The organism is Saccharothrix lopnurensis, assembly GCF_042658445.1.
Classification (GTDB): Bacteria; Actinomycetota; Actinomycetes; order Mycobacteriales; family Pseudonocardiaceae; genus Actinosynnema; species Actinosynnema lopnurensis.
Map to the genome: position 1 here is coordinate 1 of NZ_JBHSQO010000034.1, position 57,021 is coordinate 57,021.

At 72.4% G+C, this 57,021-nt stretch carries 51 protein-coding genes, 2 tRNA genes and 1 pseudogene (1 of these 54 only partly in view); 22 read left to right on the plus strand and 32 right to left on the minus strand.

Annotated features, from left to right (window positions below; genetic code table 11):
* Positions 1 to 756: 756 nt before the first annotated feature.
* Entirely contained in the window at positions 757 to 1,023 is a 267-nt protein-coding gene (gene crgA / locus ACFP3R_RS26355) for a cell division protein CrgA (protein ID WP_380639402.1), read from the plus strand.
* A 214-nt stretch (positions 1,024 to 1,237) separates the two neighbouring features.
* A complete protein-coding gene (locus tag ACFP3R_RS26360; protein ID WP_380639404.1) occupies positions 1,238 to 1,651 on the plus strand; it encodes a PH domain-containing protein in 414 nt (137 codons plus the stop codon).
* A 61-nt stretch (positions 1,652 to 1,712) separates the two neighbouring features.
* Here ACFP3R_RS26360 and ACFP3R_RS26365 read toward each other — a convergent pair whose 3' ends face one another.
* Both ACFP3R_RS26365 and ACFP3R_RS26370 read right to left on the minus strand, forming a co-directional pair.
* The gene (locus ACFP3R_RS26365; RefSeq protein ID WP_380639406.1) at positions 1,713 to 2,600 is read right to left on the minus strand and encodes a rhomboid family intramembrane serine protease; all 888 of its coding nucleotides are present in this window, start codon (positions 2,598 to 2,600) and stop codon (positions 1,713 to 1,715) included.
* Positions 2,601 to 3,149 carry a peptidylprolyl isomerase gene (locus ACFP3R_RS26370; protein ID WP_380639408.1) on the minus strand — a complete coding sequence of 183 codons (549 nt, stop codon included), beginning with the start codon at positions 3,147 to 3,149 and terminating at the stop codon, positions 2,601 to 2,603. It lies immediately after the preceding gene.
* A gap of 114 nt (positions 3,150 to 3,263) precedes the next feature.
* On the opposite strand from ACFP3R_RS26370, the gene ACFP3R_RS26375 reads away from it, so the two are divergent.
* Complete coding sequence (locus tag ACFP3R_RS26375; protein ID WP_380639410.1) at positions 3,264 to 3,860, plus strand: hypothetical protein; 597 nt, start codon at positions 3,264 to 3,266, stop codon at positions 3,858 to 3,860.
* 65 nt (positions 3,861 to 3,925) lie between these two features.
* Here the strand turns inward: ACFP3R_RS26375 and ACFP3R_RS26380 are convergent, their stop codons facing one another.
* On the minus strand, positions 3,926 to 4,468 hold the full coding sequence (locus tag ACFP3R_RS26380) for a DUF2020 domain-containing protein (protein ID WP_380639412.1): 543 nt from the start codon (positions 4,466 to 4,468) through the stop codon (positions 3,926 to 3,928).
* Between the two features lie 126 nt (positions 4,469 to 4,594).
* Here ACFP3R_RS26380 and ACFP3R_RS26385 point away from each other — a divergent pair, with 126 nt between their 5' ends.
* Positions 4,595 to 5,023 (plus strand): DoxX family protein, encoded by a 429-nt coding sequence (locus ACFP3R_RS26385; protein ID WP_380639414.1) that lies wholly within the window; start codon positions 4,595 to 4,597, stop codon positions 5,021 to 5,023.
* A gap of 330 nt (positions 5,024 to 5,353) precedes the next feature.
* Here ACFP3R_RS26385 and ACFP3R_RS26390 read toward each other — a convergent pair.
* From ACFP3R_RS26390 to dnaA, 11 genes and pseudogenes are all read right to left on the minus strand, one after another.
* Positions 5,354 to 5,426, minus strand: a tRNA-Ala gene (locus ACFP3R_RS26390).
* A gap of 41 nt (positions 5,427 to 5,467) precedes the next feature.
* Positions 5,468 to 5,581: pseudogene (locus tag ACFP3R_RS26395) on the minus strand (DLW-39 family protein); the annotation flags it as partial.
* A gap of 33 nt (positions 5,582 to 5,614) precedes the next feature.
* Positions 5,615 to 5,688, minus strand: a tRNA-Ile gene (locus ACFP3R_RS26400).
* A gap of 55 nt (positions 5,689 to 5,743) precedes the next feature.
* Entirely contained in the window at positions 5,744 to 6,571 is an 828-nt protein-coding gene (locus ACFP3R_RS26405) for a DUF3566 domain-containing protein (RefSeq protein ID WP_380639416.1), read from the minus strand.
* 30 nt (positions 6,572 to 6,601) lie between these two features.
* A complete protein-coding gene (gene gyrA / locus ACFP3R_RS26410) occupies positions 6,602 to 9,139 on the minus strand; it encodes a DNA gyrase subunit A (RefSeq protein WP_380639418.1) in 2,538 nt (845 codons plus the stop codon).
* Positions 9,140 to 9,173: 34 nt separating this feature from the next.
* On the minus strand, positions 9,174 to 11,141 hold the full coding sequence (gyrB, locus tag ACFP3R_RS26415; RefSeq protein WP_380639420.1) for a DNA topoisomerase (ATP-hydrolyzing) subunit B: 1,968 nt from the start codon (positions 11,139 to 11,141) through the stop codon (positions 9,174 to 9,176).
* Positions 11,142 to 11,383: 242 nt separating this feature from the next.
* On the minus strand, positions 11,384 to 11,881 hold the full coding sequence (locus ACFP3R_RS26420; RefSeq protein ID WP_380639422.1) for a DciA family protein: 498 nt from the start codon (positions 11,879 to 11,881) through the stop codon (positions 11,384 to 11,386).
* Positions 11,882 to 11,999: 118 nt separating this feature from the next.
* Positions 12,000 to 13,115 (minus strand): DNA replication/repair protein RecF, encoded by a 1,116-nt coding sequence (gene recF, locus ACFP3R_RS26425; protein WP_380639424.1) that lies wholly within the window; start codon positions 13,113 to 13,115, stop codon positions 12,000 to 12,002.
* A 4-nt stretch (positions 13,116 to 13,119) separates the two neighbouring features.
* Positions 13,120 to 14,037: a phosphogluconate dehydrogenase (NAD(+)-dependent, decarboxylating) gene (gene gnd / locus ACFP3R_RS26430; RefSeq protein WP_380639537.1), complete on the minus strand. Its 918-nt coding sequence runs from the start codon at positions 14,035 to 14,037 to the stop codon at positions 13,120 to 13,122.
* A 28-nt stretch (positions 14,038 to 14,065) separates the two neighbouring features.
* Entirely contained in the window at positions 14,066 to 15,199 is a 1,134-nt protein-coding gene (gene dnaN, locus ACFP3R_RS26435; RefSeq protein ID WP_380639426.1) for a DNA polymerase III subunit beta, read from the minus strand.
* 1,227 nt (positions 15,200 to 16,426) lie between these two features.
* A complete protein-coding gene (gene dnaA / locus ACFP3R_RS26440; protein ID WP_380639428.1) occupies positions 16,427 to 18,073 on the minus strand; it encodes a chromosomal replication initiator protein DnaA in 1,647 nt (548 codons plus the stop codon).
* A gap of 463 nt (positions 18,074 to 18,536) precedes the next feature.
* Here dnaA and rpmH point away from each other — a divergent pair, with 463 nt between their 5' ends.
* The 5 genes from rpmH to ACFP3R_RS26465 are packed head-to-tail and all read left to right on the plus strand — an operon-like array spanning position 18,537 to position 20,945.
* Positions 18,537 to 18,680 carry a 50S ribosomal protein L34 gene (rpmH, locus tag ACFP3R_RS26445; RefSeq protein ID WP_033428178.1) on the plus strand — a complete coding sequence of 48 codons (144 nt, stop codon included), beginning with the start codon at positions 18,537 to 18,539 and terminating at the stop codon, positions 18,678 to 18,680.
* Positions 18,681 to 18,693: 13 nt separating this feature from the next.
* A complete protein-coding gene (gene rnpA, locus ACFP3R_RS26450) occupies positions 18,694 to 19,065 on the plus strand; it encodes a ribonuclease P protein component (RefSeq protein ID WP_380639430.1) in 372 nt (123 codons plus the stop codon).
* Positions 19,062 to 19,334, plus strand: coding sequence for a membrane protein insertion efficiency factor YidD (gene yidD, locus ACFP3R_RS26455; RefSeq protein ID WP_380639432.1), 273 nt, complete (start codon positions 19,062 to 19,064; stop codon positions 19,332 to 19,334). The genes rnpA and yidD overlap by 4 nt, the downstream gene beginning before the upstream one ends.
* Before the next feature lie 3 nt (positions 19,335 to 19,337).
* Positions 19,338 to 20,384 (plus strand): membrane protein insertase YidC, encoded by a 1,047-nt coding sequence (gene yidC / locus ACFP3R_RS26460; protein ID WP_380639434.1) that lies wholly within the window; start codon positions 19,338 to 19,340, stop codon positions 20,382 to 20,384.
* A gap of 18 nt (positions 20,385 to 20,402) precedes the next feature.
* Positions 20,403 to 20,945 carry a Jag family protein gene (locus ACFP3R_RS26465; RefSeq protein ID WP_380639436.1) on the plus strand — a complete coding sequence of 181 codons (543 nt, stop codon included), beginning with the start codon at positions 20,403 to 20,405 and terminating at the stop codon, positions 20,943 to 20,945.
* Between the two features lie 136 nt (positions 20,946 to 21,081).
* Here the strand turns inward: ACFP3R_RS26465 and ACFP3R_RS26470 are convergent, their stop codons facing one another.
* A complete protein-coding gene (locus tag ACFP3R_RS26470; RefSeq protein WP_380639437.1) occupies positions 21,082 to 21,213 on the minus strand; it encodes a hypothetical protein in 132 nt (43 codons plus the stop codon).
* Positions 21,214 to 21,522: 309 nt separating this feature from the next.
* Here ACFP3R_RS26470 and ACFP3R_RS26475 point away from each other — a divergent pair, with 309 nt between their 5' ends.
* The 4 genes from ACFP3R_RS26475 to ACFP3R_RS26490 all read left to right on the plus strand — a co-directional run bounded on the left by ACFP3R_RS26475 (position 21,523) and on the right by ACFP3R_RS26490 (position 24,893).
* On the plus strand, positions 21,523 to 21,981 hold the full coding sequence (locus ACFP3R_RS26475) for an NUDIX hydrolase (RefSeq protein ID WP_380639438.1): 459 nt from the start codon (positions 21,523 to 21,525) through the stop codon (positions 21,979 to 21,981).
* A gap of 217 nt (positions 21,982 to 22,198) precedes the next feature.
* The gene (gene rsmG / locus ACFP3R_RS26480) at positions 22,199 to 22,876 is read left to right on the plus strand and encodes a 16S rRNA (guanine(527)-N(7))-methyltransferase RsmG (protein WP_380639440.1); all 678 of its coding nucleotides are present in this window, start codon (positions 22,199 to 22,201) and stop codon (positions 22,874 to 22,876) included.
* Positions 22,877 to 22,986: 110 nt separating this feature from the next.
* Complete coding sequence (locus ACFP3R_RS26485; protein ID WP_380639442.1) at positions 22,987 to 23,901, plus strand: ParA family protein; 915 nt, start codon at positions 22,987 to 22,989, stop codon at positions 23,899 to 23,901.
* On the plus strand, positions 23,898 to 24,893 hold the full coding sequence (locus ACFP3R_RS26490; protein ID WP_380639444.1) for a ParB/RepB/Spo0J family partition protein: 996 nt from the start codon (positions 23,898 to 23,900) through the stop codon (positions 24,891 to 24,893). The genes ACFP3R_RS26485 and ACFP3R_RS26490 overlap by 4 nt, the downstream gene beginning before the upstream one ends.
* Before the next feature lie 84 nt (positions 24,894 to 24,977).
* On the opposite strand, the gene ACFP3R_RS26495 is transcribed toward ACFP3R_RS26490, so the two are convergent.
* Positions 24,978 to 25,922 carry a D-alanine--D-alanine ligase family protein gene (locus tag ACFP3R_RS26495; protein ID WP_380639446.1) on the minus strand — a complete coding sequence of 315 codons (945 nt, stop codon included), beginning with the start codon at positions 25,920 to 25,922 and terminating at the stop codon, positions 24,978 to 24,980.
* Positions 25,923 to 25,937: 15 nt separating this feature from the next.
* Positions 25,938 to 27,272 carry an aminotransferase-like domain-containing protein gene (locus ACFP3R_RS26500; RefSeq protein WP_380639448.1) on the minus strand — a complete coding sequence of 445 codons (1,335 nt, stop codon included), beginning with the start codon at positions 27,270 to 27,272 and terminating at the stop codon, positions 25,938 to 25,940.
* A 144-nt stretch (positions 27,273 to 27,416) separates the two neighbouring features.
* On the opposite strand from ACFP3R_RS26500, the gene ACFP3R_RS26505 reads away from it, so the two are divergent.
* Positions 27,417 to 28,055 carry a GNAT family N-acetyltransferase gene (locus tag ACFP3R_RS26505; RefSeq protein ID WP_380639450.1) on the plus strand — a complete coding sequence of 213 codons (639 nt, stop codon included), beginning with the start codon at positions 27,417 to 27,419 and terminating at the stop codon, positions 28,053 to 28,055.
* A gap of 231 nt (positions 28,056 to 28,286) precedes the next feature.
* Complete coding sequence (locus ACFP3R_RS26510; protein ID WP_380639452.1) at positions 28,287 to 28,511, plus strand: hypothetical protein; 225 nt, start codon at positions 28,287 to 28,289, stop codon at positions 28,509 to 28,511.
* 53 nt (positions 28,512 to 28,564) lie between these two features.
* On the opposite strand, the gene ACFP3R_RS26515 is transcribed toward ACFP3R_RS26510, so the two are convergent.
* From ACFP3R_RS26515 to ACFP3R_RS26555, 9 genes are all read right to left on the minus strand, one after another.
* The gene (locus ACFP3R_RS26515) at positions 28,565 to 29,713 is read right to left on the minus strand and encodes an N-acetylmuramoyl-L-alanine amidase (protein WP_380639454.1); all 1,149 of its coding nucleotides are present in this window, start codon (positions 29,711 to 29,713) and stop codon (positions 28,565 to 28,567) included.
* Between the two features lie 171 nt (positions 29,714 to 29,884).
* Positions 29,885 to 30,211, minus strand: a complete 327-nt coding sequence (trxA, locus tag ACFP3R_RS26520) for a thioredoxin (protein ID WP_380639456.1) — start codon at positions 30,209 to 30,211, stop codon at positions 29,885 to 29,887.
* Between the two features lie 28 nt (positions 30,212 to 30,239).
* Positions 30,240 to 31,232 (minus strand): thioredoxin-disulfide reductase, encoded by a 993-nt coding sequence (trxB, locus tag ACFP3R_RS26525; protein ID WP_380639458.1) that lies wholly within the window; start codon positions 31,230 to 31,232, stop codon positions 30,240 to 30,242.
* 102 nt (positions 31,233 to 31,334) lie between these two features.
* A complete protein-coding gene (locus tag ACFP3R_RS26530) occupies positions 31,335 to 32,114 on the minus strand; it encodes an anti-sigma factor family protein (protein WP_380639460.1) in 780 nt (259 codons plus the stop codon).
* A complete protein-coding gene (gene sigM, locus ACFP3R_RS26535) occupies positions 32,111 to 32,728 on the minus strand; it encodes an RNA polymerase sigma factor SigM (RefSeq protein WP_380639462.1) in 618 nt (205 codons plus the stop codon). The genes ACFP3R_RS26530 and sigM overlap by 4 nt, the downstream gene beginning before the upstream one ends.
* Positions 32,729 to 32,819: 91 nt before the next feature.
* Positions 32,820 to 34,349: a protein kinase family protein gene (locus tag ACFP3R_RS26540; protein WP_380639464.1), complete on the minus strand. Its 1,530-nt coding sequence runs from the start codon at positions 34,347 to 34,349 to the stop codon at positions 32,820 to 32,822.
* A 37-nt stretch (positions 34,350 to 34,386) separates the two neighbouring features.
* On the minus strand, positions 34,387 to 36,009 hold the full coding sequence (gene murJ, locus ACFP3R_RS26545) for a murein biosynthesis integral membrane protein MurJ (protein ID WP_380639466.1): 1,623 nt from the start codon (positions 36,007 to 36,009) through the stop codon (positions 34,387 to 34,389).
* A gap of 11 nt (positions 36,010 to 36,020) precedes the next feature.
* Entirely contained in the window at positions 36,021 to 38,411 is a 2,391-nt protein-coding gene (locus ACFP3R_RS26550) for a DUF6049 family protein (RefSeq protein ID WP_380639468.1), read from the minus strand.
* Positions 38,408 to 39,016 (minus strand): NUDIX hydrolase, encoded by a 609-nt coding sequence (locus ACFP3R_RS26555; RefSeq protein ID WP_380639470.1) that lies wholly within the window; start codon positions 39,014 to 39,016, stop codon positions 38,408 to 38,410. The genes ACFP3R_RS26550 and ACFP3R_RS26555 overlap by 4 nt, the downstream gene beginning before the upstream one ends.
* A 13-nt stretch (positions 39,017 to 39,029) precedes the next feature.
* Here ACFP3R_RS26555 and ACFP3R_RS26560 point away from each other — a divergent pair, with 13 nt between their 5' ends.
* Together ACFP3R_RS26560 and ACFP3R_RS26565 are read left to right on the plus strand one after the other, a co-directional pair.
* A complete protein-coding gene (locus ACFP3R_RS26560) occupies positions 39,030 to 40,679 on the plus strand; it encodes a CCA tRNA nucleotidyltransferase (RefSeq protein ID WP_380639539.1) in 1,650 nt (549 codons plus the stop codon).
* Positions 40,680 to 40,769: 90 nt separating this feature from the next.
* The gene (locus ACFP3R_RS26565; protein WP_380639472.1) at positions 40,770 to 41,027 is read left to right on the plus strand and encodes a helix-turn-helix domain-containing protein; all 258 of its coding nucleotides are present in this window, start codon (positions 40,770 to 40,772) and stop codon (positions 41,025 to 41,027) included.
* Between the two features lie 17 nt (positions 41,028 to 41,044).
* On the opposite strand, the gene ACFP3R_RS26570 is transcribed toward ACFP3R_RS26565, so the two are convergent.
* On the minus strand, positions 41,045 to 42,346 hold the full coding sequence (locus tag ACFP3R_RS26570) for an MFS transporter (RefSeq protein WP_380639474.1): 1,302 nt from the start codon (positions 42,344 to 42,346) through the stop codon (positions 41,045 to 41,047).
* A gap of 337 nt (positions 42,347 to 42,683) precedes the next feature.
* On the opposite strand from ACFP3R_RS26570, the gene ACFP3R_RS26575 reads away from it, so the two are divergent.
* Positions 42,684 to 43,265 (plus strand): YqgE/AlgH family protein, encoded by a 582-nt coding sequence (locus ACFP3R_RS26575; protein WP_380639476.1) that lies wholly within the window; start codon positions 42,684 to 42,686, stop codon positions 43,263 to 43,265.
* 171 nt (positions 43,266 to 43,436) lie between these two features.
* Here ACFP3R_RS26575 and ACFP3R_RS26580 read toward each other — a convergent pair whose 3' ends face one another.
* Complete coding sequence (locus ACFP3R_RS26580; protein ID WP_380639478.1) at positions 43,437 to 43,844, minus strand: SdpI family protein; 408 nt, start codon at positions 43,842 to 43,844, stop codon at positions 43,437 to 43,439.
* Positions 43,845 to 44,080: 236 nt separating this feature from the next.
* Here ACFP3R_RS26580 and leuS point away from each other — a divergent pair, with 236 nt between their 5' ends.
* A complete protein-coding gene (gene leuS / locus ACFP3R_RS26585; protein ID WP_380639480.1) occupies positions 44,081 to 46,858 on the plus strand; it encodes a leucine--tRNA ligase in 2,778 nt (925 codons plus the stop codon).
* A gap of 38 nt (positions 46,859 to 46,896) precedes the next feature.
* On the opposite strand, the gene ACFP3R_RS26590 is transcribed toward leuS, so the two are convergent.
* Positions 46,897 to 47,556 carry a hypothetical protein gene (locus ACFP3R_RS26590; protein WP_380639482.1) on the minus strand — a complete coding sequence of 220 codons (660 nt, stop codon included), beginning with the start codon at positions 47,554 to 47,556 and terminating at the stop codon, positions 46,897 to 46,899.
* Between the two features lie 103 nt (positions 47,557 to 47,659).
* A complete protein-coding gene (locus ACFP3R_RS26595) occupies positions 47,660 to 48,403 on the minus strand; it encodes a TetR/AcrR family transcriptional regulator (protein ID WP_380639484.1) in 744 nt (247 codons plus the stop codon).
* A gap of 122 nt (positions 48,404 to 48,525) precedes the next feature.
* On the opposite strand from ACFP3R_RS26595, the gene ACFP3R_RS26600 reads away from it, so the two are divergent.
* Positions 48,526 to 50,631, plus strand: a complete 2,106-nt coding sequence (locus ACFP3R_RS26600; protein ID WP_380639486.1) for an MMPL family transporter — start codon at positions 48,526 to 48,528, stop codon at positions 50,629 to 50,631.
* Between the two features lie 57 nt (positions 50,632 to 50,688).
* On the opposite strand, the gene ACFP3R_RS26605 is transcribed toward ACFP3R_RS26600, so the two are convergent.
* Together ACFP3R_RS26605 and ACFP3R_RS26610 are read right to left on the minus strand one after the other, a co-directional pair.
* Entirely contained in the window at positions 50,689 to 51,690 is a 1,002-nt protein-coding gene (locus ACFP3R_RS26605; protein ID WP_380639488.1) for an outer membrane protein assembly factor BamB family protein, read from the minus strand.
* Between the two features lie 298 nt (positions 51,691 to 51,988).
* Positions 51,989 to 54,097 carry a DUF2339 domain-containing protein gene (locus ACFP3R_RS26610; RefSeq protein ID WP_380639490.1) on the minus strand — a complete coding sequence of 703 codons (2,109 nt, stop codon included), beginning with the start codon at positions 54,095 to 54,097 and terminating at the stop codon, positions 51,989 to 51,991.
* A gap of 112 nt (positions 54,098 to 54,209) precedes the next feature.
* On the opposite strand from ACFP3R_RS26610, the gene ACFP3R_RS26615 reads away from it, so the two are divergent.
* Together ACFP3R_RS26615 and ACFP3R_RS26620 are read left to right on the plus strand one after the other, a co-directional pair.
* The gene (locus tag ACFP3R_RS26615; protein WP_380639541.1) at positions 54,210 to 55,067 is read left to right on the plus strand and encodes a PfkB family carbohydrate kinase; all 858 of its coding nucleotides are present in this window, start codon (positions 54,210 to 54,212) and stop codon (positions 55,065 to 55,067) included.
* 595 nt (positions 55,068 to 55,662) lie between these two features.
* A protein-coding gene (locus ACFP3R_RS26620) for a DUF4185 domain-containing protein (RefSeq protein ID WP_380639492.1) crosses the window boundary here: on the plus strand, positions 55,663 to 57,021 show its 5' portion. The gene runs 108 nt beyond the window's last position; only the first 1,359 of its 1,467 coding nucleotides appear in the window; it begins with the start codon at positions 55,663 to 55,665; its stop codon lies off the right edge, out of view.

Below are 57,021 nucleotides of genomic sequence, written 5' to 3' on the forward strand. Positions count from 1 at the left end.
GCCGCCCGCCGGGGTCCGGGTGCTCCGGAGCCCGGCGGCGCGCGCCGCGCTCGGCGTCCTCCGGCGCGCGTCGACCGGCGGGCTGGTCCTCGAACGGCCGGCGGCCGGCGGGCTCGGCGTCCTCCCGGAGCGCGCGCCGCCCGGACGGCTGGTCCCCGCGGGGCGGCCGTCCGACGCCGGTTCCCGACGCACCCGGGGCAAGATCACCCGGTCGGCCGAATCCGGGCGGCGGGGTCGCGGGACGCTCGGGCCCGCCCCCCGCGGGGGCGGGCCGGTCGACGCCGCCGGGCGGGGTGGCCGGGCGCGGACCGCCGCCCGGGACCTCGCCGGAGCGGTCGGGGACGCCGGGCGGCCGGAAGAAGCCGCCGGGGCGGTCGACGCCACCCGGCGGGGACGTCGGGGGAAGAAAAGTGCCTGGTGGCGGGGCCATCCGGGGCACGCCGGCCGGTGGCGTGGGCGGTCGGTCGGCGGGGCGCCGGCCGGGTCCGGGGCGGTCGGGACCGGCGGCCTGCCGGGAGTCCGGCGGGGCCTGTTCCCCCGGTGCCTGCGGCGGCTGCGGTCCGGGTCGTGGCGGCCGGCCCGACGGGCCGCCTTGCGGCGGAGGCGGGTCGTAGCTCACCGGGTGACCTCCCAAGCCGAACGTTCCAGGACTACACAGCGCTTTAGCGGCCTGCTTGGTTACGTTAACGTGTTCATCCAGCAGTGGACGTGAACTCACGTCGCTGAAGACCTACCCACCCGTCAGGCGAGGACGTCATGCCCAAGTCCAAGGTCCGCAAGAAGGCCGTCTACACGGCGCCTGCCGATCGCCGCACCCCGGTGAAGGTCAAGGCCGCGGGGCCGTCGCACCCCGTCTACGTAGCCGTGATGCTCGGCATGATGCTGTTGGGGCTGGCGTGGCTGGTGGTCAACTACATCGCGGGCGAGCAGGTCCCCGTCATGATGGACCTCGGCCCCTGGAACTTCGCCATCGGGTTCGCCCTGATGATCGTGGGCCTGTTGATGACCATGAAGTGGCGCTGACCGCGCTACGCCACGTGGCCGACGGCCCGGACGTGCACCACGTCCGGGCCGTTCCGCGTTACCCGGTGGTTCACCGGGTTCACCTCCCCGTCACCGAAGCACAGCGTTGTAAGTCATCCCCAATGGGGACAACTCCTGTGGACAACTTTGCGACAAAAGGCACAAGCGCCGGTCCGGGGCTCCAGTTGTCCACAACCACGGGAGGCTCGACGGCGTGAACCACCCCCGCTCCTGGTCGCCGCAACCCGGCATGGTCGGTCTCGCCTGGAGCCTGGCCGCGGCATCGCTGCTGGTCACGGTCCTGAGCTCGGAAACCACCAGCCGGCTGCTGCTGGGCCTGGCCACGCTGCTGCTGGCGGCCCTGGGCGCCTACGGCGCGCTCGTGCGGCCCAGGCTGGTCGTGGACGAGGAGGGCCTGACCGTGCGCACGCTGGGCGGCGCCCGGTCGCTGCCGTGGCACGAGGTGAAGGTCCGCCTGGCCCACACCCGCCGGCTGGGGCGCGAGAGCGTGGCGCTGGAGCTGGACTGGCGGCGCGGCGAGGACGAGGAGCTGTTCGTGCTGACCCAGCTCGACCTGGGCACCGACCCCCGCGACGTGGCCGACGTCCTGCACGCCCTGCGGCCCTAGCCCGGCCGGGGTCACCACCCGACCGGGTCACGAACAGGACCGGGTCACCCCGCGACCGGGCTCACAGGAGCTGCGCGGTGCGCACCACGGTCAGCACCACCAGCAGCAGGACCGCGGTGACCACCGTCGCGGTCTGGTAGGCGTCCCGCTTCGCCCGGGGCGCGTAGACCAGGCCCGCGGTCACGGCGGCGCCCACCGCCAGGCCGCCCAGGTGCCCGAGCAGCGAGATGCCCGGCAGGGTGAAGCTGAGCACCACGTTCAGCACGATCACGCCCAGCGCCGGTCCCGCGTTGATCCGGAACCGCAGGTAGGCCACGAGCAGCGCGCCCATCAGGCCGTACACCGCGCCCGACGCACCCGCCACCAGCGTGTTGAGCGAGCCGAACAGGTACACCGCGACGCTGCCGCCGAGCAGGGAGATCAGGTACACGGCGGTGTAGCGCAGCCGCCCGAACGCCGGTTCCAGGTCACGGCCCAGCACGTACAGCGCGATCATGTTCAGGCCGAGGTGGGCGGGTCCGTAGTGCAGGAACCCGGAGGTCAGCAGCCGCCACCACTCGTCGTAGGCGGCGACGCCCGGCGTCCACATCACCAGGTCGCCGAACAGCCGCGAGCCGCTGTTGCCCGCCAGGCTGCCCGCCTGCCACGCGGTGAGCAGGTACATCAGCACGTTGAGCGCGATCAGGACCGGGGTGACCACCGGCCTGCGGGCGGCGAGCTCCGCGCCGGCGAACGTGCGGGGCGGGCGCACGGTGCGCCGGCCCTCGTCCACGCAGTCGACGCACTGGTAGCCGACGGACGCCTCGCGCAGGCACTCCGGGCACGCCGGCCGGTCGCAGCGGGTGCACCGCAGGCCGGTGACCCGGTCGGGGTGGCGCGCGCAGGTCCGAGGTCCTGGCTGCGCCCCGATCGGGTCACCGGGCGGCGGGGTGAGGGGGGAGTCGGCCACTCAGGCCCTCTCCACCGAGACCTTCTGGACGACCACGTCGGTGACCGGGCGGTCGCCGGCGCCGGTCGGGGCGCTGCCGATGGCGTCCACGACGTTGCGCGACTCCTGGTCGGCCACCTCGCCGAAGATCGTGTGCTTGAAGTTGAGCCACGTGGTCGGGGCGACCGTGACGAAGAACTGCGAGCCGTTGGTGTTGGGGCCGGAGTTGGCCATGGCCAGCAGGTACGGCCTGTTGAACTGGAGCTCCGGGTGGAACTCGTCGCCGAACTTGTAGCCGGGGCCGCCGCGGCCGGTGCCGGTCGGGTCGCCGCCCTGGAGCATGAAGCCGGGGATCACCCGGTGGAAGATCGCCCCGTCGTAGAACGGGCCGGACGACTCGCCCTTCGCGTTCGGCTCGGTGTAGTTCCTGGTGCCCTCCGCCAGACCGACGAAGTTGGCCACCGTCTTGGGGGCGTGGTCGGGGAACAGGTTGATGCGGATGTCGCCCTGCGACGTGTGCAGGGTCGCCGTCACCTTGGTCCCGACGAACGATTCGTTGCTGTCAGCCACACACCCATCGTGCCATCACCGGGCGAGGTGGTTGGGGAAGGGGCAGGATGGGTATTACCTCAAGCGGGAACTGACCGACAGCTTCTGGAGCGCGATATGGATGAGGTGGACGCCATGACCCGGGCAGGGGAGCGAGCCGGGGAGTCGGTCGGCAAGGCGGTGCGCGCGGTGCGACGCAACGCCGTCCGCGCGGGTCATGCCGGCGCGGGCGCTGCCGTCCAACTCGCCGAGCGCGCCGAGGGCAAGCTGGCCGAGCACGGGGTGACCCGGGACTACGTCCGCGGTGTCGTCGTCGACAGGGCCGGTGTGCTGGTGGAGAAGGCGGAGGAGGTCGAGAAGTCGACCCGCCGCAGCCGCAAGCAGCTCGCCAAGCGCGCCAAGGTCGTCCGCAAGGACCTCGCCAAGGCGACCGAGCGGGCCCGCAAGGAGGCCAAGGTGCGCGCGAAGGACGTGCGCAAGGCCGCCGAGCAGGCGCGCAAGGAACTGGCCGCGGCCAACGCGCCCAAGCGGCGCCGCTGGCCGTGGGTGCTGGGTGTGCTGGCCGCCGCCGCGGTGGCGGGCTACCTCGCCCTGACCAAGCGCCCGGAGGAGGTGCACCTGGAGGAGGAGGTCGTGGAGCCCACGACCGACACCACCAAGGCCACCCCCGCCGAGCCCGTGCAGCCGCACGCGAACCGCAACGGCCAGGTCACCGACCACAGCCGCAGCTGACCGACCGCGGTCCTCGCGCCCGCCCACCACGGGCGGGCGCGGAGCCGTGCCCAGGGGAGCCGTGCCTAGAGGCCGAGGTTCGCCACGACCTGCTTGACGACCTCGCGCGCCTTGATGGTCTGCTTCTGGTTGCTGGTCACGACCACCGCGCTGCCGCCCTTGGCCACCGCGTAGACCGCTCCCCCGTCGTTCGTGAGCGACCCGCCCTCCCAGCCGGCGGGTTCCGTCGCGGGGTTGGAGTCCGACACCGGCGCGGCGCGGTCCACCACGGCCTCCGCCGCCCCCGGTTCGCCCTCGAACACCCAGACCGACAGCTGCACCTCGGTCGCGTTCGCGTAGAAGAAGCACGCCGGGTTGGGCTGGTCGGCGGACAACCGCACCTTCCGCACGAGCTGCCCGTTCGCCTCCTGCACGAAGGAGGACCCCAGGTAGGGGCACTGGCCGTCGACGGCCGGCTCCGGCGCGGGCGGCGGGCCCGCGGGCACGTTCGCGCTGGTCGACGCGGTGCCCGGAGTGGTCGGCGCGGCCGCGGGCTCGTCCGTGCCGCAGGCGGCGACCGCGCCGAGGACCAGCAGGGACGGCAGGATGGTGAGCAGCAGTCGGTTCATAGGGCCGCAAGTCAACCAGATGGGCCCTAATGGAATCGACAGGGTGACCACCTAGGCACGCACCGTTATCCTGGTTAGCGTGTGAATACCCTGCCGGCCGCCCCTGCTGTGAAGGACTGAGTTCGCATGAACGTTCTTCTTGACCGCGGTCGCGACCACGCCATCGCCGTCTTCCGGATCGTCGTCGGCGTGTTGTTCATGTGCCACGGAGCCCAAAAGTTGTTCGGCGTGCTGGGGTCCAAGGGTGCCGTGTCGATCCTCGACTGGCCGTCCGGTCCGGCCGCGTTGATCGAGTTCGTCGGTGGCGCGCTGATCGTCATCGGCCTCGGCACCAGGGTCGCCGCGCTGATCGCTTCGGGCGCCATGGCCTACGCGTACTTCGTGGTGCACCAGCCCGCCGGGCTCCTGCCCATCCAGAACAAGGGTGAGCTGGCCGCCGTGTACTCGTGGGTGTTCCTCCTGCTGGCGTTCACCGGTCCCGGCTCCTGGGCCGTCGACAACGTGATCGCCGGGCGCAGGCAGGAACAGGCAACGCTCGTGGGCGCGAACGCATAAGCAGAGGCACGACAAGACGAGGGCCCGCACCCAGCGGCATTGGGTGCGGGCCCTCACCCCGTCCGCCCCCACCACCCGAGCGTCCAAGGAGTGGGAGGAGAACCGGGGTCACCTCCAGTAAAACACGACGAACCCACGTGATCCCCATCACCCCACCAAACGAACCAAGACACGTACACCCAAAGCGAAGCGAGGGCGTGAAAGCCGACCCACGTCGGGGGGGCCGGGGGGCGAAGCCCTCCCGGGCGGGGTGCGGGGCTTGCACCCCCGCAAAACACGACGAGCGAGGCGGGTCCGCGCAGTCCGCGGACACACCTCGCCCAGAGCGAGTGGAGACGAGGGGAATCGAACCCCTAACCCCCGCCTTGCAAAGGCGGTGCTCTGCCAATTGAGCTACGTCCCCCTCACGAGGGGCGGCAGATCGACCGCCCTCGCGGGTCAGTTGGTGGGAGCGGTGGCCTCGCGCCACAGGTCCGCGTCAGCCTTGGCCGAGCGGGTCCGCTTGACGAAGAACAAGACCGCACCGGCAACCGCAACAAGCGCGATGATCTTCTTCACGGCGATTCCCCTCTGCATGCCTGACACTTCCTGTGGGCCTAGGAGGACTCGAACCTCCGACCTCTTCGTTATCAGCGAAGCGCTCTAACCGTCTGAGCTATAGGCCCTTGGAGCAACGACGAGAACCTTACCGCACCTCCCGTCGCGGCTCCAAAACGGGGGTCACTCCCGTTCGGAGAGGGTGACCTCCAGTCCGCCGGCCAGGTCGGCGGACACGTTGTAGACGAACGAACCGACCGTCGCCAAGGCCGTGAGCAGCACGATGTTCACCGCGCCCACGATCGCCGCCACGCCGAACACGCGCCCGGCGCTGATCAACGGGTCACCGCTGGGCTCGTTGCCCTGGAGCAGGTCGTTCGCCGTGTTGTTGATCTTGTCCCACACGCCCATGCCGTTCAGCACGCCGTACAGCACACCGACCGCCACCAGCCACACGAAGAACAGCGCCACGCTCAGCACCAGCGCCAACTTCAGCACCGACCACGGGTCCACCCGCTTCACCTGGAGGCTCGCCCGCCGCGGCCCCCGACCCGGCCGGCGCGCCGACGAGGCCGGCGCCTGCGGCCGACCACTCGCCCCGCCCAGGTTCACCTGGGTGCGCGGCGCCGACGCACCGGGCGCCACCGGCCGCGCCACGGACACCGTGTCCGGGTCCGTCGCCGGGTACGCGGGCTGCGACCCCGCGCCCCCCGGCAACCGCACCGACACCGTCGGCTGGTCGTCCGCACCGGCCACCAGGTCCGCGGGCCCCACCTGCTGCGCCTCGCCGTACTGGTTCTCGCTCGTCACCCGCTGCCACGGCGGCGGCGCGGCCGTGTGGTGGTCGTCCTTCCCACCGGCCTTCTCCCCGGCGTCCCCCACCGGGGCGGGCTGCTCGGACGCCCCCGAGGCGTCGGCCGCCGGCTTCTCGCCGCCGTCCGCCGGTGTCGACCCGTCATCCGGACGGGTGATCACCGCGGTTTTGTCCTCTTGCTTCTCGGGTGGAGTCACGAGCAGTCCTCAACCTCTCGTTCGCGCGCGCTAGTTGGCGGGTTCGGCCTGGTCACCCTCGGTGGAACCGAGCACCGGGCCGTCGTCACCAGTGGTGACGTCGGTGGGCTCGTCCGCGTTGCGCGCCACCGCGATCAGGGTGGTTCCCTCACCCAGGTTCATCAACCGGACGCCCTTCGTCTGCCGGCCCGCCTTGCGCACCTCCTTCGCGCTGGTCCTGATGACCCCGCCCGAAGAGGTGATCGCATACAGCTCGTCGTCGACGTCGACGATGAGCGCGCCCACAAGCCTCCCACGCCTGCGGTCGTGCTGGATGGTGAGCACACCCTTCCCACCACGACCCTGAACGGGGTAGTCCTCGATCGGCGTGCGCTTGGCGTACCCGCCGTCGGTCGCCACCAAAACAAACCGACCCTCTTGGACGACACCCATCGACAGCAGCTCGTCACCGCTGTTGAAGCGCATCCCCAGCACACCCGAGGTCGCCCGCCCCATCGGCCGCAACGCCTCGTCGCTCGCGTGGAACCGGATCGACTGGCCGTCCGCCGAGATCAGCTGGAGGTCGTCGTCGGCCGAGCACATCACCGCGCCCACCAGCTCGTCGTCGTCGCGCAGGTTGATGCCGATCAGACCACCGGACCGGTTCGAGTCGAAGTCCGACAGCTTCGACTTCTTCACCAGACCCTTCTTCGTCGCCAGCACCAGGTAGGGCGCCACCTGGTAGTTCTTGATCTGGATGACCTGGGCGATCTCCTCCTCCGGCTGGAACGCCAGGAGGTTGGCCACGTGCTGGCCGCGCGCGTTGCGGTTGGCCTCGGGCAGCTCGTACGCCTTGGCCCGGTACACCCGCCCCTTGTTCGTGAAGAACAGGATCCAGTCGTGCGTCGAGCACACGAAGAAGTGCTGCACGATGTCGTCCTGCTTCAGCTGCGCGCCCTGCACCCCCTTGCCACCGCGCTTCTGCGAGCGGTACAGGTCGGTCTTCGTCCGCTTCGCGTACCCCGTGCGGGTGATCGTCACGACGACGTCCTCGACCGCGATCAGGTCCTCCAGCGACACGTCGCCGTCGAACGGCACGATCTTGGTGCGCCGGTCGTCACCGTGCTTCTCCACGATCGCCAGCAGCTCCGCGCGCACGATCGAGCGCTGCCGCTCCGGCTTGTCGAGGATGTCCTTCAGGTCCGCGATCTCGGCCTCGATCTCGACCAGCTGGTCGACGATCTTCTGCCGCTCCATCGCGGCCAGGCGCCGCAGCTGCATCTCCAGGATCGCGTTGGCCTGGATGTCGTCGACGTCCAGCAGCTCCACCAGCCCGGTGCGCGCCGCCTCCGGCGTGGGCGACCGGCGGATCAGCGCGATCACCTCGTCGAGCTGGTCGAGCGCCTTGACCAGGCCGCGCAGCACGTGGGCCCGCTCCTCGGCCTTGCGCAGCCGGAACCGCGTGCGCCGGACGATGACCTCGATCTGGTGCTTCACGTAGTGCCGGATCATCTGGTCCAGCCGCAGCGTGCGCGGCACGCCGTCGACCAGGGACAGCATGTTCACGCCGAACGAGTACTGGAGCTGGGTGTGCTTGTAGAGGTTGTTCAGCACCACCTTGGCCACCGCGTCGCGCTTGAGCGTGATCACGATGCGCATGCCGATGCGGCGGTTCGACTCGTCCGCGATGTTCGAGATGCCGGTCAGCTTCTGGTCCCGGACCAGGGTGGCGATGTTCTCCACCAGGTTGTCCGGGTTCACCTGGTAGGGCAGCTCGGAGACGACCAGGATCGTCCGCCCCTTGGTGTCCTCGTCCACGTCCACGACCGCGCGCATCTTCACCGAGCCGCGACCCGTGCGGTACGCGTCGTCGATGCCCGAGTTGCCCAGGATCTGACCGTAGGTCGGGAAGTCGGGGCCCTTGATCCGCTCGATCAGCGCCTCCAGCGTCTCCTCGTCGGACGCCTCGGGGTTGTCCAGCGCCCACACCACGCCGTCCGCGACCTCGCGCAGGTTGTGCGGCGGGATGTTGGTCGCCATGCCGACCGCGATGCCGGAACTGCCGTTGATCAGCAGGTTCGGGATGCGCGACGGCAGGACCGTCGGCTCCTGGATGCGACCGTCGTAGTTGTCGCGGAAGTCGACGGTGTCTTCCTCGATGTCGGCCAGCATCTGCATGGCCAGCGGCGTGAGCCGGCATTCCGTATATCGCATCGCGGCTGCCGGGTCGTTGCCCTGCGAGCCGAAGTTGCCCTGGCCGTCGATCAGCGGGTAGCGCAGCGCCCACGGCTGGGCGAGGCGGACCAGCGCGTCGTAGATCGCGGAGTCGCCGTGCGGGTGGTAGTTGCCCATCACGTCGCCGACGACGCGGGCGCACTTGTTGTACGAGCGCTCGGGGCGGAAGCCGGAGTCGAACATCGAGTACAGCACGCGCACGTGCACGGGCTTGAGGCCGTCGCGCACGTCGGGCAGGGCCCGGCCGACGATCACGCTCATCGCGTAGTCGATGTACGAGTTCTGCATCTCGTGCTGGATGTCGACCGGCTCGGTGCGGTCTCCACCGGCCGGGGGCAACGTCGTCTCGCTCACAGTTCTTCTTCCTTCAGGGCGGCCGGGGAGGTGGTCAGACGTCGAGGAACCGCACGCCCTTGGCGTTGCGGGTGATGAACGAGCGGCGTGCCTCCACGTCCTCGCCCATGAGCACGCTGAACAGCTCGTCGGCGGTCGCCGCGTCGTCCATGGTCACCTGGCGCAGCACCCGGTTGGCCGGGTCCATGGTCGTCTCCCACAGCTCGGAGGCGTTCATCTCGCCCAGGCCCTTGTAGCGCTGGATGTTGTCGTCCTTGCCGATCCGCTTGCCGGCGGCGAGGCCCTGCTGGATCAGGCCGTCGCGCTCGCGGTCGGAGTAGGCGTACTCCGGCTCCTGCCGCTGCCACTTGATCTTGTAGAGCGGCGGCGAGGCGAGGTAGACGTGGCCGTGCTCGATGAGGGGGCGCATGAAGCGGAACAGCAGGGTGAGCAGCAGGGTGCGGATGTGCTGGCCGTCGACGTCGGCGTCGGCCATCAGCACGATCTTGTGGTAGCGCAGCTTGGAGACGTCGAAGTCCTCGTGGATGCCGGTGCCGAACGCGGTGATCAGCGACTGGACCTCGGTGTTCTTGAGGACGCGGTCGATGCGCGCCTTCTCCACGTTGATGATCTTGCCGCGGATGGGCAGGATCGCCTGGAACTCCGAGTCGCGCCCCTCCTTGGCCGAGCCGCCCGCGGAGTCGCCCTCCACGATGTAGATCTCGCACTTCTCCGGGTCGGTGGAGCGGCAGTCCTTGAGCTTGCCGGGCAGGCCGCCGATGTCGAGGGCGCCCTTGCGGCGGACGAGCTCGCGGGCCTTGCGGGCGGCGATGCGGGCCTGCGCCGAGGACACCGCCTTGGTGACGATGGTCCTGGCCTCGTTCGGGTGGCGCTCGAACCAGTCGGCCAGGTGCTCGTTGGTCGACTTCTGCACGAACGACTTGGCCTCGCTGTTGCCCAGCTTGGTCTTGGTCTGGCCCTCGAACTGGGGCTCCTTGAGCTTGACCGAGATGATCGCGGCCAGGCCCTCGCGGATGTCGTCGCCGGTGAGGTTGGAGTCCTTCTCCTTGAGCAGCTTCTTCTCGCGCGCGTACTCGTTGACCACGCGGGTCAGCGCGGCGCGGAAGCCCTCCTCGTGGGTGCCGCCCTCGTGGGTGTTGATGGTGTTGGCGAAGGTGTAGACCGACGGCGTGTAGCCGGTGTTCCACTGCATCGCGACCTCGACCTCGAGGTCCTCGCCCTTGGCCTCGAACGCGACCACCTTCTGGTGGACGGGCTCGCGGGTGTGGTTGATGTGGCGGACGAAGTCCTCCAGGCCACCCGGGTAGTGGAAGGTGCGCTCGCGCACGGCCACCACGTGGCCCTCGGCGTCGGCCTCCTCGTCGGACTCCTGCACGCGCTCGTCGCGCAGGATGATCGTCAGGCCCTTGTTGAGGAAGGCCATCTCCTGGAGGCGGCGGGAGATCGTCTCGATGTTGAACTCGGTGGTCTCGAAGATCCCCGGGTCCGCCCAGAAGGTGATCGCGGTGCCGGTCTCGTCGGTCGGCTCGCCCCGGGTCAGCTCGTGCGCGGGCTTGGTGCCCTCGAAGCGCTGGTTCCACGTGAAACCCTGGCGCTTGACCTCGACGTCGACGGCGGTGGAGAGCGCGTTCACCACCGAGATGCCGACGCCGTGCAGGCCGCCGGACACCGCGTAGGAGTCGCTGTCGAACTTGCCGCCGGCGTGCAGCGTGGTGAGCACGACCTCCAGCGTGGGCCGCTTCTCGACGGGGTGCATGTCGATCGGGATGCCGCGACCGTCGTCGATGACCCGGACGCCGCCGTTGGCCAGCAGCGTCACGTCGACCACGCTCGCGTAGCCGGCCATCGCCTCGTCGACTGAGTTGTCCACGACCTCCTGGATCAGGTGGTGCAGACCGCGCTCGCCGGTCGAGCCGATGTACATGCCGGGTCGCTTGCGGACTGCTTCCAAGCCCTCAAGGACGGTGATCGAGGACGCGCTGTACTCATTCTTGGCTGCCACGGGCCTGGTGTCTCCTCAAGACTTCAAAGCGACTTAAGACCGTCGCCGGGGCGAACGCAGTGCTTGCGCTACCCCTTGATTCTACCGGGGAGGGCCGACAAAAACGCGTCGAGGACACCCCTGGCTTCCTCACAGAGGGCCCGAACCGGACGCCCGGGAGGCGGACCGGCGGGTGGCGGGGTGAAAATCGGCTGGTGAGCGCTCACCGCGCCACAGGATCGCCGCTGCGGCCCCGGCGGCGGTCACCCGTAGGTGTCACGTGGTCCGCGGCCGGGCACGTGCCTGGGGCCGAAGCGCCAGTTGGGCGCCGCCGGGCCCTGCACCTTCAGCTTCTTCACCACGCCGTCGCCGACACCCGCGGCGATGCGCTTGAGCAGCTCGCGCTGGAGCAGCCGCAACTGGGTGGCCCACGCGGTGGAGTCGGCCTGGACGGTCAGCTCGCCGTCCTCGAAGGCCACCGGTCGAGCGTGCTCGGCGACGTCCTCGCCGACGAGCTTGGCCCACCGGCCGAACACCTGGCCGGCGGCGAGCCGCTCGGCCCAGCCGCGGTCGGAGGCGAGCCGGGACGCCAGCCGGCCCAGCGGCTGGGGGTCGCGGTCGTCCGGCCCGGCGCCCGACCAGCGGCGCCGGCGCCGGGCGGCGGGGTTCCGGGTGCCCTTGCGGACGCCGCGCACGCCGCGCTCCTTGGCGGAGGCGCGGGCGGCCTCCAGGGCCGCGCGGGCCAGGTCGGACCCAGTCAATCCACCCTCTTGAGGGACGGAGCCTGTGGATATGTCCGATTCCACGTCAGAGTTATCCACACCATCCACAGGTTTGTCCCCAGATGTGTACCCACTCACATCCATTCGGGTGACATCGTCAGGCACGATGCACCTCCCCGTGTCCGACGACGAAGCGGATGCCCTCCAGCTCCTCGGGCACATCCTCCTCGACCGCCGCGGTGATGAACACCTGCTCCGCCGCGGCGGCCACCTTCGCCAGCTGCCGCCGCCGGCCGCGGTCCAGCTCGGCGAACACGTCGTCCAGCACCAGCACCGGCTCGGCGCCCTCGGCGCGCAGCAGCTCGTACCCGCCCAGCCGCAGCGCCAGCGCGAACGACCACGACTCGCCGTGGCTCGCGTAGCCCTTCGCGGGCAGGTCGCCGAGCACCAGCTCCAGGTCGTCGCGGTGCGGCCCGACCAGGCAGACGCCCCGCTCCACCTCCTGCGACCGCACCCGGTGCAGCTCCGCCAGCAGCGCGTCCTCCAGCACGTCCCGGTCGTGGGTGCCGGGGAACGCCTCCCCCAGGCTCGACCGGTAGGTGATCAGCGCGGGCCGCGACTCCGGCGCCACCTCCGCGTAGGCCGCGGCCACGTGCGGGCCGATGTCCGCCACCAGCGCCAGCCGCGCGGCCAACAGCTCCGCGCCGTGCCGGGCCAGGTGCCCGTCCCACACGTCCAGCGTGCTGCCGTCCGCGCCGCGCGCCGCGCGCATGCTCTTGAGCAGCGCGCCCCGCTGCTTGAGCACCCGCTCGTAGTCGCCGCGCACCCCGGCGTAGCGCGGCGCCCGGCTGGTCAGCAGCTCGTCCAGGAACCGCCGCCGCTCACCGGGGTCGCCGCGCACCAGCGCCAGGTCCTCCGGCGCGAACAGCACCGTGCGCAAGATCCCCAGCACGTCGCGCGGGCGCGGCACCGGGCCGCGGTTGATCCGCGCCCGGTTCGCCCGCCCCGGCGTGACCTCCAGCTCGACCAGCAGCTCGCGCCCCTCGTTGACCACCGCCGTCCGCACCACCGCGCGGGACGCGCCGTGCCGGACCAGCGGCGCGTCCGTGGCCACCCGGTGCGAACCCAGGGTGGCCACGTAGCCCAACGCCTCGACCAGGTTCGTCTTGCCCTGGCCGTTGCGCCCGACCAGCACGCTCACGCCCGGCTCGAACGCCAGGTCCGCGTGCTCCCAGGACCTGAAGTCGGTGACCTGGAGGTGCCGGACGTACAACGGGTCAGCCCTGGGTGGAGCCGGAACCCGAGGAGGGGCCGGCGACCTGCACGGAGTGCCCGCCGAACTGGTTGCGCAGCGCCGCCACGGCCCGCATCGCGGGCGAGTCGTCCTGGCGCGACGCGAACCGGGCGAACAGGGCGGCCGAGATCACCGGCGCGGGCACCGCGTGGTTGATCGCCTCCTCCACCGTCCACCGGCCCTCGCCGGAGTCCTCGACGTGACCGCGCAGGTCGTCCAGCTCCGGGTCGGACTCCAGCGCGCGGACCAGCAGGTCCAGCAGCCAGGAGCGCACGACCGTGCCGCGCTGCCACGCCTTGATCGTGGCCGGCACGTCCTGCACCAGCTCGGACGCCTCCAGCAGCTCGAAGCCCTCCGCGTACGCCTGCATCAGGCCGTACTCGATGCCGTTGTGCACCATCTTCGCGAAGTGGCCCGCGCCGACCGGGCCCGCGTGCGCGAAGCCCTGCTCGCGGGGACCCTCGGGGCGCAGCGCGTCGAAGATCGGCACGGCCCGCTCCACGTGCTCGGGCTCACCGCCGACCATCAGGCCGTAGCCGTTCTCCAGGCCCCACACGCCACCGGACACGCCGCAGTCCAGGTAGCCGATGCCCTTGGCGTCGAGCGCCTCGGCGTTGATCTTGTCGTCGGTGAACCGCGAGTTGCCGCCGTCGATCACCAGGTCGCCCGCCTCCAGCAGGTCGCCGAGGTCGGCGATCGTCTGCCGGGTGATGTCACCGGAGGGCACCATGACCCACACCACGCGCGGCGCGCTGAGCCTGCCGACCATGTCGGCGAGCGAGTCGGCGTCGGTGACTTCGGGGTTGCGGTCGTAGCCGACGACCTCGTGCCCGGCGCGGCGGATCCGCTCGCGCATGTTGAAGCCCATCTTGCCGAGGCCCACGAGTCCGAGCTGCACGATCGTTGTCTCCCCTACGTCTGTGTGGTGGTCAGCCGGGCAGGCGCACGGGCATCAGCAGGTAGAGGTAGCCGGGCGCCACGTTCCCATCTTCGTCCACCGGCTTGAGGAGCGCGGGGCGACTGGGTGTGGTGAAGGACAGGTGCGCCCGCGGGGTGCGCACCGCCTGGAGGCCCTCCAGCAGGTAGGAGGGGTTGAACGCGATGGTCACCGGGTCGCCGGTGTACTCGACCGGCAGTTCCTCCTCGGCGCTGCCCTCGTCGTCGCCGCCCGCGGACAGGCGCAGGCCCGCGTCCACGAACTCCAGCCGGACCTGCGTGCCGCGCTCGGCGACCAGCGACACGCGCTTGATCGCCTGCACCAGCGCGTCGACCCCGATCACGGCGGCGGCCGAGTGCTCGGTGGGCAGCAGCTGGCGGTACTTGGGGAAGTCGGCGTCGAGCAGCCGGGTGGTGGTGCGGCGGGTCGCGCCGGACAGGCCCAGCAGCCCGTCGTTGCCCAGCGACAGCTCCACCTTCGCGCCGGACGCGCCCAGCGTCTTCGCGGCGTCGTTGAGCGTCTTGGCCGGGACCAGGACGGAGACCTCGCCCAGCGTCTCGTTCGGCTCCCAGGGGAACTCGCGCATGGCCAGCCGGAAGCGGTCGGTGGCGACCAGGGTCAGCTTGCCCTCGCCGATCTCCAGGCGGACGCCGGTGAGCATCGGCAGCGTGTCGTCCTTGCCCGCCGCGACCGCGACCTGGGTGACCGCCTCGCCGAACACCTCGCCCGGCAGCTCGCCCGCGAGCTGGGGCATGGTCGGCAGCTGGGGGTAGTCCTCGACCGGCATGGTCGGCAGGGAGAAGCGGGCGCTGCCGCACGAGATCGTCATCCGCGAGCCGTCCACCGCGATCTCCACCGGGTGGTTCGGCAGCGCCTTGGTGATGTCGGCCAGGAGCCGACCGGACACGAGCGCCCTGCCCCCGTCGGCGATGGTGGCCGGGACACCGCACTGGGCGGACACCTCGTAGTCGAACCCGGAGACGGTCAGCGCGTCCCCCGAGCCGTCCTCCGCGCCGGCGTCGAGCAGCACGCCACCGAGCACCGGCACAGGCGGCCGTGACGGCAGGCTGCGGGCGACCCAGGCGACGGCGTCGGCCAGCCCGTCCCGCTCGACGCGGATCTTCATGGGGCGTCCTTCCTCAGGTCGGCATGAGCGGCAACAGAGTGCGTTGCGGTGGGGGTTGGGGAGCCGCGTCCCTCTCGGGTCGGTGCCGAACCGGTCCGACCCTCGGTGCGGAGGTCCCACCGTAGAGCGTCGAGGCGTCGTTCGTCATCTCGGGTCCGCCCCGGGGCGGAGGCGGTGTCCCCAGGGCCTGTTTTTCTTTTGCTCTCTCCTTCAAGGGAAGACAACAGCAACAGCAGTAGGGGCTGTGGATTGTGTGGACAACCCCTGTTCTGGCTGCTCGTCGCCCACTTGGAGGTGTGGACGAACACGGGTGGTCACCCGGGGACAAGTCGCTGTCCCCGGGGAGAACTACGGAGGTGCTCCGTTCGGTCCACAGGAAGGCCGAGTTGTCCCCGGGTTCATCCCCGGGTGTGGGCCGAGTTCTCCCCGGGTGCTGCACAGGGTGATCGTGGCGCGGATCTCGCCCGTCGGTACCCACCACCAGCCCTGTGGACAACTCGAACCCGCTGGTTCCCGCGCTGGTGGCGGCCCCGGCCCCGGGTGCCGACCTGGGGCGACGGACTCGAGGGAGTTGCCCGGTGGGCCGGTCGGGCTCGATCGGGTGGTCTCGCCGGATCGGCCCGCGAACGCCCGGATCACCCGGGTGCGGCGGGCGTCGGGAGGGGGTTCAGGCGCCCGCACCCAGGTGCGGCGGCGCGCCGGCGGTCGGTTCCGCGCGCCCCCGGGTGCGGGCCGGCGGTTCCCCGGGTGCGGCGGGCGGTACCCGGGGGCGACGGCGCCCGGGTGCGGGGAGGTTCGCCGGGGACGCGCGGCGGTGGGCGGGGCGGGGTGGGAGGCGGCGGCGTGCCCGGGGCTCGGGGGCGGGCGATGACGCGGGCGGGTGCGACGGCGCGAACGCGGACGGCGGGGGTGGCGACGCGGCGCGGGCACAGGCGCGGGCATGGGCCGGGGGCAGCGCCGCGGGCGCGGGCACGGCAGAGGCACGGCGCGGGGTACGAGCCAGGGGCGCGGCCACAGGCGTGGGTATAGGCGGCGTGGGCAGAGGGCGCGTGGGCGTGGGCCGGGCGCGGGCGGGGTGGCTTGCCGTCAGGTCGGGTGGCTACTCGGCCTGAGCAGCGGGCGTGGGGGCCGCGCCGGTGCGGGAGGTGCCCGACAAGAGGAGCGCTCACGAGCGAAGAGCCCGCCGTCGCCGGCGGGCTCGGTCGGCTCAGGGGGCGGGGACCCGCGTCAGGGGGTGTGGCGCGCCCGCTGCTTGATGCGCGAGGTCAGCTCCTGCACCTGCTCGTACACGCGCCGCCGCTCGGCCATCTCCTTGCGGATCTTCTTGTCCGCGTGCATGACCGTCGTGTGGTCGCGGCCGCCGAACGTCTGGCCGATCTTCGGCAGCGACAGGTCCGTCAGCTCCCGGCACAGGTACATGGAGATCTGCCGCGCCTGCGCCAGCACCTTGGTCTTGCCCGGCCCGCACAGGTCGTCGATGCTCACGCTGAAGAACTCGGCGGTGACCGCCATGATCGTCGGCGCGGTGATCTCCGGCGCGTGCGAGTCCGGGATCAGGTCGCGGAGCACTATCTCGGCCAGCTGCACGTCCACCGGCTGCCGGTTGAGGGAGGCGAACGCCGTCACCCGGATCAGCGCGCCCTCCAGCTCCCGGATGTTGCGCTCTATGCGCGCGGCGATGAACTCCAGCACCTCGGCGGGCGCGGCGAGCCGGTCCTGGGCGGCCTTCTTGCGCAGGATCGCGATCCGGGTCTCCAGCTCGGGCGGCTGGATGTCGGTGATCAGGCCCCACTCGAACCGGGTGCGCAGCCGGTCCTCCAGGGTCTCCAGCCGCTTCGGCGGCCGGTCGGAGGACACCACGATCTGCTTGTTGGAGTTGTGCAGCGTGTTGAACGTGTGGAAGAACTCCTCCTGCGTGCCTTCCTTGCCCTCCAGGAACTGGATGTCGTCGACCAGGAGCACGTCGATGTCCCGGTAGCGGCGCTGGAAGGCGACCTTGCGGTCGTCGCGCAGGGAGTTGATGAAGTCGTTGGTGAACTCCTCCGTCGACACGTACCGCACGCGCATGCCGGGGAACAGCCGCTGCGCGTAGTGCCCGACGGCGTGCAGCAGGTGCGTCTTGCCCAGCCCGGACTCGCCCCAGATGAACAGCGGGTTGTACGCGCGGGCGGGCGCCTCGGCCACGGCCACCGCCGCCGCGTGGGCGAAGCGGTTGGACGCGCCGATGACGAAGGTGTCGAAGTTGTACTTCTCGTTCAGCCGGGTCTGCGAGGCCACCGGGTTGGCGGGCCGGGTGTAGGGGGTGCCGCTCGGCGCCGCCGGGTGGCCGCCGCCGAACGTGGGCCAGATCTCGTTGGCCGCGGCCAACGCCTCGGCCTGCTCGTCGACCTCCTCGCCCTCGCCCTCCTGCTCGCCGTCGGCCTCGCCCTCGGCGGTCGACGGCACGCCGACCAGCGGGGCGCCGACCGCGAGGGGCGCCGGTCCGGGCTTCACGGGCGGACCGGGCACCGCGCCCAGGCCCGGCACCGCGCTCAGGCCGGGCCTGATCCCCGGCACCACGCCGGACAGGCGGGAGGGCGGGGTGTGCACGGGGATCGGCGCGGTCAGCGGCTCCGGCGAGTCGACCTTCACCGCCAGCGACACGGCCCGCCCGAGGCGGCGGGACAGGGCGGCGGTGATGGGCTCGCGCAGCGCGCGCTCGATCGCCTCCTTGGCGAAGTCGCTCGGCGCGGCCAGCAGCGCGGTGCCGTCGAGCAGCCCGATCGGTCTGGTCACGCGCATCCAGGCGCGTTGCTGGGGGGACAGCGTGCTGGCGGCCAACTCCTGCACGACCTGTTCCCACACGAGACCCAGGTCGGTCTGGTGGTCGGACACCTCCGCGCTCCCCTCCCCTCGATGACTGCTCCGCGGTCAGTCCCCGGGACTTCCACGACGTGGACACGGAGAATAGAGGCATCCACAGAGTTATCCACAACTGTGCACGAACGCGCGTCGGAGCGCAGCGGCTCCCCCCGTTGCTTCCCGAGCACCTTGGTGGTGTGCGGTGGCCTTCGCGCCGGCCCGCACCTCCCAGCGAGGGCAGCACGCTAACAAGGGTGCCGCCCCTGCCACAAGACGCACTGCGGCGCAAGCGTTTTACGTGCCGGTTCGGGTCCCGGCCGCCCTCCGCCCCGGCGGCGCCGCGTCCCCGGGGACGACCCCGATTTGGACCGGGCCCGGTGGCCTGCGTACCCTCGTAACGTCTCCCTCTCGCGCGGAGCGCTGCTTCGCGCGCCTCGAAGATCAGGTAGGGGACGACCACAGACCTGCTTGGCAGTTAAGCACCGGGAGTCCGACCGTGAGCAAGGGTAAGCGCACCTTCCAGCCCAACAACCGCCGCCGTGCCAAGACCCACGGCTTCCGGCTGCGCATGCGCACCCGTGCCGGTCGCGCCATCCTGGCCGCGCGCCGCAGCAAGGGCCGCAAGCAGCTGTCCGCCTGATCGCCGCAGCGCCGTGCTTCCCGCGGCCAACCGGCTGACCCGCAGCCAGGACTTCGGCCTGGTGGTCCGCCGGGGCCGCCGGGCCGGCAGGTCCCGGCTGGTGGTGCACGTCCTGACACCGGCCGAGGCCACGGCGAGCACGGCCACGTCGGCGCAGCCCACCTTGGAAGCCTCCAAGGTGGGCTTCGTCGTGAGCAAGGCCGTGGGCAACTCCGTGGTGCGGCACCGGGTCAGCCGCCGGCTGCGCCACGTGGTGCGCGATCGGCTGAACTCCCTGCCGCCCGGAACTTCGCTGGTCGTCCGCGCGTTGGCACCGTCGGCCGACGCGGACAGCGCCGAGCTCGGCCGCGACCTCGACGCGGCGCTGCGCAAGGTGCTGCGATGACGACCTCCCAGGCGGGCCCCGCGGCGCGGGCCCTGCTGCTCCCGGTGCGCTTCTACCGGAAGTTCATCTCGCCCGCGCTGCCTCCGACCTGCCGTTTCCACCCCAGTTGCAGCACGTACGCGGTGGAGGCGTTGACCGTCCACGGTGCGCTGCGCGGTTCCTGGCTGACCCTGCGCCGGCTGGGCCGCTGCGGCCCCTGGCACCCTGGTGGCCTGGACCCGGTTCCGCCCAAGCGGGACGCGGTCCCCGACCTTCCTGCCGAGGAGTAGCTAGTGCTCAACTTCATCTACTACCCGGTGTCCTTCATCCTGTGGTGTTGGCACTGGGTGTTCGGCCACGTCTTCGGCGAGTCGAGCGGGTTCGCGTGGGCGCTGGCCGTGGTGTTCCTCGTCTTCACGCTGCGCGCCCTGCTGTTCAAGCCGTTCGTCGGCCAGGTGCGGTCGATGCGGAAGATGCAGGAGTTCGCGCCCGAGCTCCAGAAGATCAAGAAGAAGTACGGCAACGACCGGCAGCGCCAGGCCCAGGAGATGCAGAAGCTCCAGGCCGAGCACGGCGTGAACCCGCTGGGCGGCTGCCTGCCGATGCTGGTGCAGATCCCGGTGTTCATCGGTCTGTTCCACGTGCTGCGCTCGTTCCGGCCCGGCTGGGGCGAGGTCTACTTCTTCGACGCGGACGGCGTGAAGTCCTTCGTCGAGGCCAAGCTGTTCGGCGCGAACCTGTCGACCTTCATCACGATGCCGGCCGACGAGCTGGCGAAGTTCGCGACCGAGCGCAACGCGGTCATGCTGGTCTCGATCCCGCTGATGATCATCGCGTCGATCGCCACGCACTTCACCGCGCGGCACTCGGTGGCGCGGCAGACGCAGGCGGCGGCGGACAACCCGCAGACCGCCATCATGAACAAGCTGACGCTCTACATCTTCCCGCTGGGCGTGCTGGTCGGCGGCCTGTTCTTCCCCGTCGCGATCCTGCTGTACTGGCTGAGCAACAACGCGTGGACGCTGGGCCAGCAGTACGTGGTCTACCACAGCATCGACCGCGAGGAAGAGGCCAAGAAGGTCGAGGCGACCGCGCAGCGCCAGGCGCTCGCCCCCAAGCCGGGGCAGAAGCCGAAGCCCGGCGCCAAGCCGCAGCCGGGCGCCAAGCCGGTGACCGGCGCCAAGCCGCAGCCGCCGGGCGAGCAGGCCGACACCGAGCCGCCGGCCGAGCCGGACGCGCCGGGCGGGTCCACCGGGACGGCCAAGCCGTCCACCGAAGTTCCCGGTCTGAGCCCAGGCCGATCCGCGGGCAAGAAGCAGGGCAACAAGAAGCGTCGTTGACCCTGGAGAGGAGACATCGTGTCGGAGACGTTGCAGGCGGCCGACGTGGACGCGCCGGAGGCCGGGCAAGCACCGGCGGCGCGGTCGGGGAACTCGGAGGACCTGCTCGTCCAGGAGGGCGACATCGCCGGGGACTACCTGGAGCGGCTGCTCGACCTGCTCGACTACGACGGTGACATCGACCTCGACGTCGAGGCCGGTCGGGCGGTCGTCAGCATCGACGGCGGTGAGGACCTGGAGAAGCTGGTCGGTCCCCGCGGCACCGTGCTGGAGTCGTTGCAGGAGCTGACCCGGCTGGCCGTGCAGCAGGAGACCGGTGTGCGCAGCCGGCTCATGCTGGACATCGCCGGGTGGCGCGCGGGTCGCCGGGCCGAGCTGGCCGAGCTGGGGCGCACCACGGCCGAGAAGGTGGTGGCGACCGGCGAGAAGGTGCGGTTGCAGCCGATGACGCCGTTCGAGCGCAAGGTGGTGCACGACGCCGTCGCCGCGGTGGCGGGCGTGCACAGCGAGAGCGAGGGCGAGGAGCCGCAGCGCCGCGTGGTGGTGCTGCTGAAGTCCTGAGCGGGCGGACGCGCGTGCGGAAGGCCCTGGTTCCCGGTCGGGAACCGGGGCCTTTTGCGTTGGGGGGCGCGAGCGGCGCTTCACCTGCCGGTGGGGTTTCGGGTCCCCGGTCGGTGGTGCTCCCGGGGCCGACGGGTCAACGCGCGATCACCGGGCACCGCTCGTCCGCCGCCTCCCCGCCCCGCAGCGCGGGGTCGGTCAACCGCCGCACCTCAAGGTCCAGCCGCGCCGGCTCGTCCGGCGTCAGCGCGCACACGACCGCGTCCACCCCGGGGCCGCCAGGCCCGGAGTCGACCGGCCCGCAGCTGCCAGGCCCGCAGCCGACTGGCCCGCAGCTGCCAGGCCCGCAGCCGACCGGCCCGCAGCTGCCAGGCCCGCAGTCGACTGGCCCGGAGCTGCCAGGCCCGGAGTCGACTGGCCCGGAGTCGACCGGCCCGGAGCCGGTCACCTCGAAGTCGACCGGCCCACCGAGCCGCCGGAGATCGCGCGGGTGCCCCATCGCGCTCAGCACCCCCGACCGGCTCGCGTACACCGCAGCCCCTTCCCCTCCTCGCGTTTCACGTGAAACGGTCGCGACATGAGCGAGATCATCAGCCGCCTCCGCGTCGCCGCCTACGCCGTGATCATCGACGACGACCGCATCCTGCTGTCGCGCTGGCTCAGCCCGACCGGACCCCGGTGGATCCTGCCCGGCGGCGGGCTCGACCACGGCGAGGACCCGTACGACGCGGTGATCCGGGAGGTGTTCGAGGAGACCGGCTACCACGCGGCGGTGGACCGGCTGCTCGGCATCCAGAACGTCCACGGCCCGCTGCGGCACAACGAGGTCGAGTACGACTACCACCGCATCCGGATCATGTACGAGGCGCACGTGGTCGGCGGCGAGCTCACCTTCGAGGTGGGCGGCTCGACCGACCAGGCCGCGTGGTTCCCGCTCGACGAGGTGCCGGAACTCGACCCGGTCGAGTCGGTCCACTACGCCCTCGCCCTGCTGCGGTCCTCCCCCGCCGACGGCCGGATCGCCGGTTCGACGTGAAACCGGGGCGGTGTTTCACGTGGAACCGGCGATCCGCTCGCGGGTTCCACGTGAAACGCGGCGGACTCGCCGTGGCGTTTGGCGTGTCGGCGGGGTGATCCGTCATAGTGGGCACCGGCACATCTCGCCGGGCGCACAGCCCGCCGACGAGAGGTCGACCCCCATCAACCGCACCGACGACGCGTGCGGTTTCACGTGGAACGTCCCGGACGGAGTCATGGCCGAAGAGGTGGAAGACCGTGCGAAGCGGGTGTTCGGCGACCGCTACGAGAAGGCCGTCGCCTTCGCGGACCTGCTCACCGAGCACGGCGTCGAACGCGGCCTGATCGGTCCCCGCGAGGTCGACCGCCTCTGGGAGCGCCACCTGCTCAACTCGGCCGTCATCGCGGAGCTGTTCCCCGAGGGCAGTCGCGTCGTGGACGTGGGCTCGGGCGCGGGACTGCCGGGGATTCCCCTGGCGATCGCGCGCCCGGACCTCGACCTCACCCTCCTGGAACCGATGGCCCGCCGGGTGGCGTGGCTGACCGAGTGCGTCGGGGTGCTCGGTCTGGACGTCACCGTGCTCCGGGGGCGGGCGGAGGAGGGGCCGGTGCTCGACCGGCTGGCCGGCTGCGACGTCGTGACGGCCCGCGCGGTGGCCCCGCTCGACCGGCTCACCCGGTGGTGCCTGCCGCTGCTGCGGCCCGGTGGCCGCCTGGTGGCCCTCAAGGGCGAGAGCGCCGAGGAGGAACTGGCCCGCGACGCCGAGGCGGTGCGCAGGGCCGGCGGCGTCCGGGCCCGCGTCACCACCTGTGGTGGCGAGGTGCTCGAACCGCCGACGACAGTGGTACTCGTGGAGCGCGAAGACCAGGCGAGCGGCCGTGACGGCGCGCGGCGCAGAAGGAAGGATCGGTGAACGTGTACCCCGACCCCCGTCAACCGGTGTTCCGAGCGGCCGGTGTTCCACGTGGAACCACGCCGCACGACACGGTGGGGGCAGGCGAAGTGCTCCGCTCTGCGAGCAACGTGAACCCGGTAAACAACGTGGACCCGGCAGGAGACAGCACCGTGTGGACTCCCATCGCGGAAGAAGCGGCACGCGCGACTCGCGTCCTCCACCCCGACTCGCTCCAACTCCCCCGCCCAGCGCGTCGTCGCGTCTTCACCGTCGCCAACCAGAAGGGCGGCGTGGGCAAGACCACCAGCACGGTGAACGTGGCGGCGGCGCTCGCCATCCACGGGCTCAAGGTCCTCGTCATCGACCTCGACCCGCAGGGCAACGCGAGCACCGCGCTGGCCATCGAGCACCGCTCCGGCACGCCGTCGGTGTACGAGGTGCTGATCGGTGAGATCTCCGTCGCCGAGGCGGCGCAGGTCAGCAACCAGTCCCCCAACCTCTACTGCGTGCCCGCCACGATCGACCTCGCCGGCGCGGAGATCGAGCTGGTCTCGATGGTGGCCCGCGAGTCCCGCCTGAAGGAGGCCCTGAGCCCCGAGGCGCTGGACACGATCCAACCGGACTACGTGTTCATCGACTGCCCGCCGTCGCTCGGCCTGCTGACCGTCAACGCGATGGTGGCCGCGCAGGAGGTGCTGATCCCGATCCAGTGCGAGTACTACGCGCTGGAGGGGCTCGGGCAGCTGCTGCGCAACATCGAGCTGGTGCAGGCGCACCTGAACCCGACCCTGAACGTGTCCACCATCCTGCTCACCATGTACGACGGCCGCACGAAGCTGGCCGACCAGGTGACCAGCGAGGTGCGCGGCCACTTCGGCGACACGGTCCTCAGGACGGTCATCCCGCGCAGCGTGAAGGTGTCCGAGGCGCCGGGGTTCGGTCAGACGGTGCTCACCTACGATCCCGGTTCACGGGGTGCGATGAGCTACCTCGACGCGGCACGCGAGATCGCCGAGTACGGCGCGCGGATGGGGTCGGCATGACGGAACAGCGCAGGGGTGGCCTCGGTCGTGGTCTCGCGGCCCTGATCCCGAGCGGTCCCCCGCCGGGCGCGCCGGCGCCCGTCAGGGTGGCGTCGAACGGCGGGTCGTCCGCCCCCGTGCTGGACACCAACTGGCACACCACGACCTCCTCCCCCACCGGGGAGGTGGCCGGTGCGGTGTACCAGGAGCTGCCGGTCACCTCGATCCGCACGAACCCGAAGCAGCCGCGGCAGGTCTTCGACGACGAGGCGCTGCGCGAGCTGGAGCACTCGATCCGCGAGTTCGGGCTCATGCAGCCGATCGTGGTGCGCTCCACCGGGCCCGACTCCTACGAGCTCGTCATGGGCGAGCGGCGGTGGCGGGCGACCCAGCTGGCGGGGCTGAAGACGATCCCGGCGATCGTCCGGCAGACCGCCGACGACGTGATGCTGCGCGACGCGCTGCTGGAGAACATCCACCGCGTCCAGCTGAACCCGCTCGAAGAGGCGGCGGCCTACCAGCAGCTGTTGCAGGAGTTCGGCGTCACGCACGAGGAGCTGGCCGACCGCATCGGCCGCAGCCGCCCGGTGGTCACCAACACCATCCGGCTGCTGAAGCTCCCCCTCCCCGTGCAGCGGCGGGTGGCGGCCGGTGTGCTGTCCGCCGGGCACGCCCGCGCGCTGCTCGGTCTGGACGACCCGGGCGTGCAGGAGGAGCTGGCGACCCGGATCGTGGCGGAGGGCATGTCGGTCCGGGCGACCGAGGAGGCGGTGACCCTCGCGAAGGGCGTCGAGCCGGCCAAGGCGAAGCAGGCGCGGCGCAAGCCGATGCAGGCGCCGGGTCTCCAGGAGTTGGCCGAGCGGCTGTCGGACGACTTCGACACGCGGGTGAAGGTCGAACTCGGGCAGCGGAAGGGCCGGATCGTGGTCGAGTTCGGCTCCGTGGACGATCTTGAGCGGATCATCTCGATCATGTCACCGGAAGCGACAAATCGGACACGATCGGGCGACTAGGGATCACCCCGGGGACTTATGTCACGGTTACGATTGCGGCCCGTGTCCGAGTGGACACGGGCCGCAATCGGCTTTTCGGGATCGTCAGCGAGCCACCGCGCGCTCGACCAGACCGGCGTAGATCTCCCCGAGGGACCGGCCGGCCGCCTCGACCGCCATCGGCAGCAGCGAGGTCTCGGTCAGGCCGGGCGAGACGTTCACCTCCAGGAAGTGGACCGTGCCGTCGGGCGCCACGACGGCGTCCGTCCGCGACACGTCGCGCAGACCCAGCAGCCGGTGCGCCGACACCGCCAGCTCCCCGACCGCCTGCGCGGTCTTCTCGTCCAGCCGCGCCGGCGCGTGGAAGTCGGTCAGGCCCGCGGTGTACCGGGCGGTGTAGTCGTAGACGCCGCTCTCCGGCACGACCTCCACCGGCGGCAGGGCGAAGGGCCCGTCCGGGCCGTCCACGACCGCCACGGCCACCTCGACGCCCTCCACGTACCGCTCCGCCAGCACCGTGTCGCCGTAGGCGAGGCAGCCGACCATCGCGGCGGGCAGCTCGGCGGCGTCCCGCACCACCCGGGCGCCCAGCGCCGACCCGCCCTGGTCGGGCTTGAGCATCAGCGGCAGCCCGAGCCGGTCGACCATCGCGTCCAGCACGGGCTGCGCGCCCAGCTCCCGGAACGTCGCGTGCGGCAGCACGGCCCACTCCGGCGTGGCCAGGCCCGCGCGGGCCACCTCGCCCTTGGCGGTCGGCTTGTCCCACGCCCGGCGGCACGCGCGGGGGTCCGTGCCGACGAACGGCACGCCGAGGAGTTCCAGGATCGTCTGCACCGACCCGTTCTCCCCCTCGCCGCCGTGCAGCGCCACGACCACGGCGTCCGGCCGGTGCTCCTTCAGCCGGGTGAGCAGGTTCGCGTCGGCGTCCCACTCCTCCACGACCAGACCGACCGAGCGCAGCGCCGCGGAGAGCCTGCGACCGGACCGCAGGGACACCTCCCGCTCGTGCGAAAGGCCACCGGACAGCACTGCGACCCAGCGGTTGGACAACGTCTCTTCTCCTGATCAGGCGGTGTCGGGCGACGGGGTCTGGGGACCCCCGGAAGAACGCGACTCGACGGCGCGGTTCGGCGGCGTCGGGCCGAACGTCTCGTGCAGCTCCACCTCGTCCTTGATGACGTTCGCCAGCCGCCGCACGCCCTCGCGGATGCGCTCCGGCGTCGGGTAGCAGTACGAGATGCGCAGCTGGCGGCTGCCCAGGCCGTCGGCGTAGAAGCCGGTGCCCGACGCGTACGCGACGCGCTGGGTGACGGCCCGCGGCAGCATGGCCTTGGTGTCGATGCCCTCGGGCACGGTGATCCACACGTAGAACCCGCCGCTGGGTTTGTTCCACGTGGAACCGAGCGGCATGTGCTGCTCCAACGCGGAGATCGCCGCGTCGCGCCGCTCGCGGTACGCCTCGCGGTAGGTCTTGATCTGGCCCTTCCAGTCCTGGGTGGCCAGGTAGCGGGACACGATCATCTGGTTGAGCGTGGGCGGGCACAGCGTGGCCGACTCGGCCGCCAGCACCAGCTTCTCCCGCACGGCGTGCGGCGCGAGCACCCAGCCGACCCGCAGGCCGGCGGCGAAGGTCTTGGAGAACGAGCCGAGGTAGACCACGTTGTCCGGGTCGGTCGACCGCAGCGCCGGGTAGGTGACCCCGTCGAAGCCCAGCAGGCCGTACGGGTTGTCCTCGACCACCAGGATGCCGTGGGCGCGGCAGATCTCCAGGACTTCCGCCCGGCGCTGGACGGCGAGCGTCACGCCGGCGGGGTTGTGGAAGTTCGGGATCGTGTAGAGGAACTTGATCCGCCGGCCGGCCCGCCCGACCGCCGCGATCGCCTCGCGCAGGTTCTCCGGCACCAGGCCGTCCGCGTCCATGGCCACGTGCACGACCTGCGCCTGGTAGGCGGCGAACGAGCCGAGCGCGCCCACGTAGGACGGACCCTCGGCCAGCACCACGTCACCCGGGTCGCAGAAGATGCGGGTGACCATGTCCAGGCCCATCTGGGAGCCCACGGTGACCACCACGTCGTCCGGGTGGGCCTTGATGCCCTCCAGGGCCATGACCTCGCAGATCTGCTCGCGCAGCTCGGGCACGCCGTGCGCGCTGCCGTACTGGAGGGCCACCAGGCCCTCGGTGGCGATCAGGTCGCCCACCTCGGCGCTCAGCGAGTCGAGCGGGAGCGCCGCCAGGTGGGGCATCCCTCCCGCCAGGGACACCACCTCCGGCCGGCTCGCCACCGCGAACAGCGCCCGGATCTCCGATGCCGTCATGCCCGCCGTCCGCGCCGCGTATCGGCGCAGGTGGGGGTCGAGACTTCTGGCACCCTGCTTCGGGGGCTGATCGGGTAGGTTCACGGGGAACTCCGTTTGGTGGATTTACCGGCGGGTATGTTCCCGCCCGAGTGTAACGGCCGTCCCGTTCGGGGCATCTGCCTTCCGGGCCGGGGTCACAACCGCATATCCTCGTACGGGGTGTCCGCCGGGGGCTTGGAGGTCGGGGTGTCGCGTCGTGTTGTGGGCGTCACCTTGGACAACCTGGAGCACCTGGCCAAGCACAGCCGCACGTGCGTCTTCTGGGAGCTCGCGCCCCACCTGAAGGAGCAGGCCGAGGAGTTCGGCGACACCGAGTTCGAGAAGGAGGCATGGGTCTCCAGCGTCCTGCTCGAATGGGGTTCGTGCGGTCGGATCATCTACTGCGACGGCATCCCGGCGGGCTCGGTGTTCTACGCGCCCCCCGCGGCCGTGCCCCGCTCGCTGGCCTTCCCCACCTCCCCCGCCAGCCCCGACGCGGTGCTGATGACCGGCCTGGAGGTGCTGCCCGAGTTCCGCGGCGGCGGCCTCGGCCGGGTGCTGGTGCAGACCGTGGCGAAGGACCTGACCCGGCGCGGCGTGAAGGCGATCGAGGCGTTCGGCGACAACCGCCCGGACGAGGGCCAGAGCTGCGTGACGCCGGCCGACTTCCTGCTCCAGGTGGGCTTCAAGACCGTGCGGCCGCACCCCCGCTGGCCGCGTTTGCGGCTGGAGCTGCGCAGCGCGTCCTCGTGGAAGGAAGACGTCGAGGCGGCGCTGGAGCGGCTGCTCGGCTCCGTGACGGTGTCGACCGCCCCGGTCGCCGAGCCGAGCCTCCGTCCCGCCTGAACTGCCCGTTCCTCCTGCGGTCCTCTTCCCGCGCGTTGACGTACGCGCATGTGCCCGCACATGCGCGGGGCGGAGGCGGACGCGAGGCCCGGTTCCGCGTACGTGACCTCCGTCGGGAGCACGCCCGGGAGGGTGCGGGAGGCGCCGACCTCTCGGCGGAGTACCGCGCCGCGGGCATGTGACCCACCTGGCGGACAGCGGGCCCCCGCGTCCTCAATAAGATCGACTTCCGTGGACACCGGGGCGGAGATCCAGCGCGAAGTGCTCGCGGAGGTCGAGGGTCGGCGCGACTTCCAGCGGCTCCAGCGGATGCTGGAGGACTGGCAGGCGCGGGGCGTCCCGGCCGAGCTCCTGGCCGACGAGCTGACCGACCTCATGCTCGACCTGCGGGCCCAGAACCGGGCGGACGACGAGGACGCGGTGGGCCGGGTCCTGGACACCCTCGGCGGCTGGTGAGGCCCGGGGCCGGCGCGCGGCACCCCGAGGGGTGCCCGCCGGCCCCGGGGTGCTCAGCGCGCCTGGCCGAACGCCACCTCGTGCCGCACCAGGTCGTCCAGGGTGAAGGTGCCCGTGGGCTGGTCGTCCTTGCCCAGCAGGTACAGCCGCTTTACCGCGACCAGGATGCCCTCGGCCACCACGTCCCGGAACGACGGGTTCGCCAGCCGCTGCCGGTCGCCGGGGTTGGTCAGGTAGCCGACCTCGATGCGGACCGCCGTGCACCGGGTCATCCGCAGCATGTCCCACGTCTTGGCGTGCGCGCCGCAGTCCGGCAGCCCGGTCCGGGCCACGATCTCGCGCTGGATGATCCCGGCCAGCGCCTCGCCGACGGTGGACGTGGTGCCCGCGCCGCCGGTGCTGCCGAAGTGGAAGGTCGCCACCCCGGAGGCCAGGGGCGAGTGGTTGGCGTCGACGTGCAGCGACAGGATGAGGTCGGCGCCCGCCTCGTTGGCGAACCGGGCCCGCTCGCCCTCGTCGGGGTTGTTGCGCGGACCCCGCGTGAGCAGGGCCTCCATGCCGGTGGCGGCCATCTTGCCCTCCAGCAGCCTGGCCAGGTCCAGCATCAGGTCCGCCTCGGACACGCCGTCGACCACGACACCGCGGTCCTCGCCGCCGTGGCCCGGGTCGATGATGATGCGCTTGCCCGACAGCCTCGGCCCGGCCCGCCGGACCCGCTCCTGCTCGCGCAGGAACACCGGCCGGCCGCCGCGCACCTTGGGCTGGAGCTGGCGCAGCGCGCGCACCGTGTCCGGCCCGCACATGCCGTCGGAGACGAGGCCGTAGTCGCGCTGGAAGTTCTTCAGGGCCTGCTCGGTCTGCTGGCCGAACTCGCCGTTCGCGCGGCCCGCGTCGTAGCCCAGCTCCAGCAGGCGCTCCTGGAGGGCGGAGACGTCGTCACCGGTCACCGGCTGCGCCATCAGGAACGCGAGCGGGCGGTCGCCGAGCCGGTAGGTCGCGTCGCGCAGCGCGCGGTAGGTGGCCGGACCGACGACACCGTCGGTGATGAGACCCCGCTGCTGCTGGAACGCTCGCACGGCGTGCTCGACCGGGAGGTCGAACACCTGCGACGGCTGCGGATCGGACAGCAGGCCGAGCTTGGTCAGCGTGGCCCTGACCTCGGCGACGTCCGGTCCGAAATCCCCGCGGCGGAGTAGCGGCATGCACCCCTCGCTCAACTAGGCGCCGACGGGTGTCGACGCGGAACTTGACGCCTCATTGTGCCTTGCTCAACCGGCGCCCACTCGCGGGGCTACTGCGTGTGGTTACTGCTCCACGAACGAGTGACCCGCCCCTTCCCGGAAGAAGACGGACGGGTCACTCGAACGGTTGCTTCAGAGCACGTCGGACAGGTCCCTGAGCAGCGCGGCCTTCGGCTTGGCGCCCACGATCTGCTTCACCGGGCGACCGCCCTGGAACAGGATCATGGTCGGCACCGACATGATCTGGTAGTCGCGGGCGATCGAGGGGTTCGCGTCGATGTCGAGCTTCGCCACGGTGATCTTCTCGGCGTGCTCGGCGGCGATCTCCTCCAGGACCGGGGCGACCATCTTGCACGGGCCGCACCAGGTCGCCCAGAAGTCGACCAGGACCGGCTTCTCGCTGGTCAGCACGTCCTCGGTGAACGTCTGCGCGGACGTGACCACGGTGGAGCCTGCCATTGTGTTGTTCTCCTCTTCGGCGTGGGGTTCAGCTGGTGGTGACGGGCTCGCCGTAGCCGCCGCCGACGTGCTCGGCGGTGACCGCGGCCTCCGCCTCACCGTGCTCGGCGAGCCAGCGCTCCGCGTCGATCGCGGCGGAGCAGCCCGAGCCGGAGGCGGTGATGGCCTGGCGGTAGGTGTGGTCGACGAGGTCGCCCGCGGCGAACACCCCGTCCAGGTTCGTGTGCGTCGTGCGGCCCCGGACCTGGACGTAGCCCTCGTCGTCCAGCTCGACCTGGTCCGCGACCAGGGAGCTGCGCGGGTCGTGGCCGATGGCGACGAAGAACCCGGTGAACGGGTGCTCGCCCACCTCGCCGGTCCGGGTGTCGCGGACCTTCAGCCCGGACACCGAGTTCTCGCCCAGCACCTCGACGACCTCGGCGTGGAGCAGCCACTTGATCTTCTCGTTGCTCCGCGCCCGCTCCAGCATGATCCGGGAGGACCGGAAGTCCTCGCGGCGGTGGATGATCGTGACCGAACGGGCGAACTTGGTGAGGAAGGTGGCCTCCTCCATCGCCGAGTCGCCGCCGCCGACCACCGCGATGTCCTGGTCGCGGAAGAAGAAGCCGTCGCAGGTGGCGCAGGCCGACACACCGCGGCCGAGCAGCTCCTGCTCACCGGGCACGTTCAGGTAGCGGGCCGCCGCGCCCATGGCCAGCACGACCGCGCGCGCCGAGTAGCGCTTGCCGTTGGCCGTGACGTGCTTGACCGGGCCGTCGAGCTCCAGGGCGTCGACGTCCTCGGCGCGCAGCTCGGCGCCGAAGCGCTTGGCCTGCTCGCGCATCTGCTCCATCAGGTCCGGGCCCATGATGCCGTCGCGGAAGCCCGGGTAGTTCTCGACCTCGGTGGTGGTCATCAGCGCGCCGCCGTACTGGGAGCCCTCGAACACCAGCGGTTCGAGCTGGGCGCGTGCCGCGTAGACCGCCGCGGTGTACCCGGCGGGCCCCGATCCGACGATGATCAGGTTCCGAACGTCCGACACCCTCGACCTCCGTAAGTCGTCCCGGACCGGGGTCACCCGGCCCGGCTCTTCGCTCAACGGATCGTAGGGTGCGGTAATTCCGCACCGGTCGGGTGAGCTGGACTACGGTTCGATGGTGCTGTTGGCGAGCACGCCGTCGGGGTTGTCCGGGCCGCACGTGTCGGGGTCGACCACCACGATCCGGTAGGCGCCGGGCGAGCCACCCGGCAGGATCGCCATGACGGCCGGCTTCTCGTCCAGCGAGATCGGGCTGACGCCGAGCGGCTTGCCCGCCGTGATCCCCGCGCCGGCCAGGCACCCGGCCAGCTGGTCCTGGTTCTCCAGCGGGCCGTAGTTCTGGGCCTTGAGCACGTCGCCGAACACCGGGCCGAAGTTCTCGTCCCGCACCGCCAGGGGCGGCGCGTCACCGGGGCCCCCGCTGGCGGTGACCGGCGGGTTCGAGGGCGTCGCCCCGGCCACGCTGTCGGTGGCGCTGTTGTCCCGGGGCACCGTCAGCACGGCGATGCCGACCGCCGCGGCGGCCGCCACCAGGACGCCCGCGCCCAGGCCGAGGCGCTTGTTGCGCTTGGCGCGGGCGGCGGCGAGGTCGAGCACCGGCGCGGCGGGGCGGAACTCCTCGGCCGCCCGGCGGGCCTCCTGGGCCAGCGCCGCGTCGATCCGCTCGGCCACCTCGCGCGGCATCGGGATCGGCGGCGCGTCACGCAGTCCGCGCAGGTCGTGCAGCGTCGCGTCGAGCGCGGCCAGGACCTCCCGCGCCTCGGGGTCGTCCTCGACCAGGGGGCGCAGCTCGGCTTCGGTGCCGGGGTCCAGGACCCCGGCGTGCAGATCGGCCAGCAGGTCGACGGACCACGGCGGCCCCGAACGCCGCGCATTGCCGGTCATCGTTCCTCCCACTGACGTCCCTGTTGCACCTGCACATCGTTTCCTGGGACGTTCGCATCTGCACCCTGGTTCCGGAGGTGCCCCAGAACTTTGGCCAGCTTCGCCCGCCCGCGGGCGCAGCGCGACTTCACGGTTCCCTCCGCGATGCCGAGCATCCGCGCGGTCTCCGCCACCGAGTAGCCCTCCACGTCGACCAGCACGATCGGGGCGCGCTGCTCCTCCGGCAGCTCGTTCAGGGCGTCCCGGATGATCAGCCGGGTCTCCCGCTCGGCCATCGCGTCGCGCGGCGCGACCGGCTCGCCGGGACCGGCCTCGGGCAGCGGCACGGTCGGTCTGGTTTGTCGCCGCCGCATCCGGTCCAGGCAGGCGTTCACCACTATTCGGTGCAGCCACGTCGTGACCTGCGACTCGGCGCGGAAGCTGCCCGCGGCCCGGAAGGCGGAGATGAACGCCTCCTGCAACGCGTCGGCCGCTTCCTCGGGATCGCGCAGGGTGCGCAGGGCGACGGCCCACATCCGGTCCCGGTGCCTGCGCACCAGCTCCGAGAAGGCGTGCGGGTCACCGGCGGCGTGCGCCGCGATCAGGGCTGCGTCCGAGCTGGCTGCGGCGGTCACGCGAAAGAGGGTATCGGTGCTGCCCCGGCGCGGTCCGATCACCCGTGCGGGGAGGCGCGCCCACCGCGGTCGGGCACGCCGGTCAGCGGGCCTACTGGGCCCGCGTGTAGACCAGTTCCGCGATCTCCGACTTGTTGTTGCGGCCGCTGCCCGCCAGCTTCGTCACCCACACCAGGACGTGCTGGGCCGGGTCGTGGTCGTTCAGCTGGATCTGGGTCTGCCCCGCCGACAGGGTCGCGGTCCCGATGACCCTCGTCTCCTCCAGCGGCGCGTCCGGCGCCCCGGCCACCCGGATCTCCACCACCGTGCCCTCGCTGGGCGAGGTGATGGTCACCGACGCCAGCTTGACCGGCTCGGCGAAGCCCGCCATCAGCCCGATCCCCGGCTTGAGCGCCGGGAACGGCTGGAAGTAGTTCTCGGTCTGCCACACCGTGGTCGGGTTGCCGTCGGCCGCGCGGCTGGACCGGTTGGCGTTGTCCGGCTGGTTGGTCACGTCGTACACGCCGACCGACGCGGGCTGCACCGGTCCCGCCGGCCGCGGCGCGGGTGGCGCCGGCTGGCCGCTCTGCCCCGGCTCGGCCGACTGCCCGATCACCACGGTCGGCCCGCCGCCGCCGGTCGGCTCGTCGCTGAAGAAGCTCACGATCTGGAAGCTCAGCCAGGCGATCACGCCGAGCGTGGCCACCGCCAGCACGGCCACGCTGATCATCAGCTTGCGCTTCTGCTCCTTGCCGCGCACCGGCCGCTGCGTGGTCCACACCGCGCCGTCGTCCGCGTCGCCGCCGGGCACCGGGTCGATCATCGCGGTCTGCGCCTCGGACGAGGAGATCTGGTCGAGCACCTGGAGGATCGCCGCGCTGGTCCGGATACCGCCGACGCTGGTGTCCTCCAGGCTGCGCACCGCCACCGACGACAGCTCGTGCGGCACGTACGGGTGGATCGCGCTCGGCGCGAGCACCGCCCCGTCCGGCCCGGTCGGGGCCACCGGCACGCTCTCCGGGCCGCCCGGCAGCGCCCACTTGCCGGTGAGCAGCAGGTACAGGACCGCGCCGAGGCCCTTCACGTCGTCGCGCGCGATCGCGTCCGGGCGCGGGCCGGGGAACGCCAGCCGCAGCCGGCCGTCCGGCGTGACCCGGATGCGCTGCGGGTGGTCGGCGCCCAGCACCAGGCCCGCGTGGTGCGCGCCCTCGATGGCGGCGCCGAGCGGTTCCAGCAGCCTGGTCGCCGCGCCCGCCTGGAGCGGGCCCTTGGCGATCAGCGCCACGAGCTCCGAGCCCTGGGTCCACTCGGCCACGACGATGCCGAGGATGCCGTCACCGAGCTGAATCCCGGCACCGGGCGTGAGCACGTCGATCACCCGGGCGACGCCCGGGTGGGTGAAGCTGGCCGCGTGCGTGGCGCGTTCGGTGATCCGCTTGGCGCGCGCCACCGAAGCCTGGTCGGCCGGGTTGCCCACCAGGACGGTCAGCGCCACGTCCCGGTTGAGCTGCCCGTCGCGGGCCCGCCACAGCTCCGCGTCGCACCGGCGGTCCACTCCGGACGCTTCCAGCAGCCGGTAGCGGCCGCCACCGATCACCCCGCCGGGGACCAGCGAGGTGTTCTGGATCGGGCCGCTGCTCACGGCCCTGAGAGTACGGGAACGGGGCGCACCGCAGCGGTCACCGACGGCCCACCAAACGACTGATCTTGTCCAGGGCGGGCTTCACCTCGGGCACCTTGAACAGCGCCAGCAGCGCGAAACTCAGCGGCAGGCCCACCGCGCCCTGGATCACGAGCTCCACCCAAGCGCCCGTCACGCGGGATTCGATTCCCAGTCCTTGGACGGCGAGCCAGGCGAGACCGGTGGCCGCGCCGAACGCGATCGCCGACGCCACCACCGTGAGGCAGAGGGTCCACGCCGTGTAGCCCGTGCGCAGCCGGCCCAGCCGGACCCGCAGCCACACCTGGCCGACCAGCGCGCCCACCACGAAGCTCAGCGACATCGCGACCGACACGCCCACGGCCAGCTTGTCCGGCGGCGAGAACTCCAGGAACGCGTAGAGCAGCCCGATCCGCGCCACCACGATGACGGCCTGGATCACCGTGGGCGTCCGGGCGTCCTTCAACGCGTAGAACACGCGCAGCTGGAGCAGCGTGATCGCGTACGGGACCAGGCCGAACGCCGACAGCGCCAGCGCCGTGCCGATCGCCTCGCCGCCCTCGACCCCGGACTCGCCGTGCGCGAACACCGCCAGGCCGATCGACACGCCGGCCACCGTCAGCAGCGCGCTGAACGGCATCAGCAGGATCGCCGACATCCGGTTGCCGAACGACAGGTCGCCGACCAGCGCGCCCGTGTCGTTCGCCGCCGCCGCGCGGCTCATCCGCGGCATCAGCGCGGTCAGCAGCGACACGCCCAGCACGCCGTAGGGCACCTGCGCGATCAGCCACTGCATGTTGTAGACGGTGATCGCGCCCTTGTCGTTGGTCGCGACGCGGGTCAGCACGACCATGCTCACGAACCCCAGCGCCACGTACAGCAGCACCCAGAACGCCAGCCCGCCGAACTCGGCCAGCCTGCGGTCCCAGCCCCAGCGCCAGCGGAACCGAAACCCGGTCCGCCGCATCGCGGGCAGCAGGACCAGCGCCTGGAGCGCCACGCCCGCCATCGTGCCCAGGCCCAGGACCAGGAGCTTCGGCTGCCCCATCTGGACCGGGTCGAGCGAGATCTCCCCCGGCACCGCCCAGTAGACGGCCAGCGTCACGATCACCACGACGTTGTTCAGCACCGGCGCCCAGGTGGGCAGGCCGAACACGTTCCGGGTGTTGAGGATCGCGCCCAGCAGCGCGGACAGGCCGTAGAACACGATGCCCGGCAGCACCAGGTAGGCGAACGCGGTGACCAGCGCCGGGTTGGCGTCCGACGAGGAGTCGATGAACAGCGCGGTCAGCAGCGGCGCGCAGGCGATCGCGATGGCCGTGCCGATGCCCAGCACCACCGCGGCCATGGTGATCAGCCACTGCGCGTACGACTCGCCGCCGTCGCCGTCCTCCTTCTCGGCGCGCACCAGCAGCGGGATGGCCACGCTGGTCAGCACGCCGCCGAGCAGCAGCTCGTTGATCATCGTGGGCAGCGTGGTCGCGACCTGGTAGGAGTCGTTGAGCACGTTGATGCCGATCACCGAGACCAGCAGCAGCTTGGACAGCAGTCCCGAGGCGCGGCTGACGATCGTGGCGAGGGCCATGGAGCCGCCGGCACGGGCCAGCGACGGCGCGTTCTGCTGCTGTTCCTGCTGGGTCACCGTTGTTCCGCTCAACTCGTGCTCGACTTCTCCGGCGTGATGCCGCCGGCGTCGTCCGGCACCCGCACGGCGGCCGCCCGCGCCGCCCGCACCCGGCGGTAGATGCGCCGGGCGGACAGCAGGACCAGCGCGGCGCCCGCCAAGCCGGTGATGACGACGGTGATCGTCCCGTACACCGAGGACGACACCTCCAACCGGGCCCGTTCACCGAGCTCGACCCCGCTGGCCGTGACCAGCCGGACGTGCACCGGGAACCGCCCGGACCGCTGCACCTCCACCTGCACGGGCACCAGCCGGTCGCCGCGCGCGGGCAGCTGGTACACCTGCTCGTCCCGGGCGTCGATGCCCGGTGTGTCCTCGATCACCACCCGCACGGTCACCCGCACGTCCAGCCGGTTCTTCACCGACAGCGGGATCGGGCTGTCCCCGGAGCCGAGCAGGATCGGGCTGTTCGGCTCGGTGACCGTGACCTGGCTCAGCAGCCCGTCGACCTGCTCGCGGCCGACGGCCAGCGCGGTGCGCGCGCCGGCCTCGTTGCCGCGCCACGCCCCGGACACCGCGCGCAGCAGGTCCAGCCGCAGCGGGTCGACCAGGTCGGCGGGCTCGGCCGAGGCCGCGTCCTGCTGGCTCATCGAGTCGGCCAGCAGCCGCACCTCGTCCCAGGAGGCGGCCACCTCGGCGGTCACCGCGGGCGGCACCTCGCGCGCGCCCGACTCGACCGGGTAGCTCAGGGCGGCCGTTTGCTCGGGCGTGCCCGCGAGCAGCGAGCCCAGTCCGACCGGCGTGGCGAACCCGTCGCCGACCAGGGACTCCGTCGTGCGGATGAGGGTCTCCACCTCGCCGTTCGGCGCGTTCCAGCGGCGCGGGGGCGCGAGCACCACGTGCTGGCCGGTGCTCTGGAAGGCGGTCCGGAAGGTCAGCGCGGCCAGCGCGTTCTGCACCGACACCGGGCGCGTCTCGGTCGGGGTGGTCACGCCCGCCACCGGCCGGGTCTCCGCCGCGCCCCGGAGCGCGTCGGACACCATCCCGTCGATGCGGACGGCCTTGACGGTCCGGTCCTCGGCGGCGGCGTTCCCGTCCCCGGGGCTGCCGGGGTCGGGGTCGGCGGCGGGGTCGGTGGTGCCGTCGGCGGGGGCGGCCGGCGTGGTGGCCGGGGTGCTCTTCGGGGTGCCGTCGCCGTCGTCCGGGCTGTCGCCCGGGTCGCCCGCGTCGAGCCGGACCGGCCCGGTGCCGGGCGTGCCCGCCACCGCCGACTGGTCGAGCACGAGCGAGGTGACGCCGCCCGCGACCAGGTCGTCCAGCGCCTGCTGGTCGAGCACGCCGTCCTCGGGCCAGGTCAGGCCCTCCGTCGGCTGCACCTCCAGCACCTCTCGCACGACGTCCGCGCCGGCCAGCGCCAGCCGGCCCAGGTCGGTGAGCCGGGCGCGGGACAGCGCGACCACGTCCGCGCCCGCGTCCGGCAGCGCGATCACGCACCGGCCGCTCGCCGACAGCTTCAGCTGCGACAGCCACAGCTCGGCCTCGCCCTCGCCCCGGCCCGCACCCTGGCCGCGCACCTCGTAGCCCTCGGCCATGGCGGCGACCGTGCGCAGCAGGTCCGGGTCGACGGCCAGGCACACGCCCTGCCCCAGCCGGCTGTTCAACGCCGACTGGTAGCCCTTGAGCAGGCCCCACAGGCGACCGCGCATGGCCAGCGAGTCCGCCAGCTCGTCGTCGGTGAGCACGGTCGGGTTCGTGCCGGCGATCCGCGGCCGGTCGGCCAGCGGCCACAGCACGGTGACCTTGGCCGGGTTCGCGGGCGGCGCGGGCGGCGCGCCGCCGGGCACCGACAGGACCGGCAGCAGCGTGCTCAGCGCGGCCAGCCGGGCCCGGCCGCCGAAGTCGGGGGTGCCGTTGATGTTGGCCAGGATCGGGTAGATGCCCGGCTCCTCGACCTGGAGCGAGGTCCGGCCGGCGCCGCGCAGCGGCACGGTCAGCTCGAACGGCTTGGACTCGTCCCGCTCCAGGCGGTCCACGATCGGGGTGAACGAGGGCTGCACGAACTCCGCGTCGGCGGGTTCCCGCAGCGCCTGGCGGACGTCGGCCTCGTCGGTCAGCGCCTCGCCGCGCTCCAGGCGCAGCTCGATGTCCTCGATGAACCGGTCGCCGACGTTGACGACCTTGCCGCGGATCCGGACCGAGTCCGTGCCCGCCGTGACCACCCGCGGGTGCAGGTCCTCCACGTCCAGGCGCAGGTAGACCTGCGACTGCTGGCCGGGTTGGCCGGTCACCGCCCGGGTGGCCCACACCTGGGTGGCGGGGGCCGGTCGGACCGGCAGCCTGCCGTCCTGGGGCGCCGCGTGCGCGGGTGAGGTGACCATGACCAACCCGGCCACCGCGAGTGCGGCCAGCAGCCGTTTCACGCCGACTCCGCTCCATCCGTCCGGTACCCGGTCGTGCGGTACCCCGTGTTCTGGTACCCGGCGCCGTCGCACCGGGTGCTGTCGTGCTGCGTGCTGTCGTGCTGCGTGCTGTCGCGCTCGGCGATCAGCTCGGCGGCGCGGCGCACCAGCCGGCGCTCGTCCGCGTAGGCGAGCCGCTCGTCCAGTTCGCCAAGGGGCACCCACGCCACCTCGGTGACCTCCACGTCTTCGTCGGACAGCTCACCGCCCAGCGCCTCCAGCAGGAAGTGGTGGACGGTCTTGTGCACCCGCCGGTCCTCGGCGACGAACCAGTAGTCGATCGAACCCAGCGGCCGGAGCACCCTGCTATGAATACCGGTCTCCTCGGCGACCTCGCGCACCGCGGTCTGCTCCGCGGTCTCACCGGCCTCGATGTGCCCCTTGGGCAGGGACCACAGCAGGCGCCCGCGCCGGTCCAGCCGCCCGATGACGGCGGCCGCGCGCCGCTGGAAGTCCAGCACCAGCCCACCCGCCGAGGTCTCGTCGACGGTCTTCAGCCGACGGCCCCGGCGCCGGTTGCGGCGCCTCGGCTTGGGACCGCCGGAGCGACCGGACGACTGGGGCATGGTCCCGATCGTAATGCGGACCAGCGATTACGGGGCGTGGCGGTCATGTTGCACAGGGTCGTTCACGCTCGGCCCCGCCGGTCGCGGGCCCGGATCGGCCCGGGGAGGTCGCGTGGTGGTCGCGCGGTCCCCGGCGCCCGGTGGGCGACGCGATCTCGTTCGGGCGAGGGGCGCGCGCCCAGTACCCTGGCTCCCCGTGTCCGGATCGAACGTCCCCACCGCACCCAGCCCCACCGGGCAGGACAATGCCGTGGTGGAACTGCTGAGCGCCTCACCCGTCGTCGAAGAGCTGGCCGCCCGCTTCGACGCGGCCGGTCACCGCCTCTACCTGGTGGGCGGCAGCGTGCGGGACGCCGTGCTCGGGCGCCTGTCCGGCGACCTCGACTTCACCACCGACGCCCGGCCCGACCGGATCACCGCCCTGCTCAAGGGCTGGGCGGACGCGATCTGGGACACCGGCATCGCGTTCGGCACGGTCGGCGCGACCAAGCACGGGCGGACCGTCGAGGTCACCACGTTCCGCGCCGAGACCTACGACGGCGTCAGCCGCAACCCCGAGGTGACCTTCGGCGACACCGTCGAGGGCGACCTGGTCCGCCGGGACTTCACCGTCAACGCCATGGCCTACGACGTGGTCAACCGCGTGCTCATCGACCCGACCGACGGCCGGGGGGCGCTGCGCGACCGGGTCCTGGACACGCCGGCCACCCCGCAGGAGTCGTTCTCCGACGACCCGCTGCGGATGCTGCGCGCCGCCCGCTTCGTCTCCCAGCTGGGCTTCCGGGTGGCGCCGCGCGTCCGCGAGGCGATGACCGCGATGGCCGGCGAGCTCGGCCGCATCACCGCCGAGCGCGTCCAGGTCGAGGTGTCCAAGCTGCTCACCGGCGAGCACCCACGCGCGGGCGTGGAGCTCGTGGTCGACACCGGGCTGGCCGACGTCGTGCTGCCCGAGCTGCCCGCGATGAAGCTGGAGATCGACGAGCACCACCAGCACAAGGACGTCTACCACCACTCCCTGGTGGTCCTGGAGCAGGCGATCGACCTGGAGGACGGGCCCGAGCCGGACCTGGTGCTGCGCCTCGCGGCCCTGCTGCACGACATCGGCAAGCCGGGCACGCGGCGGTTCGAGGAGGGCGGCGGGGTCTCGTTCCACCACCACGAGGTGGTCGGCGCGAAGATGGTCCGCAAGCGTTTGCGCGCCCTGAAGTACGCCAAGGACATCACCGAGGACGTCGCCCAGTTGGTGTACCTCCACCTGCGCTTCCACGGCTACGGCACCGGGGAGTGGACCGACTCGGCGGTGCGCCGGTACGTGACCGACGCGGGCCCGGTGCTGTCGCGCCTGCACAAGCTCGTCCGGGCCGACTGCACCACCCGCAACAAGCGCAAGGCCAACGCCCTCCAGCGCACCTACGACGACCTGGAGCGCCGCATCGAGCGGATCGCCGCCGAGGAGGACCTCCGGCGCGTCCGGCCCGACCTGGACGGCAACGAGATCATGCGGCTGCTCGGCCTCCCGCCGGGCCCGCTGGTCGGCCGGGCGTGGAAGTTCCTCAAGGAGCTGCGCCTCGACCGGGGGCCGCTCGACCACGACGAGGCCGTCGCGGAACTGCTCGCGTGGGCGCGGGCGGAGGGTGTGGAGCCGCCAACCGGTTGCCCTTGATGACCTATCCGGGTCGTTTCCCTTGGCCAGTGACAGCCCGTTGCGGGACCATGACTGTGTGCGTCAGACGCGCACTGGGGGTGGTGTCGCATGAACGCTTGGGGATTGTCCGAGGGGGGCACCCGGGTGCAGGGGCCGGAAACGTTGACCGATCGGCAGCGGGCGGTGCTGCGGTGCCTGGCCCGCGGGTTGGCCGATCACGAGATAGCGCGGGTGCTGGCGATCAGCCACATCCAGGTGGGGGTGGTGGTCGTCGAGATCCTGAGAGCGCTGAACCTGCGCGACCGGATGGCCGCGGTGGTCTACGCCCACGAAACGGGGATGATCCGCCTGCCGCTGCCGCGCTGAGCCCGGCGCGGGGGACGTCACCCCGGTGCCGTCCCCCGCCTGCTCAGCAGCAGGTAACCGGCGAGACCGAGCAGGTACGCCACCGTCGCGGCGACCACCAGGCCGGCCGACCGGCCGTCCAGGGGCACCACGGCCGCCGCGGCGGTGACGGCGGCCACCTGCATGACGTTGAACAGCGTGTCGTACAGGGCGAACACCCGGCCGCGGACCTCGTCGCCGATGTCGCCCTGCACGGCCGCGTCCACGCACAGCTTCACCACCTGGCCCGCGAAGGTCAGCAGGAACGACGCGGCCAGCGTGGTCGGCAGCAGCATCGGCAGGCCCAGCCCCAGCTGGGTGACCGCGGCCAGCAGCAGCGCGGCGCACACCGCGCCGCGCCGGCCCAGCACGTCCACCAGGCGGTCGGTGACCAGTCCCGCGAGCAGGATGCCCGCGCCGCCCGCGACGGCGACCTCGCCCAGCCCGGCCATGCCCGCCTTGAACGGGCCGAAGTCGGTGAAGGTGTTGCGCATCAGCAGCAGCGTGAGCAGCAGCGACGCGCCGAACGCGGCCCGGTGCGCGAGCAGCGCGAGCAGCGCCGCCGCCACGCTCGGCGTCCGCCAGACCGCCCGCGCGCCGTCCAGCAGGCCCCTGGCGACCGCGGTGGCCGTGCGATCGGGCTCCACCACCTCGTCGGGGCCCAGGGCGCCGGGCCGGAAGCGGGACGCCAGCCACGCGGCCAGCAGCGAGCCCAGCAGGGCGAACGCCGTGGTCGACGCCGAACCGCCGTCGCCCGCGCCGAACAGGCCCCGCAGCGCGACCGCGCAGCCCGCGCCCGTCACGGCGGCCAGCGCGCCGAGCGTGGCGGCGAACGCGTTGGCCTCGACCAGGTGGTCCTGGTCGACCACGTGCGGCAGGGACGCGGACAGGCCCGAGCCGACGAACCGGCTCACCCCGGTGACCAGCAGCGCCGCCGCGTAGAGCGGCACGCCGTCCAGCCCGAGGGCGACGGCGGCGGCGGTGAGCACGACGAACAGGCCGCGGGTGAGGTTCGCCGCCACCAGCACCCGGCGGCGGTCCCACCGGTCGAGCAGGGCGCCCGCGAACGGGCCGACCACCGAGTACGGCAGCAGCAGCACGGCGAACCCGGCGGCCACGGCGAGCGGGTCGGCGTGGCGCTCGGGGTTGAACAGCACCGCGCCCGCGAGACCCGCCTGGAACAGGCCGTCGCCCCACTGGGCGGCCAGCCGGGAGGCCAGCAGCCTGCGGAACCGCGCCGCGGCGAGGAGCCTGCGGGTGCCGAGGTGGTGCTGTGCCGCGGTGCTCCCGGCGGTGGTCACGAGTTTGAGCCTCTGCCTCTCGTCGGCCTGGTCCCGGTCGGTCCGCCGGCCCGGTGGCCCGGTGGCAGCGGACCGCGGGGCGGTCGTGGCGCACGACCGCCGGGGAAAACCGCGAAGGCCGGACCCTTTCGGGCCCCGCCCCCTCGCCGCCCCGCCCCCCCGGTGCCAGGCGCCCGGTCGCCTCTCGGCGCTTCGCGCTGCGCGGCTCCAGCCGGACGGTATTCCGCGAAGGCGGTTTTGAGTGGGCCCGGGGGACTCGATGGCGCCTGACGGGTCGTACAACGACAACGGTAACCCGGATGTTCCCCGCCGAGTGCGTCGCAGCGGATCTGGGATCATGCTCATCGTGCGCCCTGATGTCGACGTCGAACCGGGTTCCCTGCTGGTCGCGGCACCGAGCCTGACCGACTCGAACTTCCGCCGCACGGTGGTCTACGTCATCGACCACCGGGACGGGGGAACCCTCGGCGTCGTGCTGAACCGGCCCAGCGAGGTGGCGGTCGACGACGTGCTGCCCGCGTGGGGGCCCCACGTCACCCGGCCGCAGGCGGTCTACATCGGCGGCCCGGTGGAGCAGAAGACGGCGCTGTGCCTCGCGGCCCTGCGCACCGGCGAGGACATGGGTTCACTCGAAGGCGTGGTTGGCGTGCACGGTCCGGTGGCGCTGGTCGACCTGGACGCGGACCCGGACGCCCTCGCGCCGAAGGTGCGCGGCCTGCGCGTGTTCGTCGGCTACGCGGGCTGGGGCGAGGGCCAGTTGGCGGGCGAGGTCTCCCGCGGCGACTGGATCGTGGTCAAGGGCCTGCCGGACGACGTCCTCACCCCGCCGAACGTCGACCTGTGGGGCCGCGTCCTCCGCCGCCAGGGCCTGCCCAACGCCCTGCTGGCCACCTACCCCACCGACATCCGCCGCAACTGACCCGCGCGAGTCGTACGTCCAGACCCCGCGAGTCGTACGTCCAGGACCACCGTGTCGTACGTCCAGGACCCCCGAGTTCAACGTTCAGAACCCCCGGGAGGGGTCGCGAACACTGAATTCGGGGGTCCTGGACGTACGACTCGCGAGGTCTGTAGGTACGACTCGCGGGGGTTAAGCCTTGGTCAGGATGTTGCAGGCGCCGGCGCAGGCGCAGCCGCCGCACCCGCCGGCCGGCTCCGGCTCGGGCAGCGCCGCGGCCGCCCGGTGACCCGCCAGGCCGCCGGCCACCGCCAGGGCCACGGCGCCGACCAGGCCGATCAGGCTCACGACCAGGGCCGTCGCCGGGGTCGGGGCGAACAGCACGACCACGCCGCACACCAGCGCGACCGCGCCCGCACCCACGTTCGGCACCCCGGCGACCCGGTTGGCCAGCGCGAACGCCTCGTCGTCGCGCAGCGCCGCCTTCGTGCGCACGCCGACGAGGGGGTTGCGGCGCAGCCGCCCGCGCAGGCCCAGCGAGCCGATCGCGGCGAAGGCGACACCGACCAGACCGAGCACCACAGCCAGCAGGATGTTCACCCTGACGAGGGTAGGCCGCACCCCCGCCCCCGCCCGAACCAACCCCGACGTGAGGTTCGTTGCAGTTCGCTTGCGCCGCGCTGATACCGTGGGAGGCATGAGCAAGGCCCGCCTGCTCCTTAGTTAGCCGCGCAGACCTCGCAGGGCCAGGTCGGCGCGGCAACCCCTCATGCCCGGAACAGGGCTGGGGGGTTTCGTCATGTCAGGGGCAGGTACCGATGGAGAGGGACATCCCGATGAGCACCGACGCGGCGGACGAGAAGCCCGCCTTCCGCTACACCGCCGAACTGGCCGGCGAGATCGAGCAGCGGTGGCAGCAGCGCTGGGAGGAGCAGGGCACCTTCCACGCGCCCAACCCGGTCGGTCCGCTCCAGGGCGACGTGCCCGCGGACAAGCTGTTCGTGCAGGACATGTTCCCCTACCCGTCGGGCGCCGGCCTGCACGTGGGCCACCCGCTGGGCTTCATCGGCACGGACGTCTTCGCCCGGTACCACCGGATGAACGGCCGCAACGTGCTGCACACGATGGGCTTCGACGCCTTCGGCCTGCCCGCCGAGCAGTACGCCGTGCAGACCGGCCAGCACCCGCGCAAGACCACCGAGGACAACATCCAGACCTACCTGCGGCAGATCCGCAGGCTGGGCCTGGGCCACGACGAGCGCCGCCGCATCTCCACGATCGACCCGGCCTACTACCGGTGGACCCAGTGGATCTTCCTGCAGATCTACAACTCCTGGTACGACGCGCGGCTGCGCCGGGCCCGGCCGATCGCCGAGCTGGAGGCCGAGTTCGCCTCCGGTGAGCGCGAGACCGGCGGCGCGCCGTGGGCCGACCTGACCGGCGCCGAGCGGCAGAAGCTGCTGGGCCGCCACCGCCTGGCCTACCTGTCCGAGGCGCCGGTGAACTGGTGCCCCGGCCTGGGCACCGTGCTGGCGAACGAGGAGGTCACCTCGGACGGCCGCAGCGAGCGCGGCAACTTCCCGGTGTTCCGCCGCAACCTGCGCCAGTGGATGATGCGGATCACCGCCTACTCCGACCGGCTGATCGACGACCTGGAGCGGCTGGACTGGCCGGAGAAGGTCAAGTCGATGCAGCGGAACTGGATCGGCCGCTCCCACGGCGCGCGCGTGCGCTTCGCCGTCGGCGAGCACGACATCGAGGTCTTCACCACCCGCCCCGACACGCTGTTCGGCGCCACGTACCTGGTGCTGGCCCCGGAGCACACGCTGGTCGACGTCATCACCGCGCCCGAGCGGGCCGGGGAGATCGCGGACTACCGGCGCGAGGTGGCCCGCAAGTCCGAGCTGGACCGGCAGGAGAACAAGGAGAAGACCGGCGTCTTCACCGGCGCCCACGCCACCAACCCGGCCAACGGCTCCCGGCTGCCCGTGTACGTCGCGGACTACGTGCTGATGGGCTACGGCACCGGCGCGATCATGGCGGTGCCCGGCCAGGACCAGCGCGACTGGGACTTCGCCAAGGCGTTCGACCTGCCGGTCGTCCGCACCGTCCAGCCGCCGGAGGACTTCGAGGGCGAGGCGTTCACCGGCCAGGGCCCGGCGATCAACTCCGGCTTCCTGGACGGCCTGGGCGTGGACGAGGCGAAGCGGCAGGTCATCGCCTGGCTGGAGGGGCAGGGCCGCGGCGAGGGCACCGTGCAGTTCAAGCTGCGCGACTGGCTGTTCTCCCGGCAGCGGTACTGGGGCGAGCCGTTCCCGATCGTCTACGACGAGGACGGCACGCCGATCGCCGTGCCGGAGTCGATGCTGCCGATCGAGCTGCCGGACGTGGACGACTACTCGCCGCGCACGTTCGAGCCGGAGGACGCGAACTCCGAGCCGTCACCGCCGCTGTCGCGCGCCGAGGACTGGGTGACCGTCGAGCTGGACCTGGGCGACGGCCCGAAGAGGTACCGCCGGGAGACCAACACCATGCCCAACTGGGCGGGTTCGTGCTGGTACCAGCTGCGGTACGTGGACCCGACCGAGGACCAGCGGTTCGTCAACGCCGAGAACGAGCGGTACTGGCTGGGCCCGCGCGACGCCGAGCACGGGGCGGACGACCCGGGCGGCGTCGACCTGTACATCGGCGGCGTGGAGCACGCGGTGCTGCACCTGCTGTACGCGCGGTTCTGGCAGAAGGTGCTGTTCGACCTGGGCCACGTGTCCGCCGACGAGCCGTACCGGCGGCTGTTCAACCAGGGCTACATCGAGGCGTACGCGTACCGCGACCCGCGCGGCACCCCCGTGCCCGCCGAGCAGGTGGAGGAGCGCGACGGCCGGTACTTCTTCGAGGGCGAGGAGGTGCGCCGCGAGTACGGCAAGATGGGCAAGAGCCTGAGGAACGTCGTCACGCCGGACGAGATGTGCGACAAGTACGGCGCGGACACGTTCCGGCTGTACGAGATGTCGATGGGCCCGATGGACGTGTCGCGGCCGTGGGCGACGAAGGACGTCGTCGGCGCGCAGCGGTTCCTCCAGCGGCTGTGGCGCAACCTGGTCGACGAGGCCACGGGCGAGCTGCGCGTCACCGACGGGGAGCCGGGCGAGGACGCGCTGCGCCTGCTGCACAAGACCATCGCGGGCGTCCACGACGACTACGCGAACCTGCGCTACAACACGGCGGGCGCGAAGCTGATCGAGCTGAACAACCACGTCACCAAGCACTTCCCGGGTGGGGCGCCGCGCGCGCTGGCCGAGCCGCTGGCGCTGATGCTGGCCCCGCTGAGCCCGCACGTGGCCGAGGAGCTGTGGGCCAGGCTGGGCCACGGCGAGTCGCTGGCGCACGGCCCGTTCCCGGCCGCGGACGAGTCCTACCTGGTCGAGGACACCGTGGAGTACCCGATCCAGGTCAACGGCAAGGTGAAGGCCCGCGTGGTCGTCGCCGCGTCGGCGTCGCAGGACGAGGTCCGGGCGGCGGCGCTGGCCGAGGAGAAGGTGGTCGAGCTGCTGAACGGCGGCGAGCCGCGCAAGGTGATCGTGGTGCCCGGCCGGCTGGTGAACCTGGTGCTGTGAGGTGGTCGGGGCGGGTCCGCCGGACCCGCCCCGGTGCGTCACGGCCGCGGTAGCTGGGCGGCGACCTCGGCCAGCGCGTCGAGCAGCTCGGGGTCGACCGACCCGGCCGCCGGTTCCGCCTCGGCGATGGCGATCGTGGTGTCCCGGATCTCCGACCAGTAGTGGGCGGCGGTGAACGACACCTCGGCCATGCCGGTCAGCGCGGTGCTGAGGGGCCGCACGTCGCCCGAGCCGTGCGAGCCGATCACCCGGTCGAACTGCCGCGCCTGGTTGCGGCCGGGGAACGTCACCCACGCGACCGACACCACCGAGGCGTTGCCCGCCCCGTCGCCCACGGCCAGCAGCAGCCGGTCCAGGGCCGTGCACGGGTTGCGCGCGAAGAAGTTCCGGACCTCGCCGAACGAGTTCTCCAGGCAGTCCGGCTCCTGCTTGAGCGCCTGCTTGTCGATGCGCACGCCCAGGTGCCGCATCGCGCCCTCGGTGTCGCCGCCGCGGGCCGACCGCTTCGCGTCCCACTTGAGCACGCCGACGCTGGTCACGGGCGCCACGCCACCGGCGCCGCCCGCGCCCGAGTTCAGCGCCGCGCCGCCCGCGCCGCCGGCCCCGGCCAGGACGACCAGCACCGCGGCGACCAGGGCGACGCCTCCGCCGCCCGATCCCTTGTTCGAGCCCACGATGATCCGCCCCGGGGTCGCCACGTCGTTTCGGTCGCCCCATGCAACCCCGTTCCTCGCGGTCCGGTTGCGCCCGATCGGGGAAAAGCCCTCGAACGGACCAGCAGGTGTGCCCGGAAGTCGCAGCTCACCGTCGCGCAGGGAGACCCATATCGCCCAACAGGTCGGCCAGCATGGAGTCGAACAGGGGTTCCGGGTCGGCCACCGCGAAGGGGAAGCGCCCGAACACCTCCAGGGCCACGTGCCCGTACAGGCGCACCCAGGACTGGGTGATCCGGTAGACCACGCCGAGGGTGAGCACGCCCTCGTCCACCTCGACGCCCTGCTCGTGGACCGTGGTCACCAGCACCTGCCGGAACGCCGCCAGGTCGGCGTGCAGCTCGGCGGGGACGTCCGCGTCGAGGCCCGGGGCCGGCGGGTGGGCCGCGATGAGCCTCCCGGCGACCCGGAGGAACACCCGGCCGAACTGGTCGCCCACCTGGCCCGCGGCGCCGGCCTCGCACGAGCCGATCTGCGCGTCGGCCGAGGCGAACACCAGCGCGAACTCCTGCGGGTGGCCCAGCCCCCAGCGCCGGAAGCCCCGGCACACCGCGTAGACCTGCGCGGTCACGTCGTCCTCCGGCAGCCCGAGCAGGTCGGCGTCGAGCTCGCGGGCCAGGTCGGTGCAGATGTCGTCGGCGAGCCTGAGCAGCAGGTCCTCGCGCGAGTCGTAGTACCGGTAGAGCGCGGGCGCGGTGACGCCGAGCTCCCGGGCGATGGCACGCAACGTCACGGCGTCCCGGCCGTGCTCCACGAGCAGGGCGCGGGCCTGGCGCCGGATGTCGCGTTCGGTCTCGGCGCGTAGCCGTTCTCGGCGGGTGGCCTCGGTCATACGTCACCCAATCGGGTTGTAAACGGTGTTCACCGGGTATACCTTCCGGGCCTGTCAGTGAACGGTGTTTACAGAGTTCACGCCATTCACGCAACGGTAGCCCATCAGCCCGGGGAGGACGCGTGTTCGCGAAGTGGGGATCGTTGGCGTACCGGCGCCGGTGGGTGGTGCTGATCGCGACGGTGCTGCTCACCGTCGTGGGCGGCATCTGGGGGCTGGGGGTCTTCGACAAGCTCGGCCAGGGCGGGTACGAGGCCCCCGGCAGCGAGGCCGCGCGGGCCGACCGGGTCACCCAGGACGCGTTCGGCCGCCAGGGCGGTGACGTGCTCGTGGTCTACGGCACCGCCGACCCCGTCCGCCTGCGGGAGATCGGCACGCGGCTGACCGAGCTGCCCGACGACGCCGTGCTCAGGGCGCAGCCGCCGATCCCCTCGCCGGGCGGCGACAAGTCGCTCGTCGTGATCACGCTGCGCTCCGGCGACTCGAACGAGCAGGTCAAGCAGTACGAGCGCATCTCCGGGCAGCTCGTGGTCGACGGCGTGGAGAGCCACGTGGGCGGCCTCGTGCCGACGCAGAAGGCGATCAACGACATGTCCGCCTCCGACCTCACCAAGGCCGAGGCCGTGTCGCTGCCGATCGTGCTGCTGCTGCTCGTGGTCATCTTCGGCGGCCTGGTCGCCGCCTCGCTGCCGGTGCTGGTCGGCGGCCTGGCGATCCTCGGCTCACTCGGCGTGCTGCACGCGGTCTCCTACGCCGCGGACGTCAACTCGTTCGCGGTCAACGTGGCCAGCCTGCTCGGCCTCGGCATGGCCATCGACTACGGCCTGTTCGTGGTCGGCCGCTTCCGCGAGGAGCTGGCCGCCGGCCGCGCCGTGCCCGACGCCGTCCGCCGCACCGTCATGTCCGCGGGGCGCACCGTGCTGTTCTCGGCCACCCTGCTGGTGATCGCCCTGGCCGGCCTGCTGCTCTTCCCGCACGGCTTCCTCAAGTCGCTGAGCTACGGCGGCATGGCGGCGGTCGCGATCGCGGCCCTGGTCTCGCTGACCCTGCTGCCCGCGCTGCTGGGCGTGCTCGGCCACCGGGTGGACAAGCTCGCCCTGCCGTGGCGCCGGGACAGGGTGCCCTCGGAGGCCGGGTGGCGGCGGCTGGCGGGTCGCGTGATGAAGCGCCCGGTGCTGGTCGCGCTGCCGATCGTGGTGGTGCTGCTCGCGCTCGGCGCGCCGTTCCTCAACGTGAAGTTCGGCGAGGTCACCGAGAAGGTGCTGCCCGAGGGCAACCCGGTGCGCGTCGCCGCCGAGACCATCAACTCCGACTTCGCCGCGCTGTCCAGCTCCGGGCTGAAGATCGTGGTCACGGGCGATCCCGCGGCGGACGACGTGCGGCGGTTCGCGACCGAGGTGGGCGCGGTGCCCGGGGTGGGCGAGGCGCAGCCCGCCGCCGAACCGGCCAACGGCACCTGGCTGATCAACGCGGCCCTGGAGCAGGACGCGCTGAGCGACGCGTCCAAGCAGGCGCTGCGCGACGTGCGGGCGCTCGACGGGCCCGGTGACGAGGTGCTCGTCGGCGGCAGCACGGCGATGGTCTCCGACAGCCTCGACGCGATCGCCGACCGGCTGCCGTGGATGGTCGCGCTGCTCGTCGGCGCCACGTTCGTGCTGATGTTCCTCGCGTTCGGGTCGGTGCTGCTGCCGATCAAGGCCGTGGTGATGAGCGCGCTCAGCCTGTCGGCCACGTTCGGCGTGCTGGTGTGGGTCTTCCAGGAGGGCCACGGCGCGTCGCTGCTCGGCGTGACGCCCGCGCCGCTGGAGTCCGGCATCGTGGTGCTGATGGCGGCCGTGGTGTTCGGCCTGTCCACCGACTACGAGGTGTTCCTGCTGTCCCGGATGGTCGAGGCGCGCGGGCGCGGCGCGTCGACCGAGGAGGCGGTGAGCGCGGGCCTGGCCAAGACCGGCCGGGTGATCACCGCGGCCGCGCTGCTGCTGATCGTGGTCACCGGCGCGTTCGCGTTCTCGCAGATCACCATGATGCGGTTCGTCGGCGTGGGCATGATCCTGGCCCTGGCCCTGGACGCCACCGTGGTGCGGGTGCTGCTCGTGCCCGCGGTGCTCAGGCTGCTCGGGGACGCCGCCTGGTGGGCGCCCGGACCGCTGCGGCGCATCCAGCGGCGGGTGGCGATCCACGACGAGGCGCCGGAGGACGAGGACCGGAAGGTGCCGCAACCCGCCTGACCCGGCCGGTCCGGTCGCCCTGGCCGATCCACACCCGGCCGGGCCCGGCCGGTCCGGTCACCCGGGTTCGAAGGCGACGGCCTCGGCGCGCGCGTCGGGGCCGTCGTCGTCCAGGGCGCCGACCCGGAACGTCGCCAGCACCCGGTCGTCCGCGGCGTCCAGCACGGTCGTGGTCGTGCCGGTGGCCAGGAAGACGCGGCCGTCACCCGGCGGGATGGCCAGCGACCTGGCCGCGAACGGCAGGTTCCTGGTGGTGCGGGTGGCCGTGTCGACGACGGCGACGGACCGGTCCAGCGCGACGTAGACCCGCCTGCCGTCCGGGGTCACCGCGACGCTGCCCGCGCCCCGGCCGACCGGCGTGGACCACACCACCCTGGCGGTGCCCGGGTCGATCATCGACACCGTGCCGGTGCCCTGCCCCAGGTCCAGCGAGCTGACGTAGAGCGCGTCGCCGCTCGGGCTCGTCGCGACGTGCTGGGGCAGCCCGCCGACCCGGATCGACGTCTCCGCGGTGGCGGCCGCGGTGTCGAGCACGCGGACCGTGCCGTCCTGGGCGTTGGCCACGTACAGGTGACGCCCGTCCGGCGACACCGCGAGGCCGAGCGGCTGACCGCCCACCCGCACCGCGGCGACCAGGCGGAACGACCTCGTGTCCACCACGGCGACGCTGCCGCTGCCGCTGACGTAGAGCCGCTCGCCGTCCGGGCGCGGCACGGCGTGGGCCAGCGGCGCGCCGGCGTGGATGCGGCCGACGACCTCGCCCGAGACCGGGTCGACCGCGGTGATCGTGCCGGACCAGCCGTGGACCACGTAGACCCGGCGCCCGCCCCGGCCCACCGCCGTGCTCGTGGTCCGGCCTCCGGTGTTCGCGCCGCCGACGACCGTGCCGTCGGAGGTGTCCACGACCTGGAGCCTGCCCCCCTGCGTCACCACGTAGGCGCGCGGTGCGGCGGTGTCGGCCACGGTGACGACCCGGGACCCCTCTTGACCGGCGGAGAGCGCGGCGGCGAGCAGGAGGGCGGCGGTGCCCGTGGCCGCGGTGCGTCGTCGTCCCCACATGGTCGGAAGGGAACACCGCGGCACACCCGGCCTCCACTCGGGAGACACGTGCAGGTGGCATTCTCGCCGGTTCGGGTGATCCGGCTGCCGCCCGCGACGGCGGGACGGGCGGCAGCGGGGAACCCGGTGCGGCCGTGCGCCCGGCGCCGGTCGCTCGGGGGGCGAAACGACCGGCGCCGGACCCCTGCCGGCGCTCGCGCACCGGTGGTCGTGCCCCGACGACGTAGAGAACTACACCAGGTTGACGCAGCCCGTGCGGTTTTGGCCCCCCGGCACGACGAATCAACCCGAAATGGTCCTACATCCGCCTGGTCGCCACCAGCTTGGCGTAGCGGGTGCCCGCGGTCAGCAGCACCAGGCCCGCGCCGATGAACGCCAGCACGCGCGCGATCCCGTCCAGCGCGGCCAGGTCGAACAGCAGCAGCTTCGCCACCGCAGCCCCGACCAGCACCAACCCGGCCACCCGCAGCGACCTCCGGTCGATGCCCCGCACCAGCAGCACCAGCGCGGCGACCGTCCACGACACCGTCACGATCGTGTGGCCGAAGAGGAAACCGGTCACGTCCTGCGACACCAGCAGCGCGGCGCACAGCACCACCCCGGCCGCCGCGTACAGCAGCACCACCCCCGCGACGACCCACGGGAGCGGGCGGCGGTCGAGCGCGCCCAGCTCGGCCGCGACCCACGGCAGCACCACCGCCAGCGCGCCCAGGACCAGCGCGGTGAGCGCGCCGGAGACCAGGAAGCCCGCCGTGTCCGGGTGGCGCGGCGCGTCCAGCAGCAGCCGCGGCGGCACCGCCTCCTCCAGCGCCAGCACCAGGCCGATCGCGCCGAACGCGGTGGCGCCGAGCAGCGGGCCCCTGGAGGACAGGAGCCTGGCCAGGAGCACCAGGACCAGCGCCTCGACCAGGACGACCGCGGCGCGCGTGCCGCCGTCCAGGAACAGGGCGGTCGCCTGGAAGGCCGCGAACACCCCGACCGCGCCCACGCCCGCCCGGAAGGTCACGGGCAGCGCCCGCCGCCCGGCGACCCACACGGCGATCATCACGACCGCGACGGCCCCGGCGACGGCGGCCGCCGGGCCCCGGTCGAGGACCGCGGTGGTCAGCAGGGCGGGCACCGGCGAGCCGACCGCCAGCCCGACCGCGGTCGGGTCGCCGGGCCGGACCCGCGCGGTCAGCACGGCCGCGGCCACCCCGACCACGGCGGCCACCAGCGCGATCGAGGCCAGTGCGACCTGGTCCTCCGGTCGGCCCAGGCACAGGACCGCGGCGAGCAGCGGCGGCACCCCGGCCGTGACCGCGAGCCACGGCCAGTCGCGCCGGAGGTGGACCGGGCTCGCGGCGATCTTGAGGACCAGCAGGAACGCGACGAGCAGCGGGGTGAAGCCGGAGGTCAGGACGGGCGCGCAGGCGGCGCAGGCGGCCACCACGCCGATGGCCAGGACCGACGAGTTCCAGCGCAGCGCGAGGAGCAGGCCGCCGCCCGCGACCGCGAGGCCGGCCACCAGGCCGCCGCCCGGGGGCAGGTACGCGTAGATCGAGGTGGCGGCGACGACGTCGAGGTAGAGGACCGCGATGCCGGTGGCGGCCAGGGCGAACGCGCCCGTGCGCCCGGCGGGGGTGCGGTGCAGGCGCAGGCCGGTGGCGACCAGGGCCAGGCCCAGCGCCGCGCCGCCGAGGACGCGGGGCAGCGGGCCGAGGTAGCCGCGCTGGACCGCGAGGACCAGGAGCAGGACGACGCCCAGGAGGGTGACCGCGCCGCCGACCCAGGCGAGGAGCTTGCTGCCCGCGCCGTCCTGGCCGAGGCGGTCGAGGAGGGAGGGGCGCGGGGGTGGCGGTGACCAGGTGGGGGGTGGGGGCGGGGTGCCCCAGCCCTGGTTCGGGGGCGGCGGGGCGGCGGGGCCGGAGAACGGGCCCGGGGCGGTCGGGGGCCACGGCTGGGTGATCCGGGGCGAGGTTGTGGTCTGGCGCGGGGCGGGGGCGGTGGGGTACGGGGGCTGAGCCGGGTACGGGGGCTGAGCCGGCGTCGGGCCCGAGGCCGGGGCCGGGTGCTGCGCCGGGTCGGGGTGCGGGGCCGCAGCGGGAACCGAAGTCGCGGCCGAACCCGCGCCCGCGGCCGACGCCCAGGCCGAGGTCGAGGCCGGGCCGGCGGTGGGCGTGGAGGTACCCGGTCCGGCGGCGGGGTGGTCGGTGACCTCGACTCCTGCGACCCCGGCTCCGCTGACCCCGGCTCCGGTGGCCGGGCCCGTCGAGGTGGTGGCCGGGCCCGTCGTGGGGATCGGCGCGGAGGCCGTTCGGGCATCGCCGACCCGGTGCAGCTCGCGGCCCACCACCTCCAGGCGGCGGCCCAGGTCGCTCAGCTCGTCCGCCAGCCGTACGAGGGGGTCCTGTCCGATACCGGTCATGTGATCAGGGTCGCCCCCGATCGGTGTATCCGGCATCCGTACCACTACTCAGGTCGCGTGCCGAACCGGTCACACCGCCGCCTCCCGGCCTGGCAGAGTGCGGGGGGTGACGGTGCTCGTGCTCGGCTCGGCCAACGCCGACCTCGTGGTCCCCGTGCCCCGCCGCCCCGGCGCCGGCGAGACCGTGCTCGGGGGCGACCCGGTCGTCCTCCCCGGCGGCAAGGGCGCCAACACCGCCGTCGCCGCCGCGCGGCTCGGGGCCGGGGTGGCGTTCGTCGGCGCGGTGGGGGCCGACCGGTACGGCGACCTGCTGCGCGACTCGCTGGCGGCGGCCGGCGTCCGCACCGACCTCCTGCGCGCCTCCACCCGCCCGACCGGCCTCGCCTTCATCACCGTCACCCCGGACGGCGAGAACTCGATCGTCGTCGCGCCCGGTGCTAACTCGGACGTCGGCGAGTCCGACGTGGACGCCCTGACCTGGGCCGGCGTCTCCGTGCTGGCCTGCTCGCTGGAGGTCCCCGTGGGCACGGTGGCGCGCGCGGTCGAGGCGGCCGCCGCGCACGGGGTGCGGCCGGTGCTCAACCTGTCGCCCGTGGCGCCGGTCCCGGCGGCGGCGCTGGCGCTGCTGGACCCGCTCATCGTGAACGAGCACGAGGCGGCGGCCCTGGCCGGCTCGCCGGGAGCCCTGCTCGACCTGGGGCCGAAATCCGCCGTGGTCACCCTGGGCGCGCGGGGCGCGCTCGTCGTCACCCGCGAGGGGGTGACGGAGGTGGGCGCGCCCGAGGTGTCCGCGGTGGACACCACCGGCGCGGGCGACGCGTTCGCGGGCGCGCTGGCGGCCGGCCTGGCGAACGGCGAGCCGCTGCCGGTGGCCGCGCGGTTCGCCGCCAGGGTGGCGGCCCTCTCGGTGACGGCGGCCGGCGCGCAGCCGTCCTACCCGACGCTGGAGCGGGTGCGGGAATTCGGGTGAGCCCGGCCCGGGTGTTCGGATCGTGCGCACGTGGAGGGCGCCGGCGGCAACCGGCTGAGGTGGACGACGTGCAGGGGCACGTCCGGGCGGCGGTGGCGGGCGGGCTCGGCTCGGCGGTGGTTCGGGCGGTGAGTCAGGGCGTGTTCTGCGGATCTTTCTCGTGATCGTGTGCAGATATCGTGTGCAGGTGATGAGGCGTGGTGAGCTGACGGACAAGGCTCCCGAACGCACCGACCAGATCGCCCGCCGCAAGGCCAAGGGCTCGGCCGGTGGCCAGGCCACCGGCCTTCGACCCCGATCTCCACAAGCTCCGCAACGTCGTCGAGCGGTACTTCAACAAAGTCGAGCAGTTCCGCGGCCCGGCCACCGGGTTCGCGAAACGAGCCGCCCACCACCGAACCGATACCACCGAGCCGAGATCATCCTGGCCTGCGTCGTCCCTCACCTCAGATGAAGATCCACAGGACACACCCCGGCCGACCTGCTGTCCGGTTTCGGGACTGACGTTCCGGCACTGGCGAAATCCGGTCATTCTGGTTTTCCGGAACAGTGGGTAGCGTCGTGGTCACACAGCGGTCACTCCTGAAGGAGCGGAATGCGACGCGACGACCACACCAGCGGCGATGGCACCGATCCGACAGCGCGGACGGGCCGCGGCATCAGCCGTGCGACGTTCCTCAAGGGGGGCGCCGGCGCACTGCTCGGCGCCGGCGGCGGGCTCGGCGCCGCGACGGCCGGCGCAGCCGGCACACCGCGTGCCGGCTACCTCAAGGACCTCACGGGCAACGAGACGGCCCGGTTCGGCTTCCGAGGCACCGACCTCGGGTTCACGGCACGGACCAACCACGGTTACTGCATCTCGATCTTCGGCGACACCTTCGACCAGCCGGTGCCGGTCAACGTCACCGGGTGGCGTTCGCCCGTCGGGCTGCGCCAGTCGAACACCGACCTGCAGAACGGTATCCGCTGGGACAACGCCATCGGTGGCTCACGGGCCAAGGAGTTGATCCCCTATCGGCACAACGATCCCGGCTACGCCAGGAACACGCCGGGGCAGGTCGTCACCGAGATCCCCAACGACCTGATCCACCTGCCCGACGGCCGCTACATCATGACCACGTTCGGTGTGCGGGACTGGGCGATCCCCGAGCAGGGCGGCATCCCCAGTGCCGGTGGCAGTTGGCGCACCTGGTACTCCCGGCTGTGGACGTCCACCGACACCAACGCGGAGAACTGGACCACCACGTGGAACCTGGAGACCAACCGGGAGAACATGGACTACTGGAACAGCGGCGACATGAGCCTGTTCCAGAACAACACCATGATCATGTGGCCGGGTGAGAACTTCGTCTACGTCTACGGGACCAACGAGGGTCGCTGGAACGGCGGTGGCATCCACCTCATGCGGGTGCCGTGGGACAAGATGTGGAACTACAGCCAGTACCGCTTCTGGGGCGTCGACGGCTCCGGTCGCTGGGACTGGCGCCAGTACGGGCCGATCACGCCGATCATCAACGCGCCGAGTCGCAACGAAGCCATCGGCGAGTTGTCGGCACAGGTCATCGAGGGGCGGGTCGTGTTGTCGTTCCTCAACGGCGGCCGCGGCGCGGTCACCCAGACGGCGACGTACCCGACAGGTCTGTGGACCGCCCCGAAGACCCAGGTGACCTACGCGCAGGCCCAGAACATCTACGCGCCGATCGTGCATCCGTACTCGACGTTGGCGAACTCCCACATCCTGTTGTCGCAATGGGTCGGGTCGGAGTACTACGGCGTCCGCCAGTGGACCGGCAACATGTACGGCACTGTCGCGGCGCATGGCTCGGTCGGTGCCACGCTGGCGGTGACGAAGGACGAGCCCGCCCTTCCAGGGCACGTCGGGCCGGTGTCGCCGCAGTGGCAGAAGCTGCCGCCGGCCGAGCAGATCGCGGTACTCGGTGACAATACCGACAAC

Coding starts and splice junctions, on each gene's coding strand:
- yidD (WP_380639432.1), top strand. CDS start 19,062: ATGACGACCTCCCAGGCGGGCCCCGCGGCGCGGGCCCTGCTGCTCCCG.
- ACFP3R_RS26555 (WP_380639470.1), bottom strand. CDS start 39,016: ATGCCCCAGTCGTCCGGTCGCTCCGGCGGTCCCAAGCCGAGGCGCCGC.
- ACFP3R_RS26380 (WP_380639412.1), bottom strand. CDS start 4,468: ATGAACCGACTGCTGCTCACCATCCTGCCGTCCCTGCTGGTCCTCGGC.
- ACFP3R_RS26575 (WP_380639476.1), top strand. CDS start 42,684: ATGCTCATCGTGCGCCCTGATGTCGACGTCGAACCGGGTTCCCTGCTG.
- dnaN (WP_380639426.1), bottom strand. CDS start 15,199: ATGAAGATCCGCGTCGAGCGGGACGGGCTGGCCGACGCCGTCGCCTGG.
- rsmG (WP_380639440.1), top strand. CDS start 22,199: ATGGCCGAAGAGGTGGAAGACCGTGCGAAGCGGGTGTTCGGCGACCGC.
- ACFP3R_RS26595 (WP_380639484.1), bottom strand. CDS start 48,403: ATGACCGAGGCCACCCGCCGAGAACGGCTACGCGCCGAGACCGAACGC.
- leuS (WP_380639480.1), top strand. CDS start 44,081: ATGAGCACCGACGCGGCGGACGAGAAGCCCGCCTTCCGCTACACCGCC.
- ACFP3R_RS26385 (WP_380639414.1), top strand. CDS start 4,595: ATGAACGTTCTTCTTGACCGCGGTCGCGACCACGCCATCGCCGTCTTC.
- crgA (WP_380639402.1), top strand. CDS start 757: ATGCCCAAGTCCAAGGTCCGCAAGAAGGCCGTCTACACGGCGCCTGCC.
- trxA (WP_380639456.1), bottom strand. CDS start 30,211: ATGGCAGGCTCCACCGTGGTCACGTCCGCGCAGACGTTCACCGAGGAC.
- ACFP3R_RS26610 (WP_380639490.1), bottom strand. CDS start 54,097: ATGACCGGTATCGGACAGGACCCCCTCGTACGGCTGGCGGACGAGCTG.
- ACFP3R_RS26490 (WP_380639444.1), top strand. CDS start 23,898: ATGACGGAACAGCGCAGGGGTGGCCTCGGTCGTGGTCTCGCGGCCCTG.
- ACFP3R_RS26530 (WP_380639460.1), bottom strand. CDS start 32,114: ATGACCGGCAATGCGCGGCGTTCGGGGCCGCCGTGGTCCGTCGACCTG.
- ACFP3R_RS26515 (WP_380639454.1), bottom strand. CDS start 29,713: ATGCCGCTACTCCGCCGCGGGGATTTCGGACCGGACGTCGCCGAGGTC.
- ACFP3R_RS26475 (WP_380639438.1), top strand. CDS start 21,523: ATGAGCGAGATCATCAGCCGCCTCCGCGTCGCCGCCTACGCCGTGATC.
- ACFP3R_RS26375 (WP_380639410.1), top strand. CDS start 3,264: ATGACCCGGGCAGGGGAGCGAGCCGGGGAGTCGGTCGGCAAGGCGGTG.
- ACFP3R_RS26565 (WP_380639472.1), top strand. CDS start 40,770: ATGAACGCTTGGGGATTGTCCGAGGGGGGCACCCGGGTGCAGGGGCCG.
- ACFP3R_RS26605 (WP_380639488.1), bottom strand. CDS start 51,690: ATGTGGGGACGACGACGCACCGCGGCCACGGGCACCGCCGCCCTCCTG.
- ACFP3R_RS26560 (WP_380639539.1), top strand. CDS start 39,030: ATGCGGACCAGCGATTACGGGGCGTGGCGGTCATGTTGCACAGGGTCG.